Consider the following 57,671-nt stretch of genomic DNA (forward strand, 5'->3'; position numbering starts at 1 on the left):
AGACTATGTTACACATATCGATCACGGTATAGGGAAATTTGGAGGGCTACAGAAAATTGATGTCGAAGGAAGTAAACAGGAAGCCATTAAACTCATTTATGGGGAACGTGATATACTCTACCTGAGTATTCATTCCCTCCATAAGATTACCAAATTTAATGGTAAGGATGGCAAGCCCCCAAAGATTTACAAGCTTGGTAGTAAAGCCTGGAAGACGCTTAAGCAAAAAACAAAATCCCGCGTTAAGGAGATTGCTTTTAACCTTATAAAGCTATATGCTAAAAGGCGGATGCGAAAAGGATTTCAATACGCTCCTGACAGCTATTTACAGCATGAGTTGGAGGCTTCATTTATTTACGAAGACACACCAGATCAAATAAGCTCTACCAATGATATTAAAGCTGATATGGAGAGTGAACGGCCCATGGATCGCTTGGTTTGTGGCGATGTTGGGTTTGGTAAAACAGAGGTGGCCATTAGAGCGGCTTTTAAAGCTGTGGATAATGGCAAGCAAGTAGCCGTCCTTGTTCCAACGACCATTCTGGCTTATCAGCATTACAGGACTTTTAAGTCGCGACTTAAAGACTTTCCAGTGTCCATAGATTACCTAAACCGATTCAGAACGGCGAAGGAAAAACGCATCATTACCGAGGAATTAAAAGAAGGTAAAATTGATATTATCATTGGTACACACCAGTTAGCGAATAAATCGGTTCAGTTTAGAAATCTTGGCTTACTTATTGTAGATGAAGAACAAAAGTTTGGTGTGGCCGTAAAAGACAAGTTAAAAACCATCAAGGAAAATGTAGATGTGTTAACCTTAACAGCAACTCCTATTCCAAGAACCCTTCAATTTAGTCTTATGGCAGCTAGAGATTTGTCTGTTATTAACACCCCACCACCTAACAGGTATCCCATAGAAAGCAGTGTTATTAGATTTAGTGAAGGCACCATCAGGGACGCCATTAGCTATGAAATTCAGCGTGGCGGTCAAGTGTTTTTTGTGCATAATAGAATTGAAAATATAAAGGAAGTTGCTGGAATGATTCAGCGCTTGGTTCCCGATGCGAAAATTGCCATTGGCCATGGGCAATTAGACGGAAAAAAACTAGAAGAATTAATGCTCGCCTTTATCAATGGAGAATTTGATGTATTGGTGAGCACAACCATTATCGAAAGTGGTCTGGATGTACCTAATGCCAATACTATTTTTATTAATAATGCCAATAATTTTGGATTAAGTGATTTGCACCAAATGCGAGGTCGTGTTGGAAGGAGCAATAAAAAAGCCTTTTGTTACTTTATTACACCTGAGTATTCTGCAATGACTCAGGACGCTCGTAAACGAATTGCTGCCTTAGAACAATATACCGAATTGGGAAGTGGTTTCAATATCGCCATGAAGGATCTGGAAATACGTGGAGCCGGTGATCTTTTAGGAGGTGAGCAGAGTGGGTTTATAAATGATATAGGCTTTGATACCTATCAAAAAATTCTAAACGAGGCTATTGAGGAATTAAAGGAAAACGAATTTGCTGAATTGTATAAAGAAGACATAAAAGACCAGAATTTTGTGAAAGAGGTGACTATAGATACCGATTTTGAGCTCCTCTTTCCAGACGATTACGTCAACAATATATCGGAACGCCTTAACCTTTATACGAAATTAAACCAGCTTAAGACAGAAGAGGAATTACAACAATTTGAAAGAGAAATTATTGATCGATTTGGAACTCTACCTATTCAGGTAAAAGACTTGTTTGATAGTTTACGTCTTAAATGGAGGTCGAGCCAGTTGGGTGTTGAAAAGATGATCCTAAAGCAGGGAAAAATGATAGGTTATTTTATTCAAGATCAGAACAGTGCTTTCTATCAAAGCCCCACCTTTAGCCAGCTCATTAGTTTTGTACAAAACAACCCTCAACTCTGCAAATTAAAAGAAAAACAGACCAGACAAGGCTTACGTTTATTAATTACATTTGATAACATCAATACTGTATCTCAAGCATTATCAGTTTTGAGGCCAATCTCTAAATCACTAGAATCTCAAGTATCATGAAAAACATCTTTTTAGTTATTGTCATTTGTTTTGGAATTCTAGAGGCACAGAATTCCATTTCCGGATCCTTTTCACCGGCAAAGGATTATAGTTTTGCATTCGTTTATAAAGCAACTCCATCAGGAGCTGATTATGTTGATCGTGCCAGGCTCGATGAAACCGGATCGTTTACAATAACACTAGATAGCAGTCAACGACCGGGAATGTACAAACTGGTCTATGCCATCCCTCCTGAAGAAAATAATTTCGATTTTATTTATGATGCTAAGGAAGATGTAGTCTTTGATTTCAACGCAGAATCTGGAATTCTTTTTAAAGAATCCAATGAAAATAAAATCTGGGCATCTTACATCAAGAGCATGGGAATGATCAACCAAACCATAAGTAATTACTATCAAAAAGATGGTGAGGACCAGAAGGCATTTAAAGATCTTTTTAAAACCCTTTCAGATACGCAAAAAGCCTATGAAGATTCATCCAATGAAATGATTGTTCAACAATTGATTAAAGCCAATAAACCATATATCCCAGCGACTTATGAAGACCTGAGTACCTATTCGGAGAATCTAAAAAAGACCTATTTCAATAATATTGACTTTGATAATAAATTTTTACAAAGTTCAAGCTTTATAACAGATCGCTTAAATGGTTATGTGTTTGGTCTTTCTGAAAATCCATCCAACGAGGATTATCAATCGAGAATCGATGACGTTTACGCTGCTATAAAAGGGTCTCAGCCAAAAACACAAAGCAGTCTTTTACAATTGCTTTGGAACCAATTCAATAATCTCAATAATGACGAAGTAAGCGGTTACATTGCAAACACCTATTTAGAAGATTTAGCAATTTCATTAAACAATCAGGATTTACTTTCGGAAATAGAATCTAGAAAACGAATTTCTATTGGTGCACTAGCGCCAGATTTTTTAATAGTCAATTCCCAAATGGAAACCACATTACATAAACTTGAAAAATCCAACAACTATCTTCTTATTTTCTGGAGTAGTGGCTGCAGCCATTGCATGACCGAAGTGCCACAGGTTCACCAACTATTAAAAGATGATGCGAATATAAAAGTGATTGCTTATGCTTTAGAAGAGAACCAACAAGAGTGGGATGAGGCCATTAAAGGTTTTGCTGATTTTATTCATGTATTTGGACCAAAAAAATGGGATAATCCCATAGTCATGGAATACAGCCTTTCGGCTACACCGACATATTTCATACTAGATAGTGATAAAAAAATCATAGGTAAACCATATGATTTGGAGGCCTTAAAAAAGCAACTTAGGGATCTATAGCCTCGACGCCAACTACAATATAATTGGTTTTTGCCTGCCAAGGCATGGATTTGAAGCGCTGTTTGTAGAGTAATTTAACCCGCTTCCCTTCATATTTCCTAACCTCATCAAGAACTTCTTCTTTAATGACAGAGAATGACCATATATTTCCTTCTAGTGCATCAACCTGATCCCCCATCCGCAATCCACCAAGGTTTAATTCCCCTTCAAAAGTTTTAAAAATCACACCCTTTTTTGCCACTTTAATTAATTGTCCTGCCCTGGTTCCTTCTGAATAGGTCCAGGAACATACCCAAATGGTGAGCGCTAAAAGAAGAACAACACCTATTAAGATTTTATAAAAAAACTTCTTTAGACGTTGCATAAAGGTAGGTTTCTCATTTTCCATAACTAAGGCTTTGGCTCTAAATTAATGATTTATCATTGGTTCTAATAAAAAAACGCCCAGCTTTTGTAGAATATGCTGAGCGCTTTTGGAAACTAAATAACCAACCAAAATTTAGTTTCTAACCAGATTTAAGGCAAAAACTATAACCCAGTTTAGTTTTGAAGCCTTATATCTATTTAACGTCAAGTTATAGTATAAATTATGGGCTAAATGTCAAGCAAATGTTAATGTTCCAAAAACGACTAAAAAATTATAGAGTATCAGGGAAATAAAATTGATTATTTTTGATTGCAATTATCTGCAAAACTTATGTCCTCAGAACTTAAATATGCCGTATTTGGCGGTGGAAGTTGGGCTACGGCCATTGTTAAAATGCTGTGCGAAAATCTTGATGAAGTGGGTTGGTATATGCGCAGTGTATATGCCAAACAGCACATTGAGAATGAGCAACACAACCCTAATTATTTGAGCTCTGTAGAGTTTCATCTGGAGCAATTAAAGCTGAGTAATGATATTAATGAGATGGTGCGCTATGCAGACGTATTGTTTTTTGTAATTCCCTCAGCCTTTATGCATAAGGAATTGGAAAAAATTTCGGAGCCTCTTGATGGTAAAATTATAGTATCAGCCGTTAAGGGAATTATGCCTGAATCAGGCCTTTTGGTTGGTGAGCACTTTCATGATATCTACAACATTCCTTTTGATCATATAGCAGTTATAGCAGGCCCATGTCATGCTGAAGAAGTTGCTCTGGAACGATTATCCTATTTAACCATTTCGTGCGCTGATTCTTTAAAAGCTCAAGCCATTGCTGATAAATTGTCTTCGTCATATATTAAAACAAAAATTAGTGATGATATTATAGGAACCGAATATGCGGTAATGCTTAAAAATATTTACGCAATTGCTGCCGGAATAGCCCACGGACTAGGTTATGGTGATAACTTTCAAAGTGTCCTGATGAGTAATGCTATAAGAGAGATGAAACGTTTCATCAAAAAAATGCACAAAATGAAACGTAACATTAATAATTCTGCTTATTTGGGTGATTTGTTAGTTACCGGTTATTCCATCTTTTCTAGAAATCGCATGTTTGGTAATATGATAGGTAAGGGGTACACTGTAAAATCTGCTATGATGGAAATGAATATGGTAGCAGAAGGTTACTATGCGACTAAGAGTGCCTACCTATTAAATGAAAAAAATCTTAAAAAAACCCGCATTCCAATTATCGAAGCGGTCTATGCTGTTTTATATGACAATAAAAATCCAAAAAAGGTCTTTAAAAAATTAACCGAAAAACTGGATTAAAATCGTTCAATAAAAAACCAAACACGTTTTCCTCAGCTAAAACATTCTCATAATCCATGGTTATTATTTAACAAAAGCTTGCGTCTGATTTGTTTTTATAACAGGTCTATTTCATTAATTTTAAGCAGTTATAAACCCACTTCATTTATGAAATATTCACTGTCATTGCTTTGCCTTATAGGCTTTGCTTTTTTGATCAATGCCCAAACCTTAGAACCAACATACATTAAGGACAACTATACTAAAACGGAGTATTCTATTCCTATGCGTGATGGTCTTAAACTCTTTACCATCGTATACACCCCAAAAGATCAGTCTAAAACCTATCCAATTCTTCTTAATCGAACTTGTTACAATGCATCTCGAAGTGCTGATTACGACTTTGGATACCCCTCATCTTATCTTGTAAAAGACAAGTATATTATGGTCTTTCAAGACGTGCGCGGGCGCTATATGTCTGAAGGTTTGTTTACCACCATGACACCTAATATTCCAGGAAATGATGTGACTAATACTAAAGATATTGATGAGAGTTCAGACACTTATGACACCATTGAATGGCTGATCAATAACATACCAAACAACAATAAAAAGGTAGGCATGCTGGGCATTTCATATCCTGGGTTTTATACCGCCGCGGGTATTCCGGATGCGCACCCAGCGCTTAAAGCATCCTCACCTCAGGCTCCAATTGCCGATTTCTTTTTTGATGATTTTCATCATCATGGAGCTTTTTTACAATCCTATACAGCAGCATTTGCTGTTTTTGGATATCAGAAGGACAGCTTAACAAACACACCCTGGTATACAGATAAGATCATGCGCTTCTACGCCAGTGCTCCAAAAGATGGATACAATTTTCATTTAGAGCAAGGACCATTAAAGAACATTACCAAAAACTACCATTTCGATAATTTTTTCTGGAAGGAAATAACTGAACACCCCAATTACGATGAATTCTGGCAGCGCCGCTCCATTTTACCACACTTAAAAAATGTGAACCATGCTGTTATGACTGTGGGTGGTTGGTTTGATGCCGAAGATCTTTACGGACCACTCAATATTTACAAGTCCATTGAAGAGTCGAGCCCTAATGCCCAAAACACCATTGTAATGGGCCCATGGGATCATGGTGGCTGGGCGCGTGAACGTGGTAAAACCACACATAATCATATTTATTTTGGTGATAGTATATCTACCTATTATCAGCGTGATGTGGAACGTAAATTCTTTGCCCATTATTTAAAAGGGAAAGGTGATACAAAATTTGCGGAAGCCCTGATGTTTGATACAGGGAGTAAGAAATGGGAAACCTTTAAAGAATGGCCGCCAAAAGACATCCCCCAATTACGGCTACATTTTGGTAAAAATGGTAGGCTTGGAGTAAATCAACCTTTGGATGAAAATGCTGTCTTTGACTATACTAGCGATCCAGCGAAGCCTGTGCCCTACAGATCGCAAACCGAAGGTTTGACCTTTACACCGCGGCAATTTATGACCGATGATCAGCGTCATGCCTCCACTCGTCCAGATGTTCTTACCTTTCAATCAGATATACTCACAGAAGACACTGTACTGGCTGGAGAAATTATTGCTAAATTAAAAGTGGCTATGACCGGTACAGATGCAGATTTTGTTGTAAAACTCATCGATGTGTATCCGGACGATCATCCTAACTACGAACACAATGAGAAAAATATTGTCATGGCTGGGTATCAACAATTAGTTCGCTCTGAGGTATATAGAGGTCGTTTCAGAAATAGCTATGAAACTCCAGAACCTTTTGTACCCAATCAGGTTACAGACGTTAATGTTCCTTTACAAGATATTTTACACACCTTTAAAAAAGGGCATCGTATTATGATTCAAATTCACAGTACTTGGTTCCCATATATCGACAGAAATCCTCAGAAATATGTCGACAATATTTATGAAGCTAATGAAGAGGACTTCATAAAAAGTACCATTAGCGTCTACGGTAATTCTGTTATTGAAATTGGAAATACTCCTGATATTCAGATGCCATCTGATTTTAAAGATTAAATGGATATCATATAAATTATTTGCGCAGAATCCCCTTTAAGTTCATTAAAGGAATGTTTTGCAGGGCCTTGGTATTAATGGCGTTTTTCTCAAAGAGATAGGTCTTATCAAACATTTGATTATCCTTAAAAAACGTCACTTTAAACTCATTATTAAGCGCTAATACCTTTTCCTGAAGATATTCCACCTTGGCATAACTGCGTGCTGGTAACAAGGGCAATTGATGGCGCATAGGAGGAGTGATCTTTTCTGAAGAATAGCCTTTAGAGACAATCAAAACCATTTCAAGATCAACATCGGAATTATTAATAACATAAGCATTCCAATCCATGGTCTTGTATTCTATATGCTGTTCCTGCACAACAGCCAGAAACATATCTTCAACATCCGGAATATGAATGTCTTTTCGCATTAAAAAACAGTTTACAAAGCAGACTTAAATTGCTCTAAAAAGCGGACGTCATTTTCACTAAGAAGTCTAATATCACTAATCTGATGCAATAGCAACGCAATACGGTCGATTCCCATTCCAAAGGCAAAACCAGAGTATTCTTTCGAATCAATACCACAATTATCCAAAACGTTGGGGTCCACCATACCACAGCCCATGATCTCTAACCAGCCTGTACCCTTAGTCATTTTATAGTCCGTTTCAGTTTCTAGGCCCCAATATACATCTACTTCTGCACTGGGCTCGGTAAATGGAAAATAAGAGGGTCTTAAGCGAATCTTAGATTTACCAAACATCTCGGTTGTAAAATATTGAAGGGTTTGTTTCAAATCAGCAAAACTCACGTCCTTATCAATATATAAGCCTTCCACCTGATGAAAAAAACAGTGTGATCTTGCTGAAATAGCTTCGTTCCTGTATACTCTTCCTGGTGAAATGGTTCTAATGGGAGGCTGATTTTGTTCCATATAGCGCACCTGAACAGAACTTGTGTGCGTACGCAAAAGAATATCCGGATCAGTTTGAATAAAAAAGGTGTCCTGCATATCTCGCGCTGGATGATATTCTGGCAGATTTAAAGCTGTAAAGTTGTGCCAATCATCCTCAATTTCTGGACCTTCACTAACGTTAAACCCAATTCTTGAAAAGATGTCTATGATCTGATTTTTAACTATAGAAATTGGATGTCTTGCACCTATTGAGACTGGTTGTCCTGGTCTTGTTAGATCTCCAAACAGCCCAGCATCCTGTTCTTGATTTTCCAAGGCATCCTTGAGTTCGTTAACTTTGTTTTGAGCGGTTAGTTTAAGTTGATTAATAGCCTGACCAAATTCTTTTTTTTGATCATTGGCAATATTTTTAAATTCTGCAAAATATGAATTTAGTAATCCTTTTTTTCCAAGATACTTGATTCTATAAGCTTCAACTTCTTCTTTAGATTGCGCTGTAAATGCTTCAGCTTCTGCAATTAACTCTTTAATCTTATCAATCATCTAGCACGTTTTCAAGAGGGCAAATTTAAAAAAACTTAGTCGATAAACTTCGTTTCAACGAAATAGTTGACAATAGCTTCTTTCATTAAAACACTTTGCTCGCCAGCCTTTAAAAATGGTAGTTGTTCTTTTACCTTGTAGTGTGGCCATCCATCGTCATCAACATAGTCAAATTCGTAAAACCCATAAGGTTCCAGTAGCTTACAAATGGCAATGTGCATAAGGTCAAGCTTATGATCTTTTTTAAAATCTCTATGTATTTGCCCCAATTCCTGGACACCAATCAAGTAGATGATGGCATCCAGCTCCATTTCATCACCATCAGCAAACTGAGCCGACAACTTTTCAACTACCAATTCCCACCTATTTTTTAACAACGGATCCCTAGACATACTTTCTTTAATAAAACTGGCGTTATAAAAGAGTGTCAAAGTTAATCTATATTTGTTAAAACCCCTGCAACATGAGTGTCATTGATATTGTATTAGGATCCCTCTTAATAATAGGAACTATTAGAGGCCTCACCAAAGGACTATTTGTAGAGGTTGCCTCCTTATTGGCATTGGTGCTAGGGATTTTTGGTGCCGTTCATTTTAGCAATTATGCATCTGAATTTATATATCCTCATGTTGAATGGGATGAAAAAACACTTCAAATCATCAGTTTCGCTGTAACCTTCGTAGCTATTGTTATGGCCATTGGGCTTGCAGGCAAGGCACTGACCAAGCTTGCTGATTTTGCTGCACTTGGTCTCTTAAATAAATTGCTTGGAGCATTATTTGGTTTCGTAAAAATCGCACTTATTCTTAGCATCGTCCTTTTAATTATTGAAAAGGTTAATGCTAACATTCCTTTTTTAACTCCCAAAGAATTAAAGAAAAGTGCTTTGTACGTGCCAGTTAAATCGCTAGCTCCTTCTATTTTTCCTAGCTTCAAGGATATAGATATTGACCTTTCAAAGGTGAGTGACGATATTTAGGCTACATCCTCCACATTAGAATTTATCCAATCTAAACAAGCTTCAAAATCCTCAAAAATGTGTTCTTCGGGTATAAAATCTGGAATAATATCAATGCGCTCCATTAAATAGCGTGGCTGCGTCGATAAACCTACGAACAGTACCATGACATTCTTTTTCTGTAAACTAAGTAGCATATCCTCCATAGCATATAGCCCAGATTGATCCATATACTGCATACGCTTCAAGCGCATGACGACGTACCGCGCAGTCTCAGGAATTTGTTTTTGTAACTGTTGAAAATTGTCCGTTGAGCCAAAAAACAAGGGACCTCTCAAGTGCTTAATAAAGACTTCTTCTTTCAAATTTCTTGGGAAATCTTTCTCATCTGGCCATTCAACTTCTTTAAGAGGTTGCACCTCTGAACGGCTTCCTGTTATATCTCCTATTTTTTTCATAAACATAAGAGACGCTATAACCAAACCAATACCCACAGCATACACCAAATTCCAAAATGTGGATAAAACCAACACCACCAGCATTATTAATACTTCGGAACTCAATTTAAGTTTTAAAAACGCCAAACTAATAGAAATATCCTTGGGCAAACTTGGAATTGCTTTAAGTCCTTTATAGTCCATAACACCAATTCCAACGGTAATCAATATTCCAGCTAATACTGCCGCTGGTATTTTAGAAGCAATAGGACCTAAACCTAAAAGAATAATCAGTAGCATGATACCCGCTATCATCCCTGACAATCTTGTTTTACCACCGGCATTGATATTAACTACTGTTCTAATGGTAGCTCCTGCTCCTGGAATGCCCCCAAACAAGGCTGCAATACTATTGCCAATGCCCTGACCTACCAATTCTTTGTTGGGTTTATGTTTGGTCTTGGTCATATTGTCCGCAACCACACTAGTCAATAAAGAATCTATAGCTCCCAGTAGGGCAAGGGATAGGGCCGTAAATATATATGGAGACACAGCGTTTACACTAAAGCCAGTGAAGATATCCATATTTATGTTTGGAATTCCTGTTGGTATTTCTTCAATTGGTCGATAATCTATACCAAATCCAACGGCTACACCAGACATGACAAGGAGGGCCACCAAGGTGCTTGGTATGACCGTTGTAATCCGCTTAAAGCCGTAAATTATAACGATGGTGAAAATGACCAATACTAGCTCCAACAAATCAATATTATTAATTGCTCTCGGTATGGACCTAATGGCACCCATGACACCAGAGGATTCATTGGCGGCTAGATTCTTCGCTTCTTGAAGAATTTCTTCCTCACTTATTAATGAGGCCCTACCTATGGTATCCTCAAAATCTTCAATGTTTAAAATCTCTTCCCCTGATTCTTCTTTTAGAATATCTTCAAGGATTACCTGCTTAGCCATTGGTTTAAATTGCTCCACATAGGTAAGGTCCTCCTTGACGTAATAGCCTAAGGCTGGAAGAATTTGAGTGATTAAAATAATCACCCCAATAGCTGTCATAAAACCTGAAACAACAGGATATGGAATGTAACGTATGTATTTCCCTAGACCCAATACTCCTAAGAGGATTTGTAATAATCCTGCAATAAGAAATACCGTTAAGATAGCAGGCAGCGCCTTATCTACACTTCCGTCATTGGCCGTTATAATTCCAGCAATAATAATGGTGCTTACTGCCGTCATTGGAGCCGTTGGTCCCGAAATCTGTGTATTGGTACCACCAAAAAGGGCGGCAAAAAAACTTATAAATATGGCTCCATAGAGGCCTGCACTCGGGCCTAATCCAGAGGATACCCCAAAAGCCAAAGCTAAAGGTAGCGCCACAACACCAGCGGTAATTCCCCCAAACGCATCTCCCCGAAAATTGGCAAAAAACTGCTTCATAAATCGAGGCACTAAGATATGTTATTTGCATAAAAAAGCAGCCCAAATATAACCTTGGACTGCTTATTTTAACCTATATCGTTTTAGTGTAATCCTTTACATGAAACTAACCTTGCCAGTATTTATGTCGTACATAGCTCCTACTATTTGAATTTCATTAAAATCTTCCATTTCCTTCAAAACGGGGCTTTGCTTTCTAATATTGGCAATAGTCATTTCTACATTCTTAACGGCCACATTATTAACAAACTCTATGTTAGAAGAGTTGCGTTTACTTTCATCAGTTGGTTCCTGAACCGCAGCTACTGCAGGTTTAATTTTACTAACCAAAGCTGTTAAGTTTCCGAGTTTAGCATCATCGCAGGCACCTTTCACCGCTCCGCAACTGGTATGACCTAAGACAACAATTACCTTAGTGCCCGCAAGTTTGCAAGCAAATTCCATACTTCCCAAAATGTCCTCATTAACAAAGTTTCCTGCTATTCTTACACTAAAAATATCACCGATACCCTGATCAAATATGAGTTCGGAGGAGACCCTTGAATCTATACAACTTAGAATAGTTGCGAATGGGTACTGACCCGTACTTGTGTCCGATACCTGATCCAGTAAATCCCTATTAAGTTCCTTGTGAGCAACGAAGCGTTCGTTACCATCTTTCAACATTTGAATCGCCATATTTGAAGAAATGGCGGCTTGTGTTTCTTTTGTATGTGCTTTTATCATAGATTGTTTTAGTTATGTAGCTTGTTATATTCCTGATAGCCGTTCCGATCCTTTTCCGGAGATCAAAACCGACATATCTATTTTATTAATCAGACTTCTAAGACTAGAAGTAGATTTTGTTGTTTTACTCAGACGCTTTTTGTCCCGGTTAACTAAGAGTAAATTAACACTGCTCTTATTCAAATACTTCGAAATCTTATCCATAATATTGGTGCCTCCTTCAAAAACAAATTCTACCTGATTGGCAGTAGAAGAATCTTTATTCTCCATTGGAAAATCAACGCCACTGTCTGTTTTAAATACTTTAAGTGGTTTTTTACTTCGCTTCATAATAGCTGAAACAAAAGTACCTTCCAATTCATCTGATGAGCTATTTAAGGCGCCCAACGACAATTCTGGAAATTGTGACAACTCTTTTCCTTCAGCCGCAATAACAACAGCACCATCATGCTTCTTTAGAACAAAATCGGTAACCCCATCACCAATGATTTTAGCAAACTTAGGTTTACGTTTACCTAAGATAACCGTATCTGGTTTAAAGTCATTTATAACTTTACGTAACTCTCCTCTGACGCTGCCGTATACAAGATTATAGTTAACTGATTCGCCTAGATGATCTGCCAAATCTGCAATGTGTTTGCTTGTAGTCATATAGTCTTTGTTAATACTCCGCATTGCTGAAAATTGATTTTCCCCTCCCACAATACTACTGGGTTTTTTAACATGAAAAAACAACACCTCGCTGTCCACCAGACCAGCCAATCCAGTGGCATGGTTTAGAACACTCTCAGTGGTTTCCTTAAGATCCGTTAGAACAAGAATCTTGTGCTTAGGTTCTCTCTTATTCATAACTTGATATTTTAAATTGTACTGATTTTTAGTTTAAAGAAGTCGACAAAACTCTCCGGGTTCTCCACAATTCCTCTATTTGAAATAAGCTTAATATCGATATGGCGTTCACGCGCCTTAAAAGCAAAATCTTCAAGGATCTCTATAATATCATTGTCCAAATACTTGGTCTGTCTAACATCTAACTCAAGGAAAGTGTCTCTAGGAAGGCTGTCTAATTCTTTTAAGATGGCCCCTTTATTAAAGAAGGTTACTTCCTCAGCAAGGGTCATTTTTATTTTGTGCTTGCCATTACTTTTATCTTCAATATGCAGGAAGTGCGAGTTCTGATAGCTTTTTATCAAAATAACAGCAATACCAACTAGTAGTCCCATACTTATACCTACAAGGAGATCGGTGAATATAATACCTAAAACAGTCACGATAAAAGGCACAAATTGCTTCCAGCCTAAAGCATACATTTGTTTAAATAGTGCCGGTTTAGCTAGTTTATATCCAACAATGAAAAGTACTGCTGCCAGGACCGACAGCGGTATCATATTCAATAATCTTGGGATAAGAATGACAGAAATCAATAAAAAGAAGCCATGAATAATAGCCGACATTTTACTTTTGCCACCAGACTGAATATTAGCCGAAGATCTAACAATCACCTGAGTAATGGGTAACCCACCGATAAGACCAGAAATAATATTTCCTGTACCCTGTGCTAATAATTCTCTATTGGTTGGAGTCACATTTTTATCAGGATCTAATTTATCAGTGGCCTCCACACACAATAAAGTTTCAAGACTTGCCACTAACGCAATAGTGAAGGCTACCACCCATATTTCAGGATTAGTAATTTGAGAAAAATTAGGGAAGCTAAATTGGTTTAAAAAAGATGTTGTGTCTTCCGGAACGGGAACACTTACCAAATGTGTCGTAGCTATGGAAAGTGTCTCATTTGATTTGGTAAGAACATAGAATATAATACCTACAACAACAGCAACTAATGGGCCCTGTATAATGGTGAATATTTTGCTTTTTTTGGCTAATACATTACCCCAAACCAACAAAATACCTAAAGCTACAACTCCTATCAGCGCGGAACCAGGTTGAATGAAATTTACAATATTAAAAAGTTCAGAAAAGGTATTTTCGCCATCCATTTGGAGAAAGGCCATATCCCCTTCAGGATCGGCATCATAGCCAAAAAAGTGTGGAATCTGTTTAAGAATAATAATAATTCCAATACCTGTCAACATTCCTTTGATGACAGAAGAAGGAAAATAGTACCCAATAATTCCAGCTCTTAAGACTCCAAACAACAACTGGATAAGTCCACCTAGAACCACGGCCACCAGAAAATTTTCAAAACCACCTAAAGTCCCTATAGCAGATAGAACAATAGCCGCTAATCCTGCAGCAGGACCACTAACACCAATTTTAGAGCCACTTAAGGCTCCAACTACAATTCCACCTACAATACCTGCAATTAATCCAGAAAATAAAGGGGCCCCACTGGCTAAAGCAATTCCTAAACATAAAGGAAGGGCTACAAAAAATACCACGATACTCGATGGTATATCGTTTTTTAAAGTTTTAAACATAGTTTAAGATTTGTTTTCTCAATAGGTTTTGTGCTTTTGTATTGAGAAACGATTGAAAAATGGCAAACTAATTTGCCTTGATCGATTCAGCTAGGAAACTATGCTTCCGGAGGGGGTGATACCTGATTCAGGTAAGGTCTCGAATAATTTTTAAGCGCATGTTGCATAGCGCTGGAATAAAGAGAATCCTCAATAGGAGTCTCATCATTCCCATCGAAATCTTCACAAATTAATTTAAAGCTCTCCGTCTCTTCTTCTTCTCCAAGTCCATCGATATTGGTAATGTCAATAGAGTCATCCATTGACGCAATAACCACTGGAGATGAGACAATTGCCAAAAATAAAACAGTGAATAAAATGGCTGTTTTAGCTTGGAAACATTTTTTCATAGACCTAAATATAACAATATGAGGTCTATATCAATAAAAATTATTAAAAATTATTGAGTAGTTTGATGTCCTCAGACTGAATCCACCCAAGTGTTCCGTCTGAGAGTTTGATCTTTTTCCAATTCTTTAAAGTATCGACTACCTGCACTTTAGTACCTTCATGTAATCTAAATGCCTCCTCGCTTCTAAGATTAGGTTCAGCCTTGACACGACTTTCCTGAACAAATACAATTGCTGGCCTGTCATTAATATCAAGTCGTTGTTTTTGAAAGGCCATAAAAAGAGAAAAAAACGAGAGTGCAAGAGACACTCCACTAACTACAAAGGCCACACGCTTTTGATTTGAGATTGATGCAAAGCGATATAGGAGAAACAATATTACAAAGATGAACACAAAACTAATCGCCGTTACAGCCCAAGCATTATAACTCATGAGATTAATGATGTTGTTAAACAGCCTTGCAAAACCAACCTCTGGAACCGTATCAATGGCATCAATGGTCATGTTCCTGGCAAAATTGGCATTGTTCCTAATCTCCTTATCATTGGGCTTTAGTTGCAGTGCCTTTTCATAATAATAAATGCTAGGCGCTATATGATTCATCTTATAATGGGCATTGGCTAAATTAAAGTACACTTCGGCAGAGTGTTCCCCATTATCTAAAAGTCTCTGATACTGATCAATGGCATCAGCATATTGACCCTCATTGTATAAGGTATTACCCTTTTCAAACAAATCCATGTTTTGGGCACCGACGGACCAAAAACAAAACGAGATGATAAGAATCAGATACTTCATTTAACGCATTTGTTTATCTATGAGACTTATAGTTTTAGCAGCCTTGTCATAATCGGCTTTCATGGCTACTTCAGTTGAAGGAGTGTATCTAGCCAATTCGCAATTTTCCAGTAACTCCTTAAAGTTTTGAATCTCTTCTTCTTTAACCTGACGCTGTTGTAACAATTCTGCAATCCGTTCTTTACTTAAGTCACTGGTTTCAATATAAAGTTTAGCTTTCAAGTAGTTGTGTAAGGCTTTTTCTAAAGAGATATAGAAGGTTTCTTTTTGCCCTAATTCCTTCTTAGCAACACTCAAATACTTTCTTACCATTTTATTGGCCTTTCTAGCTTTCTTTCCTTGAACATCCGCATCTCTAATGTCTTTCTGACGTCTGAACACAATGGCAATTGGAATGGCTAAAAACGGCACAAGGAACAGGCTCCAAAACAAACGAGATTGGAAAAAGTCCTGAGCAATTTTTGGTTTTAATTTGGTGCTTGTTTTAATAAAAGCAAATTGATCTGATACGTTAATGGTAGATTTCTGTGGACTACTGACTGCCGGGTCTGCATTGTTAGACGCAATAGAAGGGTCATTTGAAGGGCCTTCGAGAACGTCAATAACCAGTTCATCTGAATTAATCCGTTTATAAGTTTTTGAATCCAAATCAAAATAAGAAAAGGATATACTTGGTACTGGGTATTTACCACGGTATTGGGGTACTATGGTATAGGTATTAGATATACTTCCACGCATGCCGCGCAAATCTGTTCTTACATTGTCTTTATACTCTGGCTCGTAAACCTCTAAGGAACTAGGAACATTAAGTTCTGGTAATTCAAAAAGTTTGAGATTTCCTTTACCACTGACCTCCACCTTTGCCTGTAGGGATTCTGTTGCGTTCAAGGATGTTTTTGAAGTGGTAACACTAAAATCAAAACGCCCCACTGCTCCCTTAAAATCAGCAGGTTTCCCTGCTTCCGGAAGGGGCTTAGCATTAATACTTACAGCACCAGCAGTAACAGTTTGAGGCACCTTGGTCATAATGCGATTTCCAAAAATATCATATCGGCTCGAGGGCACCTCGACTGTGACATCCAGTACATAAGGCTCCAAATCTAACTTCCCTGATTTCTGAGGGTAAAGCACCACTTTCTTCAGCACCACATAGCGATAATCCTCACCTTTATATTGTCCAGATTCTGCCTTAAAACCTTTGATTTCTATATTTTGACTCCAAAAATCATTAAATCTTGGATTGTCCTTTTCGGTCCAATTACTTACCCCGGTATCAAGAGCTACGTACAACTTATACACAACTGTAATAGCCTCATTTATGTATGGATTGGTTTTAGAAACCTCTGCAACCAAATGAATTTTTTCTGAAGCAATGTAAGAAGCACTATCCTGTCCGCCAGGTTTATTTACAGCATCGGTTACTTCAATAGTAATGGGGAAAGTCTTGTAAATTTCATCATCGATTTCAATGGTGGCCTGTTTAATCGTGAATTTACCCTTCTTCTTGGGTGCCAAAAAATAACTATAGGTCTTTTTATAGGAGCGCTTGCCATTAAACCAGGAATTACTCACTGAAGTATTGGGCCCACCAACAACTGAAAATGCCGAAAAATCAGGAGGGTTAAAATTATCCCCGTCCTTATTCATTTCAAAATCTATGCGTAAACGCTCATTGATACCTAATTTTTTCTTACTCACTTTGGCTTCAAACTTAACCTGAGCAAAGGACATACCCGAACATACGCTTAACGCAATAAAAAGTAAATATGTCTTAAAAGCCAATTTCATGTCTAGTCTAGTCTTTGGATTGCAATTGCATTAAGGCTACCAGTCTTTCTCAGTTTTAACCTTGGCGCCTTTTTGCTTTTTGGCATTCATTTTTTCCTGAACTTTCTGCTCCTGATTATTCATAGCATCCAGGATATTTTTTATTTGCTGTGGAGATAGCTTGCCTTGCTGAGGCTTATTCTGTTGTGGTTTTTTATTGTTTTCACCTTCACCATTGTCATTCTTTTCATCTTTAGGCTGACCATTCTCATCTTCTTCCTCTTCTCCTTGCTTTTGATCCTGATCTCCCTGATCTTTTTGGTTTTCTTTATTATCCTGATCCTTTTCTTTCTGCTCGTCTTCCTTATCCTTTTGGTCTTCCTTATTCTCGTCTTCCTTGTCACTTTCCCCTCCACCATCTTGTTGCTGTTCAGCACATTCTTTGGCTAGGGCAAAATTATACCGTGTTTCATCATCAGTTGGATCATTTCGTAAAGCATTCTTAAATGCCTCTACAGCCTCTTTACACTTTTCATTCTTCATTAAGATATTCCCAATATTATGAAAAGCCCTATGCCGTGCGTCCTTTGAAGTGGCCGCCTTGGCTGCTTCCTGATTTCTATACAAGGCCTCTTCGTAACTTTCACTATTGTAATAAATATGACCTAAGTTATAAGCCCCTGCCACATTAGCTGATTGGGTAGATAAGGCTTTGCGGTATTCCATCTCAGCAGCGATAAAATCGTCATCCTGAATTAACTGATTACCTTCGTAAACAAGATTATTAGCCGCTGCTTCCTGTTCTTTTTGCTTAGTATCCTCCTGCGCGTTCACGTTTACAACCGCCATCAATACAAATATGTAAATCCAATATTTCATTGCGCTGTCTTTTGTTTAAACTCAGTAACTAAATACGTTTTTTTCCAGTTGCAATTGTTATAGACTCCTACTGTAAATTTATAAGTGTTGGCATCTATATACTCCCAACAATCAGTTAAATCTGTACCTCCATAGGAATAGAAATAATAAATAGTATTTCCATCAACCATGAGTTGACCATTGGTAACACCCCCAAATCTATCAAATTCCCAGAATTCTAGTTTCTCGGTTGAAGCATTATACAGGCGAACTCCATGATTTCGTTTACCTAGCTCTTGTTGTTTGTCATCTATATATCCAATAGTCTCAGCAAGAACTATTTGTTTACACAGATCAAAACTAAAATGAACTTCCTGTTCAAATTTAGTACCGTTAGACCATTGACCACTGGCTTTCCAGGTTTTTCCAATGAGATTATTAAATCCTTCAAGCCCCTTAGATTGACCAAATATCGGACTGATCCCCAATGAAATGGAACTGAGAATGAGGCATCTAAAAATCAGCTGTTTCATGACAATCATCTTTTAGAGATTTTCATTAAAGAGGTTTAACTTTTTTAACCATGCCGTTTTTCTTTCGAGTAAAAACACATCGACGAAAATCAGCAATATTCCTAAAGCTAAAAACCACTGGAACTGATCTTTAAAATCAGCGATCTGTTTGGATTCGAATTCCGTTTTATCGGTCTTTTCCAGAATGTCTTTAATGGTCGCCACAACGTCTCCGGTGTTTCGTCCATTTATATAGGTCCCATTGGCCTTTTCGGCAATTTCTTTAAGAACTGCCTCATCAAGTTTAGTGATCACCGTTTCACCGTTATTGTCTTTCTTATAATTAAGAACAACCCCATTCCTTTTTATAGGTATTGGGCCGCCCTTAGTATCTCCAACACCGATGGTAAATATCTTAATGCCACTTTCAGCGGCATCTTCTGCCGCATCTACTGCTTCATTTTCATGGTCCTCGCCATCTGAAATGATGATTAGGATTCTATTGGTCTGCTCTTCGTTATCGTAATAGGTTTTGGACAATTCAATCGCTTCATGAATGGCCGTTCCTTGAGAAGATAACATATCGGTATTCATGTTTTGTAAAAACATCTTTGCCGAAGCATAATCGGTTGTAATTGGTAATTGTGGAAATGCATTGCCCGCATATGCTATAATACCAATCCTATCACTAGCCAGATTATTAACAATCTGCGTTACCAGTTGTTTGGCCTTCTCCAATCGATTGGGAGCAATATCTTCGGCCAACATACTTTTAGAGACATCAACGGCAAACACAATATCCACCCCCTGACTTCGTACGGTCTCCATCTTAGTTCCAATTTTAGGATTCACCAAAGCCAATGACAAGCAAGCGAATGCCCCACTTAATACAACCAACTTGAGAAGACCTTTGAATAAGGACTGATTTGGAGCGAGTTTCTGTAGTAACTTTTTATCAGCAAATTTTTTCTGAACGCGAAGCTTCCATATCTGAAGTATCAGAAATACAACTCCTATAGCGGGTATCACTAACAAAGTCCAAAACCATATTTTCTCATCTAACCTAAACAAAACTTCTAAAAATGGTATGTCTTAAAATAAACTCAAATATTAAAAATAGGCCTGCCAAAATAACTAATGGCCTATATTTTTCTTCGTAATTATAGTATTTACGCTCCTCAACCTCTGTTTTTTCAAGTTTATTGATTTCATCGTAAATATCTTCCAATTTTTTATTGTTGGTAGCTCTAAAATAAAGGCCTCCTGTTGCCTCAGCAATCTCCTGAAGTAACTCCTCGTCAATCTCCACCTGAACACGACCATACTGGAAGGTTCCATCGCGTCGAATACCAATGGGTGAAAGTGCCATTCCATTGGTACCTAAACCAATAGTATAAGTTTTGATGCCATATTCCACCGCTAATTCACTTGCTATTTTTGGGTCAATAAACCCAGCATTATTGACACCATCAGTTAAAAGAATTATGACCTTACTCTTAGCTTTACTGTCTTTTAATCGGTTGACTGAGGTTGCTAATCCCATTCCAATGGCTGTACCTCCTTCAATTATGGTGTTATACTTAATATCACGTAAGGCCCTTAGAACAATATTCTTATCACTTGTTATAGGTGTTTTGGTATAACTCTCTCCTGCATATTCCACCAACCCAATCCTATCATTCGGACGCCCCTTAATAAAATCTTCAGCCACCTCTTTAAGTGCTTCCAATCGATTAGGCAGTAAGTCTTTTGCCAGCATACTTGCAGAAACATCAATGGCCATTACAATATCAATACCTTTGGTTGTCTTTGTCTTAGTTGAGACATCAACAGTTCTAGGTCTGGCCAGTGCTGTAATTAGCAAACCAAGGGCCAAAATACGAAGTACAAAAAGGACGTGCTTTAATTTAGCCCAAACAGATCCTTTTAGTTTAAACCCACTTACGGTTGAAATTTTAAATTCAGAAGTCTGACGCTTGTTGGTAAACACATACCAAACAATGGCTACAGGAATGCAAAGCAGTAACCAAAATAATTCTTTATTTAAAAATTCTATATTCTCAAACATTAGTTTTCCTCTTCTACTTCATCCGGTATTAGTTCCAGCGAGTCTATAATTCTCTGAGACACTGCTTCCAAATAAGGGTCGCCTTCGTGCCAGCTAATGGCAATTACCTGCGTCACATTATTGGACATGAAAATAAAAATAGCATACTCAACAGGCACTGTTTCATTTCCAACCTTGGTGTTAAACGTCCCAAAGGTTTTCAATCCTTCAGCCGCATTCGGTGTTATAAACTGATCCCGTTTCACCAGAATATCTTGTGCTCCATTGGCTTCAAATTTCTGGATAACTCCTTCTGAACTTTCCAGAATTTTTTGCGCTTTAAATTCTTCATCCTTGTATTGTTTCATCTCTTCTTCATCAACGATGTAGGTTATGGTTCCTACCTCGATAAAAAAGCCTGCTAATAAGGAATTATAATTGAAAATAGTAGTTTTCACCTTGCCTTCCATTCCTTCGGGTGCAGGTTGGGGATCACGTTTTAAAACCTGAGGAGTTTCAACAAATATGGGAGGAAATCCATAAGCACTACTTACCCATTGACCTTCTAACAACTCTTTGCTCTCCTTTCCAACAATGGTATCCTTGACATAGGTGAAGCCATAGGTGATACCAAAACCAATAAAGGTGGCTACCAATAAAAATACCGATGCTGCGACAGTTATAATTATCTTCTTACGTTTCTTTCGCTGTTCTTGCTCCAAGCGGTACTGTTCATTGAGCAACTTCTCTTCTTCAGAAGGTTCTGGAAGCACAAGTTTAACCTCATCAATCTCTTTCTCAATTGTAGTCTTGTCCATCTCAGCCAGAGCTATATCTGGTTCTGATTTGGCAAACTTTACAAGATCAGCACGTTTAAGGATGGTCTCTATATTCTTTATGGTGTCTTTCTTTAAGGGTATTTGATTGCCCTCCTTTAAAAGCTCTAATCGTGTTATTAGCTGATCAGTAGTACTTTCCATGGCCCGGTCATAGACCTTTTCATCCAGATACTTTCTTAGAATTAAAGTCAACTCAGAATAAAATTCTTTAACCTCTGACTGAATCAAATACCGACTTTCTTCAAGCTTGGTTAGCGCATATTTGGCTTGTTCGTAGGGCGGCATTAATGCCACTTCTTCCTCTTCGGTTAATGGTTTCTTTCTCCATATAAACCAATACAATAAAAAACCAGCAACCCCAAGACCTAACAACACCATGAGAAGAATTTTCCAGAAATTCCCGCTTGACTTATCAGCTTCTATGATAGGTTTTATATCATAAAGACCTTGTTTAGTAGTATCTACTTCCACCCCAACAACAGATACCAATAACGAATCTGTAAAAAATGGTTGCTCCTGAATAAGGACTTTTTGACGTGGAATCACATAGGACCCCGAGTCAAATTGGGTAAGTAAATAAGTTCTTAGAAGCTCAATTTTATCCGCTTTTCTTATACTGTCTATCGCGGTGCTCTCAACTAATTCCAATGGAAGGAATGTTTGACCTTCAGGAAAAACCACAAGATTAGTAGTATCGGTTTCAACTTTTATCTCATACTTAATTTGCTCTCCAATTGCTATTTGAGTCGTGTCAACCTTTGAGCTAACCTGCGCCCATGATGTTACAGTAAAAACCAGAAGAACTGCGAGCAAAAAATTGAATTTTCGCAACAAGTATATAGAACGATATGTTGGTTTATCTTCTGACATTATTTACGATCGCCGTTTAAAATATCCTAATAGCTTCTTTACATAACTCTCATCCACTCGGCAATTGATGGTTCCAGCACCGGATTTAGTGAAGCTATCTTTAAAATATCCTACATGCTCATTATAATTTTTAGCATAGTTGGTTCTAACTGCTTTAGATGCAGTATTAACCAGCATCAGTTCCCCAGTTTCTTCATCTTGCATGGATACCATTCCTAAATTAGGCAACTCTTCTTCATGTCGATCGTAAATCCTAATTCCTGTGATATCGTGTTTTCCTGCCGCAATTTTCAAATTATGACGGTAACCATCAGTTAAGAAATCAGATAAAACAAACACGATGGCCTTTTTCTTCATCACATTAGAAAGAAACTTTATGGCTTCAGCAATATCAGTCCGTTTACTCTTTGGTTTAAACTCCAAAAGTTCACGAATTATACGCAGTACGTGTGAGCGCCCTTTCTTGGGTGGAATGTAAAGTTCAATCTCGTCTGAGAATAAAATCAATCCAATCTTATCATTATTTTGAGTAGCCGAAAAAGCCAGGGTAGCCGCTATTTCAGTCACAATCTCATCCTTAAACTGATTTTTTGTGCCAAAAAATTTTGAGCCCGAAACATCAGCCACTAACATCATTGTTAATTCTCGTTCTTCCTCAAACACCTTCACATAGGGCTCATTGTATCTAGCCGTAACATTCCAATCGATATTTCTAACATCATCACCAAATTGATACTGGCGGACCTCAGAAAAGGTCATACCGCGGCCCTTAAAGGTAGAGTGGTACTCACCTCCAAAAATATGATCAGACAGACGTCGTGTCTTAATCTCTATTTTTCGAACTTTTTTTAGCAGTGCTTTGGTATCCATGTATCAATTTAGATTGCCGATTGTTGATTTGCGATGCTTGTTCATCGCGATGCCAGGTCTTTAATCTTAAATTCTATGGTACTTCAATTTCATTAACGATTTTGTTGATGAGATCAACCGAGGTTACGTTTTCTGCTTCTGCTTCGTAAGTAATCCCTATTCTGTGTCTTAACACATCGTGCACCACAGCACGCACATCTTCAGGAACAACATAACCGCGCCTCTTTATAAAAGCATAACATTTAGCAGCTGTTGCCAAGTTGATACTTCCCCTCGGAGAAGCGCCAAATGAAATCAATGGTTTAATATCGGGTAAGCGGTATTTCTCGGGGTAGCGAGTAGCAAAGATGATATCTAAAATATACTTCTCAATTTTCTCATCCATATAAACCATGCGTACAGCTTTTTGTGCACTTAATATCTGTTCTACAGATACCACTGGATTAACCTTATCAAAGGCCCCTTTTAAATTAGCTCTAACAATTAACTGTTCTTCATCCAATTTTGGATAATCGATTACAGTCTTGAGCATAAAACGGTCTACCTGTGCTTCTGGTAACGGATAAGTTCCTTCTTGTTCAACGGGGTTTTGAGTTGCCATTACTAAAAAGGGTTTGTCCAGAACAAAAGTCTCATCACCAATGGTCACTTGCTTTTCTTGCATCGCCTCAAGTAAGGCCGATTGCACTTTGGCTGGAGCTCTGTTAATCTCATCTGCTAACACAAAATTGGCGAAAATAGGTCCCTTTTTTATTGAAAAATCGTTTTCCTTGATATTGTAAATTAAGGTACCTACTACATCTGCTGGTAAAAGATCTGGAGTAAACTGAATTCTGCTAAATGACCCAGACACCGCTTGAGAAAGGGTATTGATGGCCAACGTTTTTGCTAATCCAGGAACCCCTTCTAATAGAATATGTCCCTGACCTAACAAGCCAATTAATAAACGTTCCACCATATGCTTCTGACCTACAATTACCTTATTCATTTCAAGGGTTAATAGATCTACAAAAGCACTCTCTTTTTCTATTTTTTCATTAATGGCTTTAATATCAATTGTACCAGTTTCTTCCATTGTTTACAGTATTTTCAAAAGCTTAACGCCTTGATTTATCGAATTTGCAAATAATCAAAATTAAAATTGCTTTGCTGTTAATAATTGGTTAAAAATAAAAGAGGATTTCACTTCTGTGAAATCCTCTGTTTTAAGATGTTATATTTTGATTTATATGAACTATCTGCCTTGTTGTTTATTGTTTTAAAACAATTCGTACAAACGCATCTCTGTATTCATTTTTGGAGTTAAAATCACGTCCATTCCATTCATCTGGATGGATTTGTCAACTTCAAAATCAAGCGTAAACTCGTAAGACTTATTGGCTTGTAACGATCGGTCTACAGTATTTACAGATTCTTTATTTGATGCTTCAGGTGTATCAATAGCATAAAGTATGTTATTCATTACCATAGCATTGTCATCACCAAGAACTAACTTAACACTGTATACATGAGATACAGGAATTACCAAATCTTCTACCAGAATTAACTCAGCACCGTTATGCATGTCTGAAAAATCGAAAACTCCAGAGTTAAGAGCACCTAAACTCATCCATGATTTAGAGCTTAAAGCGTTTTCATCAATTTGGATTTGAACGTCTTTTACGTCCAAATAAACACCACTGTATAGCTCACTACTACTGGATAATTTTACCGATATGGATGTATGTGTACTAGTTTCATTAACGGCTTCATTAGAACATGAAGTCATAAAGGTTCCTATAAGTATTAGGATTAGTAGGCTTTTAGATAATTGTAAAGTTTTCATTGTTGGGGCGTTTAACATTTACACCACAATATTAGGTTAGGCGCCCCTTGACCGTTAGATTTTCTTTATAAAGTGCACAAAAATCAGTATAAAATGCATCGTTTTGCAGATTTCTTGGATAAACTGCACGATCAATACTGTGAAAAATAGAGTCATTTTAGAACCAGATCTCTCAAAAAATCAATGGTATTCTACTAAAACACTGTTAATCAAAGTGCTTATAACTTTATAAAACAAACAGAGATTTTGATCATTCATCTTGGTGATATTGAATATTTTTACATGAACTCCTTATTAACTTAATGACGATATCAGATTGAAATTTTCAAAAATTATTGCGGGTGTGATGACCTGGGGAAGCTGGGGTAAACAGCTTAATACCAAAGACATGCAATCGCTCATAGAACATTGTCTTGATATTGGAATCACAACATTTGACCATGCCGATATTTACGGTGCCTATAGCACTGAATCCGATTTTGGTAAGGCTTTAAGTGGCATGTCTATTGACCGATCTCAATTCCAATTGATCTCTAAATGTGGCATCCAGTATGTCTGTGACACTCGAGATAATACGGTTAAACATTATAATTACTCAAAGGATTATATCCTCTGGTCAGTTGAGCAATCACTCAACAACCTTCAAACCGAATATTTGGACTTGCTTTTACTGCATCGACCAAGTCCTCTGATGATAGCAGAAGAAATTGCAGAAGCTATTGAAATCCTGAAAAAAGAAGGTAAGATTAAGTCTTTTGGTGTTTCCAACTTTAATGCTTCACAAATGGATTTAGTTGGTTTTAGAACTGATGTCAATTATAATCAGGTAGAGTTTTCATTAACCCAGCACACCGCCATGCATGACGGCACATTTGACTACATGCTTTCCAATGGTGTTGGTGCAATGGCCTGGTCTCCTCTGGGAAGCTTTTTTAAAGACGACTCGGCACAATCTAAACGTATCAAAAACGTGCAAGACAAACTAACGGTTAAATATGATGCCAGTGCCGATCAGATTTTATTGGCTTGGATAATGACTCATCCGGTTAATATTTCTCCTGTTATTGGAACCACAACGAAAGAACGAATGAATTTGGCCAAAGAAGCCCTAACTATTAATTTGGAATTAGAAGACTGGTTTGAATTGCTAGTAGCAAGCCAGGGCCATAAAGTCCCATAAATACACGATATGAAAACAGCACTTATTACTGGAGCCACAAGCGGTATAGGAAGAGCCACTGCCATTGTTTTTGCACAGAACAATATCAAACTCATTCTTTGCGGAAGACGTCAAGACCGTCTTGATGAAATTGAAGAATTGCTCTCCCCTCAAACTGAGGTGCTCACTTTAAATTTTGATGTTAGAGATAAAATGGAAGTGAAGAACATACTTTCTAGTCTTCCAGAAAGCTTTAGTAAGGTTGATATATTAGTCAATAATGCCGGCAATGCGCACGGACTCGACCCAATTCAAACTGGTTCGGTTGACGATTGGGATGCCATGATCGATATCAATGTTAAAGGCCTATTATATGTAAGTGAGGCCATTATTCCATCAATGGTTGCTAATAATTCAGGCCAAATTATCAATATTGGCTCGTCTGCTGGAAAAGAAGTGTATCCAAGGGGCAACGTGTATTGTGCCAGCAAGCATGCAGTTCTAGCAATAACTGAAGGTATGCGTTTGGATTTGAATCCTCATGGAATTAAAGTGAGTGCTATCAACCCAGGATTAGTAGAAACAGAATTTTCAGAAGTTAGATTTAAAGGTGACCCCAAAGCAGAAAATGTCTACAAGGGTTATAAAGCTCTCCAAGCAGAAGATATTGCAGAGATCATTTATTTCGCCGTCACCAGACCTGCCCATGTAAATTTAGCCGATGTCCTTGTGTTTCCAACAGCCCAGGCGAACAGTACTACTGTAAAAAAAGAACTTATTGATTCCTAAGTTGCTTTTACTCTAGCTAATGATTAATAAGCGTTTATTGATTAAGAACCTCCTTGCTCATAATGATGAGAATAGTTTTTATGATAAAAAGCGTAAAATTGATATTAGCTTTAAAGAGGGAAAAGCGAAGTTCTTAAAGCACATCTGTGCCCTTAGCAATAGCAATCCTAAGAACAACTCCTATATCGTTATTGGTGTTGACGATGAGGAAAACAAAATTATTGGTGTTGATTTCTTTGATGATAGTAAAATTCAAAACCTTATCAATGCCTATCTTACCAATCCTCCAGTTGTACAATACGAAAATATTTCTTTTCCTCATCTCCCAGATGACAAAGTTGTGGGTCTTGTTACCATAAGGCCTATAGATCAGTTAACTGCTCTTAGAAAAAACATCTGGAAATATTATGGCGGAGCGGTGTTTTTCAGGGATGGAAGTATGAGTATGCCCAAGGTATTTGATATTGAAATTAAGGATGTTAATTCAAGAATAGTCACTGCTATAGAAAACCATGCTCAAAACAATATTGAGTTAACCCTAAATGGAGTCTTTGATTTTTTAAAGAAACGAAGCGACTATCGGCCGGAATATTTGGTGTTTCAGGAGTACTTTGTTTTGTGTTGGTCAGGATTGAAGAAGCAGGTCAAGGATGAAGTATTTTATTCTAGGGTAGACATCGAGTTAATCAATGAACAAGTACGGCTCTTCTATTCTGCTCTGGATGAAGTGGCCATTACCTACTCCAATAACTCATTTGAAATTGTTGAATATGTGCGATTGGGGCTAAACCAATCTTTTAAATATTACAAACTAGAACATACCATCATTAAATTTGCTGATAACGCCAGTTACCAAATTGAGTCCAACCTAATTTTTGAACCTCCACAATTTGATAAAAAGGTATTACACCATATTTACAATGCCAATAATGCCTTATTAAAAAAGCTTGAAAAAGGGCTTGTTCTTAGCCCAAATGAACAAGAGGATCTAAAAAACTTATCGGCTAGTTATCTTATCTGTTTCCTCAATGGTTTCCCTCAGGCAATTGAAAAATTACATCACGCCAAACCCTACCTCAAAAAACTCAGCCTTCCAATCTACAGAACTTATAAAGAGGCTGTTAGGATTCTAAGAAAGGTCAAGTACAACTAATAAAATTGTGCATTTCAACGTCGATAATGGCCTCATTATGTATTTCAAAGGTTTTTTTAACCATTCGTCAAAATATTTCATTCAAACTAAGTAGTTAAATGATATTTGTGGTGCTATTAATCAGTTAAAAGTAACCTTGTTTCTCCCAGCAACGTCTGGCATTGGAACGAGGTTTTTTTCTGCCCTTAACTGAACCATTATACAACCCCAAGGTCCTTAAAGCATCCATTAATAACAGACGAATCTTTTACCTGAAACCAGTCCTGTAGAATACTAGAATAGACCGCTCTAAAATCCACATTGAACTTAATATCACCGGTGGCATCAAGATCTGATAAACTTGCTAGTCTATTATAAAATCCTGGCCTTTTTAGTTTTTTACCGATAAGAAATACATTGCTTGCCGCACCATGGTCAGTACCATTAGCAGCGTTCTGCTTCACACGTCTTCCAAACTCTGAAAATGTGAGAATTAAGGTGTCCTCAAAAGTATTTCCTCGTTTGAGGTCCTTGACAAATGCCGCTACCGAATCTGCATAAGCTTCTAACAATCGTTTTTGAGGGTTAGCCTGATTGGCATGGGTATCAAAACCGGACAGACTGTGATAATACACCTTGGTATCCAGATGAGAATTAATAAACTGTGCAGACATTTTAAGCTGTCGCCCCAAATCGTTTTTAGGATAATCAACAGTAGAGCTGGACGTTTTAGTAGTCTCATACAAATAGGCAGCAGATGATTTGGCTTCAATCATGGTTTGATATAAGTATCCTAAATTATGTTCACTCAAGTGATGGTCATGAGCTCTATTCATAATCTTGTTAAAATAAGGATCTCTTGAGCTGTTGTAAAGTATCTTATAATCTTCTGTTGCAACACCACTAAAATGTTGGCCTTTTAAAGCAAGGCTTAACGACTCATTGGTTTCAATGGCATTATAGGCGTGCTGGCCTTCCTTATCCATAAATCTTCCGAGCCAACCTGTTTGTAATTTACTATGGGCATCCCCAGCACTTTGCCAAATATCCATGGACTTAAAATGCGACCTAACCGGATTTGGATAACCAACATTGTTAATGATACTTAATTCACCATTGTCGTATAAAGGCCTTAAAGCTTCTAAACTTGGATGGAAACCCAGGTCATCACTCACTTTTATAACCCCTTTTGTAATCGCCAATTTGGGTCTAGCCTTATAATAAATGTCGTTACGGTACGGGATAATGGTATTTAAGCCGTCATTTCCACCAGACAGCTGTATAACAACCAACCGCTTATAACCATTGGCTTTCATATAGGTAGCATCAAAGGCCTTTACAAAGGACGGCACCATTAGCATTCCGGAGGTCAGGGATGTTTTTTTTATAAAATCTCTTCTTTTCATGCTTAGGCCATTTGAAATTCAGGTAAGGACATTAATCGCACTACCGTTAATATTTTAGAGTTAGAATCTATAAGGGTTTCAAGACTTGATGAATGAGGTCCAGGTATTACTAATTCGCTAATTTGATTACTGCTATACTTGGCAAATTGACTCTCGAATGATGGCAAATCCACCTTGGCTGCTATAGGATTTCTTCGGCCTCTTAAACCACCGGCCTTGGCACCATCCTGTAGATTCACGCCATAGATTAGCGAGGGCAGCTTTAACCTTATCATAAGCGTATTGGTATCGATCCAGGCCTTATCACCTGGCCAACCGGCCACATTAGGTGGATCTAAGAGTGACTGCCCTAGAAGCTTCTCTAGTTTAATAAATGTCTTCTTATCATTAAATTCATAGGGTACAATCCTATGTGCACTGGCCAATAAATCAACTGGGGATTTAATTTTGGCACCCATATTTTCCTTCTCATAAAACCAATCCTGCATAAAAACAAAATGCATTAACTGTGCTATGTCGTAATCCTTATAAAACCGCAATGCCATCTGCGTAATGTGAGCTTCATTGGCAACAGGATTTACAAAATAGGTATACAACTTAGTGCATATGTAATGAGCACATTGTTTTTCTTGAAGTATGATGTCGATGATATCCTCCCCATTATAATAACCAGACTGTCCCAAAAATGATTTGCGACCACTATCGTGATGAAAACGTCTGAATACAAAATCCCCTTTAAAATTATGATTGTACCCAGTAAAAGCCCTGGCACTCTCTTTAATATCACGCTCCGTATAATGTCCTTCACCAAGTGTAAAGAGCTCCATGAGCTCTCGGGTAAAATTTTCATTCGGACTTTTTTTTCTGTTTTGCTTCCCATTCAAATACTTAAGCAAGGACGCTTGTTTGGAAACTGCATTGATAAAATCTCTAAAATCTCCCAAGGCATGAGTTTTCAAACAGTTTAAATACAATTGCATGTGGTAGACATTATTGTCCTTACACACAAAATGATTGGCCCAGAATAAAGTCATACGTTCTCGCAATTCCTCCGGATTGGTCATAATGCCATCTAACCATTGGTTGTTGAGGTCCAGAAACTTCTTTTTACTTTTTTTTATGAGGGCCACTAGATCCTTTTTATTACGCATCGAAATCTGATTGGCATCGTTATAAAAGTCTGTCAGATCCAAATCGAACCTGGTCGAATTCTGCGAGTTTTGAAATAATTGATTGACAACTTCCAGGCGCGATTTCCCTTTAAGAGATGGCAACTTATTAAGGGGCAATCCAAAAGAAGCGCGAGAATATAGGTGATGAAGTTCTGCTTGAGTCATATAGTTAAGACTTAAACCATAGACAATGGTTTAACCTAAAGCCGTAAAAAAGCCGTTTATTTCTAAACGGCTTTTAATTCAGTATATTTTTGATGTTCTACTACAAATCAAACTTAATCCCCTGTGCTAAAGGCAACTCAGTTGTGTAATTAATGGTATTGGTTTGGCGTCTCATATAAACTTTCCAGGCATCGGATCCCGATTCACGTCCACCACCGGTCTCTTTTTCCCCTCCAAAGGCTCCACCTATTTCGGCTCCTGACGTTCCTATGTTAACATTTGCAATACCGCAATCACTACCAGCATGCGATAAAAAGCGCTCAGCTTCACGTAAGTTATTGGTCATAATGGCTGAAGACAAACCTTGAGCCACATTATTTTGAATTTCAATAGCATTTTCAACATCACCAGCGTATTTTAACAAGTATAATACAGGTGCAAATGTCTCGTGCTGCACAATTTTAAACTCCGGCTTTGCCTCAGCAATGGCAGGTTTTACATAGCAGCCACTCTCATAACCATCACCAGATAAAACACCACCTTCAACAATGATTTGTCCACCTTCTTCCACTACCTGTGTCAAGGCATTATTATACATAGCAACAGCATCGGTATCGATGAGTGGGCCAACATGATTGGCTTCATCTAAAGGATTTCCAATTCGTAATTGCTGGTAAGCATCCACAACAGCATTTTTTACCTGATCGTAAATACTCTCGTGAATAATAAGCCTTCGTGTACTGGTACAACGCTGACCACAGGTGCCAACGGCACCAAAGACTGCACCAATAACAGTCATTTTTATATCCGCATCTGGTGTAACAATAATCGCATTGTTACCACCCAATTCAAGGAGGGATCGTCCTAATCTTCCTGCTACTTCCTGAGCTACTATTTTACCCATACGCGTAGAGCCAGTAGCGGATACTAAAGGGATTCGGCTATCCTTAGTCATATACTCGCCAACCTGATAGTCTCCATTAATTAAACATGAGATGCCTTCTGGCAAGTTGTTTTCTTTTAAAACTTCTGCAATAATGTTCTGGCAGGCCACACCACACAAAGGTGTTTTTTCAGACGGTTTCCAAACACAGACGTCACCACAGATCCATGCCAAGGCCGTATTCCAGGACCAAACAGCCACAGGAAAGTTAAATGCTGAAATTATTCCCACTACTCCTAGTGGATGGTACTGCTCGTACATACGGTGTCCTGGGCGTTCAGAATGCATGGTAAACCCATGTAACTGTCTTGATAAGCCAACAGCGAAATCACAGATATCAATCATTTCCTGAACCTCACCAAGACCTTCCTGATAGGATTTCCCCATCTCGTAAGACACTAAAGCACCTAAAGCTTCCTTCTTTTCACGTAGTTTTTCACCAAACTGACGCACAATTTCTCCACGTTGAGGAGCCGGCATCAAACGCCAGGTCTTAAAGGCTTCCGTAGCGGTTTTCATGACCAACTCGTAATCTTCCTTTGACGTGGTTGACACCTTCCCTATGAGCTGCCCGTCAACTGGAGAAATGCTGTCTATATAATTAGAACTCGATAGCCAGTTTATTCCTGTTGAAGTACCCTGATTTTCCTGTGATACACCTAATTGATTTAAGACCTCTGCTATTTGAATTGTACTCACTGCTGTCTCCATAATCTCGTTAAACTTTAATTTATAATTGAATTTAGTTATTGTCTTTTGCGACCGCAAAAATACGAAATACTACTCCGATGCCAATAACAAATAGCAAGCACTTTCAAGGCGTTGATAACTTAATTCCTTATTTTTACAGCTTTAATTTACAATTCATGGAGACCGTTCAATTCATTCATTCTTACTGGGCCTATTTAGTACTGGTTGTTTTAATTTTAGCCACTTTTAATGCGCTTTTCAAGTTCTTTAGCGATAAAGAGTTTGATCCCAAGGATTTTAGAATATCGCTCTTTTGCTTAATCACATTCCACATCCAATTACTTATTGGAATCGTCTTGTTTTTTACCAAGGATTATTTTTCAATCATTGGTGAGATGGGCATGGGAGAGGTGATGAAAAATGCAGGTTTACGAAATCTCATTATTGAGCACCCCACCACCATGATTATTGCAACAGCTTTAGTAACTATTGGTTATTCTAAGCACAAAAAGAAGTTAGTCTCAAAACCAAAGTTTAAGATGCTGGCCATTTTCTATTCATTGGCCCTGGTTCTTGTTTTAGCCAAGATTCCATGGAATCAATGGTTCTAATTACTTGCTGAGCCCACCTCCTTTATCAAATACACGTAGACAGGATAATGGTCACTAAAACCACCTGTAAAGGCACCATCTGCAAAGCTTCGATACGGATAGCCTTTGTAACGACCTCTTTTGTTTGTTAAATACGCTTTATTAAAAATTCCTGCTTTATAATAGCGATACGAGGTATAGTCTGTGTCTAATAGGGCCTTAGTTACCAGTATTTGATCAAAGAGACTCCAGCTATCTCTGTAGCCTGTTGTACCTAAACCATTTTTGTACATTTTCTCAAAAGGATTGTATATGCCTTTCAATTGCATCTTTTCCTTTTTGTCCTTGGCCTTTAATCCTTTCTTTAAACTAGCATTGTTTGGGTTGTCATTCATATCTCCCATGATCAGAATCTTTGAATAAGGATCTATAGACAATATAGAATCTGCAATATGCTTGGACAGTTTAGCCGCCGCTACCCGTTTAGGCCTACTTCTTGCTTCTCCACCTCGTCGCGAAGGCCAATGGTTGACAATCAAATGGATGAGATCACCATCTAAAAGACCACTTACCAATAACTGATCTCTGGTACGGATAGGGTTTCTGGTTTGATCATCGAAAATTTTTAATTCATGTGAACTGTGAGACATTGGTCTAAACAACTTCTTCTGATATAGAAGTGCCACGTCAATTCCTCTGCCATCGGGTGAATCATAATGCACAATACCATAATCCAGTGGCAACAACAATGGGTTATTGACCAAATCTACCAACACTTCTCTGTTTTCAACTTCCGAAACTCCAATAATGGCTGGTGCATTATTTGACAAATCACTCCCAATATCAGCCACGACACGCGCCATGTTTTGAACCTTCTTTTTGTAAACCTCTTGTGGATTAGCCTTTAATTCCATAATTGGACTAGCCTCGTCGTTTTTGAGCGGATCATTGATGGTATCAAACAGATTTTCTAAATTATAAAACGCGATCGTATGAATTTTGTACTGTTTCTCCTCTTGCCCGACCATCTGCCAAGCAACCATCAATAGAATAATTAGTAAACCTAGTTTATAAGGTTTAGGCGTCATATTAAGTTTGTGTTATGTGAATAATTTCAAAAAGTAAAAGTAACTATAACGCTTAAATAATTTTAGATTTGTTGTCTAATAACTAAAAAGCAATAAAACAACCAATGCAACAAATGGTATGAAAAATCAACTACTATGCCTTCTGTTCATTGCATTTTTCCCTTTAATTACCTTAGCACAAGAAACCGTAGTTAAGGGAAGTGTCTTGGATGGAACCTCAGGAGAACCTGTTCCTGATGTCACCATATCAATTGAAAACACCTTTTTATCTTTAAAAACGGATGCTAACGGAGAATTTATTTTTTCAAGTAAACTCCCCTTAGGTGAGCAAGTTTTAATCTTAGAGAAAGTAGGATACGTTACCAAGCGCTATCCTATTATTATCAATGAAGGTGAAACTGTTGACATCTCCGGAATGACCCTAGATTACAATCAGAGTGACAAGAGTGACTTGTACATTATTTCCATCTCTGATGATAATCTAAACAGTGAAGACGATGGCCTGACCGATAATATATCGGGGCTTCTACAAGCATCCAGAGACATCTTTCTCAATGCAGCCGCTTTTGACTTTAGCTCAACCTTTTTTAGGCCACGTGGCTTAGACAATGCTAATGGTAAAGTACTTATCAATGGCTTAGAAATGAATAAGCAATTCAACGGTCGTCCACAATGGGCCAATTGGGGAGGACTTAATGATGTACAGCGCAACCAGGAATTCACTATGGGTTTAAGTGCTAATGCTTATAACTTTGGTGACCTTGCAGGCACCAACAATATTGTCATGAGGGCTTCTAAATACCGTCGTGGTGGTAGAATTTCATATGCCGCAGCCAACAGAAGCTATCAAGGCCGTATTATGGGTAGTTACAATTCTGGACTATTGGAGGGCGGTTGGTCCTACTCTGTTTTAGTTTCTAGAAGATTCGGGAACCAAGGATTTATTGATGGTACACTTTATGATTCTAACTCATTCTTTGCATCCGTTGAAAAACAACTTAGCAGTAAGCATAGTTTGAACTTTACCGGTATTTATGCACAGAACAGACGTGGCCGTTCTACAGCAATAACCGAAGAGGTCTTCCAGTTAAAAGGAAGAACATACAACCCATTCTGGGGTTACCAAGAGGGCAAACTCAGAAATTCTAGAGTCCGTAAGATCAACGAACCCATTCTTATGCTGAATCACTTCTGGGATATTAGCCCTACAGTAAAGCTTAATACCAATGTTTCGTATCAGTGGGGTGAGATCGCCAATTCTCGAATAGATAATGGAGGTACACGTCGTGTCAGTATCAATGGAGAAGATGTGTTTTTAGGTGGAGCTAGAAATCCTGACCCAACTTATTACCAAAACTTACCAAGTTATTATCTAAGAAACGACAATCCCACCACTTATGATTTTACCCTAGCTTATTTGGCTGCAGAGCGTTTTAGAGCTGATGGTCAGTGGGACTGGTTCTCACTTTATGAGGCTAATGCAACGGTGAGAGAAAGAGGTGGAAACTCATTGTATGCCTTACAGGCGGATGTCATCAAGGACAATCAGTTCAGTGCCAATTCTATACTGGATGCAGAACTAGCGGATAATATTCAATTAAATGCTGCCATAAACTATAGAAATTTACAAAGTCAGAATTTCGCTAGAGTAGAAGACTTATTGGGGGGTACAGGATACCTGGATATCGATTTCTTTGCTGATGAACCTACCAATAATGTGAGTGATATCTTGGCATCTAACCGAGCACAATCGGATTTACGTAACCCTAATAGGATCGTACAAAAAGGAGATCGCTACAAGTACAACTATCAAATAGATGCCAATGTCTTGAGCTCTTTTGCGCAACTTCAGTTTAAATACCGACAGTTAGATTTCTATGTAGGTGCCAATATTTCTAACACTACCTATCAGAGAACCGGTTTCTATGAAAATGGATTTTTCCCTGGTGAGGGTGCGACAGGATCCTTTGGAAAGAGCGATCAGTTGAATTTTACTAACTACGGAGCTAAAGGTGGTATCACCTATAGAATTACAGGGAGACACTTAGTGGTAGCTAATGCCAGCTACTTCACCAAAGCTCCAGGTCAACGCACTGTGTTTAGTAATGCTAGACAGAATAATTTTAGCACTACAGGTATTGAAAGCGAAAAGATCATGGCAGGAGACCTTAGTTATATTTTTAGATCTCCAACTCTCAATGCTCGGGTAACAGGATTTTACACAGGATTTGAAGATGGGTCAGACATTGGATTTTATTTTACCGAAGATTTATCAGGATTAGGAGTTGATACTGGTGATGCCTTTGTTCAAGAGTTAATGACCAATATTTCCAGACAAAACATGGGTGTGGAATTTGGTCTTGAGGCGCAAGTAACTCCAACAATTAAGTTAAAGGCTGCAGCCTCAGTAGGGCAATACATTTATACCAATAACCCGGATTTATACTTAACCAGTGCCGATTTTGAAGGCGAATTACGCTTTGGGAACGGCACTACCAACCTTAAAAATTATCATGTAGCCGGCGGTCCTGAACATGCTGCTCAAATTGGTTTTGAGTATCGCGACCCAGATTACTGGAATATTGGTATCACAGCCAACTACTTTTCACACGCTTTCATTGACATCAGCAATATGGCCAGGTCTGCCAACTTTACTTCAGATTTTGATGGCAATACCTTATCCGAATACGACCCAGTAATCGCAAGAGAATTATTGCGTCAAGAACGTTTTGACCCTTACACCTTAGTAAATGTTATAGGTGGAAAATCCTGGAAAATTGATGATTATTTTGTTGGCTTCTTTGCTACCATAAACAATCTATTTAACACGGAGTACCGCACTGGCGGTTTTGAACAGTCCAGATTATCTAATTACCGGAGACTTCTTGAAGACAACTCAAGACCAGGAGGTCCACTATTTGGCCCTCGCTATTTCTTTGGAACTGGCACTACCTATTACTTAAACATGTACATAAGATTCTAAACCAATGAAAAATTTATATAAATTCAATCTAATGAAACTATTTAGATCAGTCCAAATAATCGCAGCCGTATTGACAATTAGCCTATTGGTTGGCTGCGTTACTGGTGATGATTTTAGCACACCAGACACGAGTGTTTCGGAACCAATCTTAGAGGGTCCTGAAATTAGTATCGCTGCTGTGGCTGGACAATTAGCACAGGAGCAAGGAAATACCGAGCTTGACTATACAGACGAAGAAACAGTTTACACTTACGAATTTACAAGTCAACCACAATATTTGGTTGGATATGTAGTGTCCTCAGATGAGGGCGGAAATTTCTTTGAGGAGATTGTTATTCAAGATCAACCAGAAAATCCAACTATTGGAATTAAGATACTAATTGATGTTAATCCCATCTCTGTGAGATACGATCCCGGTCGCAAAATCTATTTACAGGTCAATGGTTTGTCAACAGGAATTACTAATGGAGTTTTAAGTATTGGTCTACGCAACGGAAATTCAGTAGACAATATACCAGCTGCACTTGAAAGTGAAGTGCTTCAACGTTCACCAGATGTCGAAACCATGGTTCCACTACCAATGGATATCCAGGATTTCCAGGATAATAAAACCAATTTATTTGTCAGACTTGAAGACGTTCAATTTAATAGGAACCAAGTTATTGGGGACAGAATACTAAGCTATGCTTCTGAGCAGTTTGATCAGTTTGATGGAGAACGACTATTGGAGAGCTGTGCCTCAGGGGCATCAACAATTTTTAGCACCAGTACCTTTGCTGATTTTAAGAACTTAACGCTTCCTGCAGGACGCGGACCTATTGATGCGGTCTTAACTAAAGATTTCTTTGGTGAGGTTTTTAATGTACGTGTTAATACACCAGAAGATGTAGATTTGGTTAATAACGAACGTTGTGACCCTGACTTCCTTGATTGTGATGGGCCATCAGGTGGAGGAAGCGCCATTTTTTCTGAAGATTTCCAGAATTTCAATGGATTTGAAAACGAAGGTTGGACCAATGTCAATATTAGTGGCGGTAATAGAGATTGGATTATTGGAAGTTTCAGCGGAAATGCCTATTCTCAAATTACCGGGTTTAATGCCAATGAAGATGTCATTGATGTTTGGTTAGTAACCCCAGAAATTAATATGGATACTACCACAGGTGAAGAGTTCTCCTTTGATATTCAGGTGAATTTCGACAACGGTAATATCTTAACTGTTTGGGCTTCCGAAGACTTTTCTGGTGACCCAACAACGGCTACGTGGTTTCCTTTAGATATTACCATACCATCTGGTCCAGGTAATGGGTTTGGAGATTTTGAATCCATTCCACCGGTTAATGTTAGCTGTTTGGAAGGAAACGTACACTTTGGATTCTTCTATCAAGGATCGGATCCGGATGCCTCCACCAGATATCATGTAGATAATGTAACAGTCACAGGCAATTAATTCATGACTGTTTAGAAATAAAAAAAGCCTTCCAAACTGGAAGGCTTTTTAATATCATTCTCTATAGCTTATGCCTTTTTAGCACAGCACTCCATTTTACAGTCTTTGGCGCAGGCTAATTTTTCAGCCTCAGTTTTGTCTTTACAACAAGCCATGTTGCAATCCTCCTTACAGGCTTTCTTCTCAGTTGAGAATTCCTCTACCTGCTTCATATCTCTTACTTTATAAACTTCTCCAGCTTTGGCCACCGCCTCTTCAAGTGATGCTGGTGATACTTTGGCCTCGTCGTATTCGACCATAGCCAATTCTTTTTCAAAATCAACCTTGGCTGATTTTACTCCATCCATTTTAGCCATTTTCTTTTCAATGGTCTTAGCACAGCCCATAGCACAGGTCATTCCATCAATACCAAACTCCACTTTTGCGTAGCTGGCATTTGGATCTACGAATGTTTCAGCTTTTTCTTCAGCGTATTCTACCTCAACAGTTTTAACCTCAGGTTCTCGGTTGTTCTTACAACTGGTAACGAGCGTGAAAAAAGCCGCAATTGCCAAAAGATGTTTTACAGTTCTCATAGGTTTTAAAAATAGAATTATGGGCAAAACTAATAATTAGGGGAAATTTGCACTAATTAATTAACGAATTTTGTGAGGTTCTATGAAATTTACCGCATGAAATCACTTAATGTTAAGTGGATCTATCTCATTGCCTTATCACTCATTTGGGGCAGCTCATTTATTCTTATCAAGAAGAGTCTCTTAGGACTTACAGCCTTTCAATTAGGCTCCTTGCGTACCATAATTACCGGTTTAATTTTATTTTCAGCCGGCTTTGCGTCTTTAAAGCATATCCCTAAAAACAAATGGAAATGGCTGGGATTGTCCGGTTTTCTAGGGTCCTTCTTTCCAGCTTATTTTTTTGCAATTGCCGAGACAGAAATTGACAGCGCAGTTGCCTCCATTCTAAATTCACTGGTACCACTTAATACCATTCTCATTGGCTTTTTACTTTTTAAGATCAACTCTACCAAACGCCAAATCCTTGGGGTTTTAATTGGTTTCGTAGGAACCTTGATACTCATTCTTAAAGGAGCCGAGCTAAATCCGAACCAAAATTACTGGTTTGCCGGATTTGTCATTGCCTCCACCTTAATGTATGCCACCAATACCAACATTATAAAGAAGCATCTCCAGGACATCAAACCCATTGCCATTGCAACGGCTAACTACGCCTTTATCATGGTGCCCGCCTTAATTATCCTGATTTGGGATGACTTCTTCACCAAGGAGACCTTCGGTAATATCCACTTTGTGGAGTCCATGTTTTATGTACTGGTATTAAGCTTATTTGGAACGGCATTGGCCAAAATCTTTTACAATAAACTGGTGCAAATATCCACACCAGTATTTGCCTCTTCAGTGACCTATCTTATGCCGGTTATCGCTCTAGGTTGGGGCCTACTGGATGGCGAAAAGTTTGGGATACTACAAGGTGCTGCCACCTTGTTAATTCTGTTGGGAATCTACTTATCGCACCGTCGAAAGAAGGCATAAAACCACTGTAGATCAATCAAAATCGGTCTCTTTAACACCCTCATTAAGTTTCAATTCTGTTAGTGAAAATCTTATGTTCTGCCCCGCCTGAACACCTCTTCTCAAGCTGGGAAACATTACACCTTCATAAGATTTGTAGTCACTGAGATAAGCCTCTTGCACCTGTTCTGCTCCATTGGTTCGGGTGATTTGAATTTCTTTAATCTTAAAACCGGTTTCTATATCATAAAATAAGGACAATGAATTGGTGTTCCCAGGTACATCCACTCTGTAAGCCATTACCCCTTCTACAGACTCTGTTCCTGATAGGACGGCCCGATCCGATTCTAAAAGGTTGAGTTCTAAAACAAGTCCGGCCAAGAGCTTCATGTCCTCACCTAAAGCCTCCCCTAGCTGGGTCCTTGTGCCACTTTGATCCATATATACCTCCTCCTGAGTGGTAATTACAGACATGATAAGACTCCCGTCTAGATAAATATTCTGAGCGAGTTTGTCTGGCATGCGCTTTTCCTCACTAGCAAAGGTTGAACCCTGCATTTGGGTCTCATAGACCAATTTTATAGACTTAAGAGACCTTATCTTATCGATACCTCCTATGGCCTTTAAATAGTTATTCAGCACTACATTAACCGCAAAGGAGGAATCTTGATAAACTGTTAAGGGCTCCTGAGGTTCTATAGGGTCTGAGGCTTTAAACTGTGCCCGGCATATTCCAAAAGCAAAGATGCTCAAGACTAAAAGACCTCTTCTAAACACATTCTGACTCATAGTATTAGGTTTTTGTGAATCTACACAAAGAAAACAAAGCTTCAAATAAATTCTAAATAAAAAGCCGAGACGTTGAAGGTCTCGGCTTTTTAGTATTCAATGTTCTTACTTCTTATTTAAAATCTTCATCAGAGACTCCCTCATTTACCTTAACACTAGACATGTCCATTGTAATAACCTGTGGACCTGTTGTTACTTTCCACTGGTACGGCATCATGACACCGTTGACATCCTGATAGTTACTATAATCTGTAATGGTGGTAACAGATTGTCCGTTTGCTTCATTAGTCTCCTCAGTTCTAATCAAATGCTTAGTAGACGCATCGTAATAACGGAAAGAGGTCTTATCGCCTTTTTTAACAGCGACTTTATAAGCATCTTTTCCTTCAACATCGGTTAAACTAACCAATTCAATATTGTCAGACTCATAAAACAGTTCTGGGAATAGTCCCTTTTCAGATTTTCTAGCATCTACAGCTTTTTCATCCATTGGAATTCTCTGCCCTTGTTGTTCCTGATAACCAGATTGACCATCAAAACTTTGCTTCATTACGGTACCCATACCCTCAATTGTCATTTCCATACTAAACTTGTTTGGAGACATTTGCTTGATGGTTGCAGTAGGTTTAAAAGGTGCTCCAGCGATGGTAACGTTGGCATTCATTAATGTTGAGTTGACTGCTCTTACATTGGCTTCTCCTCCAATAGCCTCTACGTACGACTTAATCACCGTCTCAGCAGTGACGTCCGCAGGAATTGGTTTAGACAAGACTGGTCTTTCTGTAGGATTCGCATCCTTATCATAGAAATTAACAGCTAAAGCCTTTCCGTTCCATTCAATCTTTTCAACATTTTCAAGTACATCAGCAGCCTTTCCAACTAATACAATACGTGCATTCTCATCACTAAAATACTTATTCGCCACACGCTGTACATCTTCAACAGTTACCTTGTTGATATTGGCAATGTAATTCTTGTAAAAGTCCTCTGGTAGATTGTTGGTCTTAATCATTAAGGCTCTTCTAGCAGCTACTGTTTTATCTTCGGATTGAAGGATGAAAGTACCTAAGAACTTAGCCTTAGCATCTTCCAACTTCTGAGACTCAACAGGCTCTGTACGGATGCGCTTAATCTCTTTAAGCGTTTCAACAACCGCAGAATCTGTTACCTCATTTCTAACTTTAGTAGTGGCTCTAAAAGAAGAGTTGTACCATCTTCCAGTTCCTAAGCTAGAACGAGCCCCATAGGTATACCCATTCTTCTCTCTCAAATTCATATTTAGGTAGGATCCAAATGCACCGCCTAAAAGATAGTTCGCTACAATCGCTGCATGGTAATCCTCATCAGTCATTTTTAATTCCGATACGCTCATAACGGCCAACTCTGTTTGAACCGCGTTTGGCACATCTACAAAATCAATTTGAGTCGTGGCTACATCTTCAAAAGCAGGATACTTAGGCAGAGCAACTGTTCCTTCATTCCAGCTGCCCATATATTTCTTTAAAAGGGCCTTAGCCTCTTTTACGGTAATGTCACCTGCAAATAATAGATAACCATTTGATGGCTTAAAACGATTGTTATAGTACTGTTGTACGTCTTCTAAGGTCACGTTCTTCACAGTTTCCTCTGTCGTAATCTCACCAGCCGCATGGTTCTTTCCATAAAACACAGCGTTTCTAACATTACCAGCGATAGCAGCAGCAGAGTTTTCTCCAGATTTGATACCTTCAATTAACTGATCTTTTTCAAAATCCAACTCCTTTTGAGTAAACTTAGGTTGTAAGGCTGCCTCAGCAAATAAGGCAAATACCTCATCCTTGTATTTAGACAAACAATAGCCAAAACCACCATTGGGACTAACACTTACTGAAGCTCCTAAAAAGTCTACCTTTTCTGCAAACTCATCTTTGGTACTGCTTTGCGTTTCTTTTCCAAGAAGGGCACTAGCGAGTGATCCAACTCCTGCTTTATCACCTTCGTATGCCGGTGGATTGTTTAGATTTAGATTCCAGTTAACTACCGGGAATTTTTTATCTGTGGCCACCAATACTGTTAGGCCGTTATCCAATTTAAATTCCTTGGCGTCTTTTAAGTTCACTTCTGGTGAAGGCCCTGACGCAGGAATCTTAGTTCTATCTATTTGTGCAGTTACAGACAGTCCAATAAACGCTGCAACTATTGTATATATAAAATGTTTTTTCATAACTATGTAATGCTTATTGTTTGGATTCTGCTGCAGCCGGGTCGGTTCCGGCTAAATATTTGATCTCAACACGTTGGTTAGGATTTAGGTATTCCTTCGCCACACGCATGATATCTTCTTTGGTGATACTTCTGTAGATATCCAATTGTGTGTTGATTCTATCGGTATCACCTTGCAACATGTAATAGGTAGCTAGAGACGACGCAATACCTTGCACTCTTGAATTGGCTTCTACATAATTAGTTTCAAACTGATTCTGAAGTTTCTGGTATTCCTTATCTGAGATCAACTCGGTTTGAAGTTTTTTGATCTCCTCGTCCATATTAGTTCTAAAGCCATCCCAATCTGGCTCTCCCTTAATTAGCAGACCCATAGTGTAGGTTCCGTAATCCTGACTAGCCTGGTTAAAAGCTAAAACTTGCAAGGCTACCTGGTCTTGTTCTACAAAACGCTTGTACATTCTAGAACTATTCCCACCAGTTAAAATGGTAGAGATATAATCTAAGACATAGGCATCCTTATCCGTTGATTTAGGCGTGATATAAGAAAATATATAAGCTGGAATCTGAATATTAGCATCATACTCAGTAGCGAATCTGGTTTCTGTAATTGGAGGCTCAACAATTTCTGCTCTAATGTTAGGCTCCGCCTTATTAGGAATTGGTCCAAAATAATCTTCAATCATTTTCTTGGTATCCTTGATATCAATGTCCCCGGCAACTACTAATACCGCATTATTAGGATTATAATATTGCTCGTTGAACCCAATAAACTCATCTAACTGGGCAGCATCTAAATCTTCCATTGAACCAATTACGGAACGCCCGTAAGGGTGTTTCTTAAACAAATGGTTGTTGACGCCTGTTCTATAAATAATTTTTCCGTAAGGAGCATTGTCAATTCGCTGGCGCTTTTCTTCTTTAACCACCTCGTTTTGAGTGTCCACACCCACCTTTTCAATGATGGGGTGTAACATGCGCTCACTTTCCATCCACAAACCAATTTCTAATTTGTTAGATGGGAACGTCTCGTAGTAGTAGGTACGGTCCTGAGTGGTGTTGGCATTGTTGCTCCCACCGTTAGCAGAAACGATGTCGAACCATTTACCGCGTTCAATATTCTCGGTACCCTCAAATAATAAATGCTCAAAAAAGTGCGCAAATCCTGTTCTACCGGCTACTTCGTCTTTGGCGCCAATCTGGTACATGACTCCCACAGTAACAACTGGTGCAGCGTTTTCCTGATGCAAGATTACGTGCAAGCCATTGTCCAATTTGTATTCTTCAAATTCTACCTTCTGAGCAGAAAGCAGACTGACAGTAAGCAATAAGGCTATTGCTAGTCTATTCTTTTTCATATGAAATGATGATTAAGGTTTTAATGTTAACAGTTTGTCTTGCGATGCTTGTGAATGTTACACCGCAGCTCACAAAAATAAGAAATGGATTACCTATAAACCAAGGAGAAATGTGAAATCTATATTAAAGAACACAAATTTTAGAATTTATTAACTACCTTTAAATAGCACAAATACAACCGATTATGAAAAATATTATCCTTCCATTACGCTTTGGACTTGTCATCAGTGCTGCGCTTATCGCCTATTTTTTATTACTCGCTTTATTTAATTGGCATACGAAACCAATGTTTAGTTTGTTCAATGGGGTAATAACTGGTTTTGGAATTTACACGGCCATCAAGTATTACAAAATGCAAGAGGGTGCTGATTTTAAATATGCTAATGGGTTCACTCTAGGCATTGTAACCGGTTTCTCTGCTACCTTGTTTTTTACCGTATTCTTCCTGATATATGCTACGGAATTAAGCCCATCTTTCCTGGAAGAACTTCTAACTGTATTTCGTAAAGACTACAATGTTCACATTGGTCTTGTAGCCTTTGTTGTGGCCATTATGGGATTTGCCACAACCGTAGTTATTACCTTGACTTGCATGCAATACTTCAAGAATTCCTGGAATGTCCCGCAAAACGCCTAAAGGGTTTGTAGATTAAGAATTTAGCGCTATATTTGCACCCGCCTTTTAGGGGCTTCATATTTTATAATAAAAAAGAATTAATAAAAACGTTACGCTATGTACGCAATTGTAGAGATAGCAGGGCAGCAATTTAAAGTTGCAAAAGACCAAAAGGTTTTTGTTAATCGTCTATCTACAGAAGAAGGTAAAAAAGTTGATTTCAACAACGTCCTTCTTATCGGTGACGATAACAATGTTACTGTTGGCGCCCCGGCTATAGACGGAGCACAGGTTAGTGCAAAAGTCTTAAAGCACCTTAAAGGAGATAAGGTGATCGTCTTTAAAAAGAAAAGACGCAAGGGATACCGAGTTAAAAATGGTCACAGACAATCATTAACCGAGATCCAAATAGAAAGTATTGTAGCTTCAGGTGCTAAGCCAGCTAAAAAAGCTGCTAAGCCTGCGCCAAAAGCAGAAGCTAAGACTACTGAAGTAAGAGAAGAATCAACAACTCAAGACTTAAGCAAACTAACAGTTGCTGAGTTAAAAGAGATGGCTAAAGCAAAAGGAATTACCGGTATTTCTTCAATGAAGAAAGCTGATTTAATCGCTGCTTTAAGTTAATAACCCTATAAACTCGAAATACAATGGCACATAAAAAAGGAGTCGGAAGTTCGAAAAACGGTAGAGAATCAGAATCGAAACGCCTTGGTGTTAAGATTTTTGGTGGACAAGCTGCAATTGCAGGTAACATTATCGTAAGACAACGTGGTAACACACACCACCCAGGTGAAAATGTATACCAGGGAAAAGACCATACTTTACACGCTCAAGTGGATGGTATTGTTAAGTTTACTAAGAAAAAAGACAATAAGTCTTATGTTTCTATTGAGCCTTTTGAAGCTTAAGAAATAACCAATACACATATAAAAAACCCTTTCCAATGGAAAGGGTTTTTTTATTTGACTATGCCCATTTTACGCAGTAAGAAACTCGCATTCATATTTTGGCACACGCCTTCCTTTAAGGAGTAGTCAAAATAGAGTTCATCATCTTTAATATCTGCATCAAAAAAGTAATTCTTAACCAGTGGCTGGGTTTGATCCAATTCTGTTAAACTCAGATCATGAGTGGCTATAATTCCACAGGCCTTTAAGCTGAGTAATCGTTCCACAAATTTTTTAGACCCTTTAGCCTTGTCGGTACTATTGGTCCCTTTTAATATCTCATCCAGAATCACGAAATAGCGTTCTTTTTTTAAGGTCTCAACAATAAATTTCAGTCGTGTTAATTCTGAGAAAAAATAGGAGCTCTCATCAGCAAGAGAATCGGACGTGCGCATACTTGAAATGAGCTTAATAGGCTGATACATACTTTCTTTAGCACATACCGGCAAGCCCATATTAGCCATAACATTATGTAAGGCTACTGCCCTTAAAAACGTACTCTTCCCTGCCATATTAGCTCCAGTAATGATAAAGAATTGCTGGTCTTTAATCTCAAAATCACTGCATATCCGTTTATCTTCTGCTATTAACGGATGACCAAGGGCTTTTACTTTGACCATTTCCTCAGAATCGATGATATTCGGATAACTAAACTTCTGATGATTAAAGGCAAAGGTCCCCAACGAATTATAGGCATCAAATTCAGCCACTACCGCAAACCATTTTTGCGCCAATCCACCATAATTGTGTATCCAACTTTCAATGCGAAAGGCTTGCATGATATCCCATAGAAAAAAACCATTGCCTAGTACGGCCGCAATAAGGTTATTTCTATGATCCAAGGCATCAAGCGCCTTAGAGAACTTTTTAAATACGGTGGAGGCAGATTCTCCCTCCTTGACAATTTGATCCTGATACGACTTTAACAGGGTTGAGCTAAACGTCCTTTGTTCGATCTCCAGAAGTAATTTTGAATATTGTCTAATCAGGTCCTTGGCCTTAGAACTTCTAAATGCCAAGCCATTGATCCGTTTCAAAAAAATACTGGTGATCCCCAAACCAAACAGCAACCAATACCCAAGTATCTCCACTTCAATGATTTCAGAAAAAAATAGAACAAACAGCAACAAACTACTAAGCCCAAATACCAAGGCAAGAACCCGATGAAATGGTTTTAGAAACGGTTTGTAACCATTAAGCCATTTTACAATGTCTGAAGGCCGTTCCTCTTGATTCAAAATCATTGCCAAAGCGGTATAGTTTTGAATCCACTCAGGATCATTGGATAGTTCTTTAATAGCCTCCTGTTTATTGATGATGTTATTCGTAGAATTGGAATTTAAATACCCAGCCAGGGTATTGGTTCCTTCGGTTAATCCCGTTCTATTGATGTATTGAAAAAACGACCCTCTTCCAAACAAATCAATGTCGGTACTATAAGCATGGCTAGGATCCAGATAATTGGCACCATCATCAAAACTGTGAAAGTCACCTGAAGCGATTTTAAGTTCCTTCTTGTTAATAGCAATCAACTGTTGGTGCAACTTACGCTGTACCTTAATTGCAGAATATCGCGTCAGCAATAAAAGGAAGACAACGGTTCCAAAAAGGGCAATCCCCAAGGCATAGTTCCATTTTTGAAAATTGTAATATATCCCTGCAACGGTTAGCAAAAAAACAGCCAATCTCAATAGGCTCAATAGGCTGAGCGTCTTAAAAAGCTTAGCCACCTGCGTCTGGTGCAAGGACAGTTGCCTTTTATAAAAATCTTGAGATTGCTGCATATGGCTTTTGAACTTAGAAGTCTATTTGATCTGCAGCCTTAAACACTGAAATAATAATAGTCACTGCATTTTTATAAAACTCCGGTGTAATCGCATCAAAGGTATCTGTTGGCTTATGATAAGCGGGGTGGTCCTCATTCCCAAAATACAAAAACGGTATATCCTTCATATGAAATGGTGAATGATCAGACGCATAGGTCCAGTCCTCCTTTTTGTCAGCACCATCGTGTCCAACTAATAACTTAGAAGATGTTGGGTTTTCAAATTGCGCCATCATCCTTCCAAGAGACTTGTGATATCGGGATCCTACTACATACAATTCGTCTTTAGTACTGCGGCCAATCATGTCCATATTTAGGTTTAAAACCACATTAATATCCTCGGTCTGAGTCATAAAATATTTTGCCCCCTGTAATCCTAATTCTTCCGCATCAAAAGCGGCTAAGATCACTGAGTGTTTCGGCGGATTTGCAGCGAAGTATTCTGCAAAGGCCAATAAAGCCGCCACACCAGACGCGTTATCATCGGCACCATTGTAAATAGCATCTCCGCGCTTCCCTAAATGATCATGATGTGCGCTTATAACGATAAAGTCACCTGGGTAAGTGGTTCCTTTAACAAACCCCAGAACATTATTCGCTTTATAGGCCATCTCACCTCTGGTAAATTCAAATGGCTGTTCAAACGTTTCACCAAAAGGTGCTACCCCAGATTTTTTATAATGATCAATGATATAGGTTCTGGCTAAGGCATTCCCTTTTTCACCTGTTAAACGCCCCTCAAAGGCATCGGAACTAAGTGTTTTAAGATGTTCTAGGAGTTTTTCTTGATCAAATAATTCAGGATTTCCCTGAATACTAGTTAAGCTGTTCACAACTAACAGTAAACTTAAAAGAACTGTTTTCAATTTCATTTTTCTGGCTTAATTAATTAAAAAAAGAATCCCAAAATAAACACTTATTTTGGGATTGTATTTGTGATAGATAAACTCTTATCCTTTAATGCTTGCCGCTATAAACTCTCGGTTCATTCGTGCAATATTCTCAAGCGAAATGCCTTTAGGACATTCCACCTCACAGGCTCCTGTATTGGTACAATTTCCAAAGCCTTCTTCATCCATTTGTTTTACCATGTTTAAAACGCGATCATGCGCTTCTACCTGCCCTTGAGGAAGTAGTGCAAATTGCGATACTTTGGCAGAAACAAATAGCATAGCAGAGGAATTTTTACATGTAGCTACACAGGCTCCACATCCAATACAAGTTGCCGCGTCAAAGGCTTTATCTGCATTCTCTTTTTCAATTGGAATGGCATTGGCATCCTGAGTATTACCAGATGTATTTACAGAGATAAACCCACCTGCCTGTTGAATACGATCAAAAGCAGAACGGTCTACTACCAAATCTTTAATCACCGGAAATGCCTCAGCTCTCCACGGCTCAATATAAATAGTATCACCGTCATTAAAAGAACGCATGTGCAATTGACATACGGTGATTCTAGTGTCAGGGCCATGAGCACGACCATTAATGTATAAAGAACAGGTTCCACAAATGCCTTCTCTACAATCATGATCAAAAGCAACCGGCTCCTCACCCTTCTCAATTAAATCTTGATTTAAAACGTCAAGCATTTCAAGAAAGGACATATCTGGAGACACGTTATCTACCGGATATTCAACAATTCCTCCCTTATCCTCAGCATTTTTTTGACGCCAAATTTTTAATAATAATTTCATAGCAATCTTATTTGTAACTTCTCTCTTTTACTTCAATATTTTCGTATGCCAATGGTTCTTTATGGTGAACAGCCTTGCTTGGTTCTCCCTTATACTCCCATGCCGATACATACTGGTAGTCTTTAACGCGCAGCGCTTCACCACTATCAGTTTGATATTCTTCTCTAAAGTGACCACCCGCTGATTCGTTGCGTTCAAGCGCATCCTTGGCAAATAATTCACCAAGCTCTAAAAAGTCAGCCACACGACCTGCTTTGGCAAGTTCTTCGTTGTATTCGTTTTGCCCACCAGGCACAAAGACCTCTTTATGGAATTCTTCGCGTAAAGCTGCTATTTCGCTGATGGCCTCTTTAAGTTCTTTTTCGTTTCTGGCCATTCCGCATTTATTCCACATGATCTTACCAAGCTTTTTATGGAAATAATCCACAGACTTAGTTCCTTTATTGTTGATTAGCTTATCAATAGCTCCTCTAACATTCTTTTCAGCCTCTTCAAACTCCGGAGAGTCTGTTGAAATTGGGCCAGTTCTAATATCATGAGCTAGATAATCACCAATGGTGTATGGTAACACAAAGTAACCGTCTGCTAAGCCCTGCATTAAGGCAGAAGCTCCTAAACGGTTAGCACCGTGATCTGAGAAATTAGCCTCCCCTATAGCATACAACCCTTCTACTGTAGTCATTAAGTTATAATCAACCCAAAGCCCTCCCATGGTGTAGTGCACCGCAGGGTAAATCATCATTGGTGTTTCATAAGGGTTCTGGTCGACGATCTTTTCATACATCTGGAATAAATTACCATACTTATTCTCCACTACCTGCTTTCCTAATTTGGTAACAAGCGCTTTGTCATTTTCATCCAAGCCTTTTACATGGGCCTGTTCTTTTCCGTAACGCTCAATCGCAGAAGCAAAATCCAGGTATACGGCCTCACCAGTTTGATTAACACCATAACCCGCATCACAGCGTTCTTTAGCCGCTCTGGAAGCTACATCTCTAGGCACTAGGTTTCCAAAGGCTGGATAACGACGCTCTAGGTAATAATCTCTATCTTCTTCAGCCAGGTCAGTCGGTTTTAAACTTCCGTTTCTAATGGCTTCTACATCTTTTTTATGTTTTGGTACCCAGATACGTCCGTCGTTTCTCAGTGATTCAGACATCAGTGTTAGTTTTGACTGATGATCACCAGAAACAGGGATACAGGTTGGGTGTATTTGAGTATAACAAGGATTTGCAAAATAAGCACCTCGCTTATGAGCTTTCCATGCCGCAGTTACATTAGATCCCATAGCATAGGTAGACAAGTAAAAAGCATTACCATAACCTCCCGTTCCTAAAACCACAGCGTGGGCTGAATGTCTTTCAATCTCACCTGTAACAAGGTTTCGGGCAATAATTCCTCTAGCCTTACCATCAACTATCACCACGTCAAGCATTTCATGACGCGTGTACATTTTTATTTTACCTCGACCAATCTGACGGTTCATGGCTGCGTAGGCTCCCAATAGTAATTGTTGTCCTGTCTGTCCTTTGGCATAAAAGGTTCTGGATACCAACACACCACCAAACGAACGGTTATCTAATAAACCTCCATATTCTCTAGCAAAAGGAACACCCTGTGCCACACATTGGTCAATGATATTAGTAGACACCTCAGCCAAACGATGAACGTTAGCCTCGCGCGATCTGTAGTCCCCACCCTTTACCGTATCGTAAAACAAACGGTAGGTAGAGTCACCATCACCCTGATAGTTCTTAGCGGCATTAATTCCACCTTGCGCAGCAATGGAGTGTGCTCGACGTGGAGAATCCTGAAAACAAAATGCCTTAACATTATAACCCAATTCTGCGAGGGTCGCTGCAGCAGAGCCTCCTGCTAATCCAGTTCCAACGATAATTACATCGATCAACCGTTTGTTAGCAGGATTAACCAGGTTAATCTCATTCTTATGTTTGGTCCATTTATCGGCCAATGGGCCTTCTGGAATTTTAGAATCTAATACTGACATAATTCGCTAGATTTTAATGCGTAAAATGATGAAATAAAGCAATGAAAATGAATAAAGCAGGAATACCAATAGAGTATACCTTGCTAAATCCTGTTAAGGCTTTGGTGTATTTATTATTGGCTCCAACAGATTGGAATGCTGAGTTAAATCCATGTAGTAAATGCAATGCTAATAGGACAAATGCAACAATATAAATTCCAACTCTCACCGGGCTTACAAACTTTTCTCTGAGTTCTTCATAATAACGGAATCCTGATTCTGCGTTATCCGGATTAATCAACCCACTCATGTCTCCTTCCACATACTTAATGGTCATTTCATGCACCCAAAAGTCATAGAAGTGTAATCCTAAGAATGCTAGAATCACCACACCACTTAACAGCATGTTTCTGGACATCCAGGTAGAATTATCTTTAGCGACATTCTTAGCATAGCTAACCCCTCGAGCAGATTTGTTTTTGGCCTCGAGAATAAAGCCCATCACAAAATGAAACACTACCCCAAAAATTAAAATGGGCTGCATTAGCCCTTGAACAACAGGATTGGTCCCCATAAAATGAGACATTTCGTTGAATAAATCAGCACTGAAAACTGAGGTGAAATTGATAGAAACGTGCATGACCAAAAACAACATAAGGAAAAAGGCAGAAAGGGCCATTGCAAACTTTCTACCCACGGAAGAATTAAACATTCCAGCCATTATAAAGTACGCTTTTTGTTAGTCTCACAAAAATACGGCGCAATTGAATTTTAGACAACTGCGCCGTATGATAATAAGCTATTTAGAATGGTTTTAATTAGAAGCAGTTGGTATCAACCCTCTGAGCCCCATATCCACAACTTGCTCCCCTATTCCGGGCTCGTATTTACCGTCCTGAATCACCTCAGTCCATTCGAAACTTTGATTCACAGAAAACGACAGTGTAACAGTGATATCCTGAGTTTCCTCGCCTGTAATCACCAATGGTTCTTCAAAGGCTCCGGTAACAACACAAGATCCCTGAGGGATAGGCGAGGTTTCAAACAAAGGATTGGGTACCGTTGTAGCTCCTGGTTGGGCTTGGCCAGTTACACTATAACCTAGAGCTTCAAAAGCCCAGTAACCTTGCAATTTATCGTCGTTAACCTCAAAGGTCTCCTGGTTAAGATCAAAACTGGATATATAGGTATTATAACCCACAAAACTCGCTAGTCTCCCTGTAATTTCGTTGTCATCTACCAGCAATTGAATATCGCCTTCCTGATAGGACAATGATACGCGCACCCACTCGTACTCACCCGGGATTAAATTGTCTAAAGCCACGTTAATAAACACCCCGTCATCACCGGCAAAAAAGGCTTCTCTAAAGTCGATAGCCAAAGTGCCACCAGTACTGGTCTCTGGCCCTTGATAAATAATAGTACCATCACCTAAGGGAGTAAATGCTGTTGGAGCAAACTCCACATAGTGGGCACTCATACGTTGAATACTTGGTGATTGTGCGGCATTACCGTCTAGAATTCTGGCTGGTTGACCTAAATTGTTTAAGCGTTCCTGATCGGGATCAAAGTTTAATCGAATAATCAATCTTGGTTCGGGGGGAGGAGATGTGGTCGAATCTCCAGAACACCCCAGTAAAAGGCAGCAGGAAACCACTGCCCATAAGCTTAACTGTCTCATAATGATAGATTTGGTACTTCCAAAATAAGGAACATTCGAATCCAAACCCTATTATTTAACTGGTTTTCGACCAAATGCAGTCAACCTTAACAAAAAAAGGCCCTTTAAAAAAGGGCCTTCCATATCTATAATACATCAGATTATTTCAATTCTAACTTGGTCGATGCTTTACCAATAGACACCTTATACGATCCTTTGGGTAAATAATATTTACCATTACTAGCCTTTTTTAATATCAAGTCCTTGTCCGCCTTTAAAAGCGCCTTACGACCTTTTTCAGATAATTCAAGATTGTAATTCACATAATTGAATCCTTCATCGACCTCCGTCTTAAACGAATTTAATTCAGTCCCATCTTCAGTAGAAATTGTAATTGTCTTAGGACCAGAAGAATTACTGTAGAACTGCAGACTTACTTCAGGCTCATAAGCATCCAACCACTGACTCCAAGAGGTGCCCCAACGATTGGAATGACGCACTGGCTGCACCTTGAAAAAGCTTATGCTGCTTTCCGATGTTGTTGGGTTCATAGCCTGTAGAGGGGCAATATTGGCTTTGTAAATACTTCGTCCGTGGGTCCCAATGAGTAAATCGTTGGTATCTGGTTGTACTTTAATATCATGAACAGCTACATTGGGCAGGCCATTTGAAAACACCTCCCAAGATGCCCCGCGGTCAAAACTTACATACACCCCGTTGTCCGTGCCCACATAAAGAACCTCAGCATTCGCTGGATCCTCAGTTATAACATTAACTGGGGAAGCCGGAATACCAGCACCAATAGCTTTCCAGGTAGCACCCATATCCTCACTGGAATATAAGTAAACATTGAAATCATCCCAGCGGTAACCGTTTAAAGCGACATACACACGTTCTTTCACGTGTTGCGAAGCCACCACGCGACTCACCCATAAATCTTTTGGTAAGGATCCTGAAATATCCGTCCAGCTACCACCACTATTCTTAGTGACCTGCACCAATCCATCATCACTACCAGTATAAATTAATCCAAATTGGTACGGACTTTCACTTATGGAAGCAAGCGTCCCATATGCGACATTACCTTTTTTACCTCCTTTGGTAAGGTCCGGGCTAATAGCCTCCCAATCATCTCCTTGATTCATGGAGCGCATTAACTTATTACCTCCCAAGTAGAGAATGTCCTGATTATGACTTGATAATAATATGGGAGTTTGCCAGTTAAAACGGTATGGAGCCTCCCCTAAGGTATGCTTTGGCTGAATGTATTCTTGCTCTTTAGTCTCGAGATTTAATCTAAAATAATTTCCAAACTGGAATCCGGTGTAAACAATATTGGTATTGCGTTTATCAATTTGCACCTGCATACCATCTCCACCCATTATGGAACGCCATGGATACTGTCCAGACTGATGCCATGATTTATTCTCGCGTGCATTATTAGCTCCTTTCCAAACTCCATTGTCCTGAAGACCTCCATAGACATTATAAGGTTTTTCATGGTCATAGTTGATATAATAAAACTGACCAACAGATGGCATGTTATTCTTAATCCAATTCTCTCCGTCGTCATACGAAATATTAACTCCACCATCGTTACCATTGATCAAGTGGTTAGGATTGGCCGGGTTGATCCATAAGGCATGGTGGTCTGCGTGCACATTCTCAGCACTGATAGAAATAAAACTAGATCCACCATCCTTGGATTTTAAAATGGGTACCCCATAAATATAAATGTGGTCCTCATCTGCAGGTGATACATGGATATGGCCAAAGTAATAGCCATAACTAAAATACACCCCATCAAGATAACCCTCATGCGTCTTATTCCATGACTTTCCACCATCGGTACTCTTATAAATTTCGGCACCAATTACTGGAGTATCAAATAACATGGAGTTGGCATCCTCTAAATAAGTAGCTAAATCGGCCGGTTTTACATTGCCAGAGCGTACCATTTGCTTCACATTATCAGCGCGGTACTTTTCCTGAAAGCCATTGGTCTTTAAAAAGGCATTTAATTTCTTGTCTTCAATCGCCAGAAACTCATCCTTAGTCATGGATTTAAAATCTTCTTTTGTAAGACCGCGTTTTTCACCCTTAGATTTTTCAGATGGCCGTCTAAACTGATTGTCATGGATGGCATAAATGGTATTATCATCGAATACGGCTACCCCTATACGGCCTACACCTTCTCCGGTTGGGAAACCGCTCTTATCTGTAGAAACCAATTCCCAGGTAGCCCCGGCGTCGGTACTTTTATAAATACCAGAGCCTTCGCCATTACCTGTAAAATTCCAGGCTTTACGATCTTTGGTCCAGGCGGTTGCGAACATGACGTCATAGTTATCTGGACTATGTCTCAAATCAATGATCCCCGTCTCATCATTTATAAATAGGGCTTGAGTCCAGCTGTTTCCGCCATCGGTTGTTTTGTAGATACCACGCTCCTTATTTGGAGAATACAAATGCCCCGTGACACCCACCACAACTACATTAGAATCATCTGGGTGAATGAGGATACGACCTATGTGATGTGAGTCTAAAAGACCAATATTGGTCCAGGTCTCACCGTTATCGGTAGATTTCATCATGCCCATCCCAGCATAGGAGGAACGCGATGCGTTGTTTTCGCCCGTCCCTACATAAATGGTTCGCGTTGGCCAGTGCACAGCAATATCACCAACGTTTTGGGTTGGCGAACTGTCTAAAATTGGGTTAAAGGTAGTTCCATTATTGTTAGTGTGCCAAACACCCCCTGAGGCGTAGGCTACATAAAATTCAGATGGCATATCGGGATTCACATCCAGGTCGACCACTCGACCACTCATAATGCTTGGGCCAATATTGGCAAAAGGCACATTCTTGACAATAGAACTGGCCGTCATTTCAGCTTTCTGTTTTAAAGCTTCTTCAACGACATTAGCTTGGGTGGCTGGTTGCTGAGCCATCACTAATACAGAAGCCATTAAGGCCGAAAAAATAAGGGATAGTTGTTTCATTTCGGGTTGGTTTTAAGGAGCATGAAAATAGGATTTTTTACCCTAAATAATCCGTTTTATAATAGATTTAACGGTTTACAAGGCTACGCCAATTACTAGAAAGCTTGACGACCCATCATGCTCCTTTCGGATACCGAACTTGTGCCAAACAGATAGATTAGAGGCTTTAGAATTTGCATAAAAGGAGCTACCTTTCGGGTTAGTTCCCTTTCTTATATTATGTAATAAAATAAGCGGGGCGAACGCTAACAACAACGCACAATACAATGAAATACGACCGCATTAACAAAACACTTTTTGAAACCAATCGCCGCAATTTTATGGCGGCCATGAAGCCTAATAGCCTGGCCATCTTCAACTCTAATGATATCTATCCGGTAAGTGCCGATAGCACCTTACCCTTTGCCCAGCATCGCGATATTTTCTACTTATCAGGAGTAGATCAGGAAGAAAGTGTATTGGTGGTATTTCCCGATTGCCCAAAGGAAAAGCATCGCGAAATCCTCTTCTTAAAAGAGACTAACGACCATATTGCAGTTTGGGAAGGTGAAAAACTAACCAAAGAGGCGGCCTTTGAAACCTCTGGAATTACTACAGTCTATTGGCTCCAGGACTTAGAAAAAATTCTTTTTGAGCTGATGACCCAGGCCGATACGGTTTACATCAACACCAATGAGCATTACCGCGCCAATGTTGAAACAGAGACGCGCGAAGCCCGTTTTGTCAAATGGCTAAAAGACAAATACCCGGCCCATGAGGTAGCTAAGAGTAATCCTATCTTACAACGACTGCGTTCGGTTAAAAATCCAATTGAACTAGCATTAATGCAACAGGCATGTGATATTACCGAAAAAGGCTTTCGTCGCATTCTCAATTTTGTGAAACCAGACGTCTGGGAGTACAACATAGAGGCCGAGTTTATGCACGAGTTCCTTAACAACAGATCCAAAGGCTTTGCCTATACGCCTATCGTGGCATCTGGAAACAATGCCAATGTGTTGCACTACATCGAAAACAATCAGCAATGTAAGGCCGGGGACCTCATCCTTCTGGATGTAGGTGCCGAGTATGCCAACTATTCCAGCGATATGACCCGTACCATTCCTGTTTCTGGCCGTTTTTCAGAGCGCCAGAAAACTGTGTATAAGGC

Annotated in this window: 50 protein-coding genes (2 of these 50 running past the window's edge); 16 read left to right on the plus strand and 34 right to left on the minus strand. The window is 38.8% G+C overall.

From position 1 onward, the window contains the following. Positions 1 to 2,059: the 3' portion of a transcription-repair coupling factor gene (gene mfd / locus DN064_RS11300; RefSeq protein ID WP_394347482.1), read on the plus strand. Its footprint begins 1,262 nt before the window's first position; the window shows 2,059 of its 3,321 coding nt (coding positions 1,263-3,321); the start codon falls outside the window, past its left edge; it ends in the stop codon at positions 2,057 to 2,059. Next, entirely contained in the window at positions 2,056 to 3,360 is a 1,305-nt protein-coding gene (locus tag DN064_RS11305; RefSeq protein ID WP_115462764.1) for a TlpA family protein disulfide reductase, read from the plus strand. The genes mfd and DN064_RS11305 overlap by 4 nt, the downstream gene beginning before the upstream one ends. On the opposite strand, the gene DN064_RS11310 is transcribed toward DN064_RS11305, so the two are convergent. Continuing rightward, positions 3,347 to 3,748 carry a 6-phosphogluconate dehydrogenase gene (locus DN064_RS11310; protein WP_115462765.1) on the minus strand — a complete coding sequence of 134 codons (402 nt, stop codon included), beginning with the start codon at positions 3,746 to 3,748 and terminating at the stop codon, positions 3,347 to 3,349. The genes DN064_RS11305 and DN064_RS11310 overlap by 14 nt on opposite strands. Before the next feature lie 309 nt (positions 3,749 to 4,057). On the opposite strand from DN064_RS11310, the gene DN064_RS11315 reads away from it, so the two are divergent. Continuing rightward, complete coding sequence (locus tag DN064_RS11315) at positions 4,058 to 5,059, plus strand: NAD(P)H-dependent glycerol-3-phosphate dehydrogenase (protein WP_115462766.1); 1,002 nt, start codon at positions 4,058 to 4,060, stop codon at positions 5,057 to 5,059. A 147-nt stretch (positions 5,060 to 5,206) separates the two neighbouring features. After that, entirely contained in the window at positions 5,207 to 7,102 is a 1,896-nt protein-coding gene (locus DN064_RS11320) for a CocE/NonD family hydrolase (protein WP_115462767.1), read from the plus strand. A 16-nt stretch (positions 7,103 to 7,118) separates the two neighbouring features. On the opposite strand, the gene DN064_RS11325 is transcribed toward DN064_RS11320, so the two are convergent. Genes DN064_RS11325 through DN064_RS11335 form a run of 3 tightly spaced genes read right to left on the minus strand, consistent with a single transcriptional unit; the run spans position 7,119 to position 8,937 of the window. Beyond that, positions 7,119 to 7,514 carry a hypothetical protein gene (locus DN064_RS11325; protein ID WP_115462768.1) on the minus strand — a complete coding sequence of 132 codons (396 nt, stop codon included), beginning with the start codon at positions 7,512 to 7,514 and terminating at the stop codon, positions 7,119 to 7,121. A gap of 11 nt (positions 7,515 to 7,525) precedes the next feature. After that, positions 7,526 to 8,545 carry a phenylalanine--tRNA ligase subunit alpha gene (gene pheS, locus DN064_RS11330; protein ID WP_115462769.1) on the minus strand — a complete coding sequence of 340 codons (1,020 nt, stop codon included), beginning with the start codon at positions 8,543 to 8,545 and terminating at the stop codon, positions 7,526 to 7,528. Between the two features lie 35 nt (positions 8,546 to 8,580). After that, positions 8,581 to 8,937 (minus strand): hypothetical protein, encoded by a 357-nt coding sequence (locus DN064_RS11335; protein ID WP_115462770.1) that lies wholly within the window; start codon positions 8,935 to 8,937, stop codon positions 8,581 to 8,583. A 71-nt stretch (positions 8,938 to 9,008) separates the two neighbouring features. On the opposite strand from DN064_RS11335, the gene DN064_RS11340 reads away from it, so the two are divergent. Beyond that, a complete protein-coding gene (locus DN064_RS11340; protein ID WP_115462771.1) occupies positions 9,009 to 9,524 on the plus strand; it encodes a CvpA family protein in 516 nt (171 codons plus the stop codon). On the opposite strand, the gene DN064_RS11345 is transcribed toward DN064_RS11340, so the two are convergent. The 15 genes from DN064_RS11345 to DN064_RS11415 form a co-directional block, all read right to left on the minus strand. Then, positions 9,521 to 11,395 carry a SulP family inorganic anion transporter gene (locus DN064_RS11345; RefSeq protein ID WP_115462772.1) on the minus strand — a complete coding sequence of 625 codons (1,875 nt, stop codon included), beginning with the start codon at positions 11,393 to 11,395 and terminating at the stop codon, positions 9,521 to 9,523. The genes DN064_RS11340 and DN064_RS11345 overlap by 4 nt on opposite strands. Positions 11,396 to 11,491: 96 nt before the next feature. Beyond that, entirely contained in the window at positions 11,492 to 12,118 is a 627-nt protein-coding gene (locus DN064_RS11350) for a carbonic anhydrase family protein (protein WP_115462818.1), read from the minus strand. Between the two features lie 27 nt (positions 12,119 to 12,145). Beyond that, on the minus strand, positions 12,146 to 12,970 hold the full coding sequence (locus tag DN064_RS11355) for a universal stress protein (protein WP_115462773.1): 825 nt from the start codon (positions 12,968 to 12,970) through the stop codon (positions 12,146 to 12,148). Between the two features lie 11 nt (positions 12,971 to 12,981). Continuing rightward, a complete protein-coding gene (locus DN064_RS11360) occupies positions 12,982 to 14,562 on the minus strand; it encodes a SulP family inorganic anion transporter (protein WP_115462774.1) in 1,581 nt (526 codons plus the stop codon). Between the two features lie 98 nt (positions 14,563 to 14,660). Continuing rightward, positions 14,661 to 14,951: a hypothetical protein gene (locus DN064_RS11365; RefSeq protein ID WP_115462775.1), complete on the minus strand. Its 291-nt coding sequence runs from the start codon at positions 14,949 to 14,951 to the stop codon at positions 14,661 to 14,663. A 43-nt stretch (positions 14,952 to 14,994) separates the two neighbouring features. Beyond that, positions 14,995 to 15,750 carry a tetratricopeptide repeat protein gene (locus tag DN064_RS11370; RefSeq protein WP_115462776.1) on the minus strand — a complete coding sequence of 252 codons (756 nt, stop codon included), beginning with the start codon at positions 15,748 to 15,750 and terminating at the stop codon, positions 14,995 to 14,997. Next, a complete protein-coding gene (locus tag DN064_RS11375) occupies positions 15,751 to 17,481 on the minus strand; it encodes a BatD family protein (protein WP_232827476.1) in 1,731 nt (576 codons plus the stop codon). 93 nt (positions 17,482 to 17,574) lie between these two features. After that, positions 17,575 to 18,396, minus strand: a complete 822-nt coding sequence (locus tag DN064_RS11380; RefSeq protein ID WP_115462778.1) for an aerotolerance regulator BatC — start codon at positions 18,394 to 18,396, stop codon at positions 17,575 to 17,577. After that, entirely contained in the window at positions 18,393 to 18,908 is a 516-nt protein-coding gene (locus tag DN064_RS11385) for a hypothetical protein (protein ID WP_115462779.1), read from the minus strand. The genes DN064_RS11380 and DN064_RS11385 overlap by 4 nt, the downstream gene beginning before the upstream one ends. 12 nt (positions 18,909 to 18,920) lie before the next feature. Next, positions 18,921 to 19,958, minus strand: coding sequence for a VWA domain-containing protein (locus DN064_RS11390; protein ID WP_115462780.1), 1,038 nt, complete (start codon positions 19,956 to 19,958; stop codon positions 18,921 to 18,923). Then, entirely contained in the window at positions 19,951 to 20,955 is a 1,005-nt protein-coding gene (locus DN064_RS11395; RefSeq protein WP_115462781.1) for a vWA domain-containing protein, read from the minus strand. The genes DN064_RS11390 and DN064_RS11395 overlap by 8 nt, the downstream gene beginning before the upstream one ends. Then, complete coding sequence (locus DN064_RS11400; protein ID WP_232827477.1) at positions 20,955 to 22,643, minus strand: ETRAMP family protein; 1,689 nt, start codon at positions 22,641 to 22,643, stop codon at positions 20,955 to 20,957. Before DN064_RS11400 ends, DN064_RS11395 begins: the two co-directional genes overlap by 1 nt. 3 nt (positions 22,644 to 22,646) lie before the next feature. Then, positions 22,647 to 23,513, minus strand: coding sequence for a DUF58 domain-containing protein (locus DN064_RS11405; protein WP_115462782.1), 867 nt, complete (start codon positions 23,511 to 23,513; stop codon positions 22,647 to 22,649). 73 nt (positions 23,514 to 23,586) lie between these two features. Further along, positions 23,587 to 24,588 (minus strand): AAA family ATPase, encoded by a 1,002-nt coding sequence (locus DN064_RS11410; RefSeq protein WP_115462783.1) that lies wholly within the window; start codon positions 24,586 to 24,588, stop codon positions 23,587 to 23,589. Positions 24,589 to 24,771: 183 nt separating this feature from the next. After that, entirely contained in the window at positions 24,772 to 25,338 is a 567-nt protein-coding gene (locus DN064_RS11415) for a DUF4382 domain-containing protein (RefSeq protein ID WP_157962301.1), read from the minus strand. A gap of 316 nt (positions 25,339 to 25,654) precedes the next feature. Here DN064_RS11415 and DN064_RS11420 point away from each other — a divergent pair, with 316 nt between their 5' ends. Genes DN064_RS11420 through DN064_RS11430 form a run of 3 tightly spaced genes read left to right on the plus strand, consistent with a single transcriptional unit; the run spans position 25,655 to position 28,439 of the window. Then, complete coding sequence (locus DN064_RS11420; RefSeq protein ID WP_115462785.1) at positions 25,655 to 26,518, plus strand: aldo/keto reductase; 864 nt, start codon at positions 25,655 to 25,657, stop codon at positions 26,516 to 26,518. A 9-nt stretch (positions 26,519 to 26,527) separates the two neighbouring features. Further along, positions 26,528 to 27,286 (plus strand): SDR family NAD(P)-dependent oxidoreductase, encoded by a 759-nt coding sequence (locus DN064_RS11425; RefSeq protein ID WP_115462786.1) that lies wholly within the window; start codon positions 26,528 to 26,530, stop codon positions 27,284 to 27,286. A gap of 19 nt (positions 27,287 to 27,305) precedes the next feature. Next, the gene (locus DN064_RS11430; RefSeq protein WP_115462787.1) at positions 27,306 to 28,439 is read left to right on the plus strand and encodes an ATP-binding protein; all 1,134 of its coding nucleotides are present in this window, start codon (positions 27,306 to 27,308) and stop codon (positions 28,437 to 28,439) included. 197 nt (positions 28,440 to 28,636) lie between these two features. Here the strand turns inward: DN064_RS11430 and DN064_RS11435 are convergent, their stop codons facing one another. From DN064_RS11435 to amaB, 3 genes are all read right to left on the minus strand, one after another. After that, positions 28,637 to 29,824, minus strand: coding sequence for a DUF1501 domain-containing protein (locus DN064_RS11435; RefSeq protein WP_115462788.1), 1,188 nt, complete (start codon positions 29,822 to 29,824; stop codon positions 28,637 to 28,639). Between the two features lie 2 nt (positions 29,825 to 29,826). Continuing rightward, positions 29,827 to 31,161 (minus strand): DUF1800 domain-containing protein, encoded by a 1,335-nt coding sequence (locus DN064_RS11440; protein WP_115462789.1) that lies wholly within the window; start codon positions 31,159 to 31,161, stop codon positions 29,827 to 29,829. A gap of 100 nt (positions 31,162 to 31,261) precedes the next feature. Continuing rightward, positions 31,262 to 32,815, minus strand: a complete 1,554-nt coding sequence (gene amaB / locus DN064_RS11445) for an L-piperidine-6-carboxylate dehydrogenase (RefSeq protein WP_115462820.1) — start codon at positions 32,813 to 32,815, stop codon at positions 31,262 to 31,264. Positions 32,816 to 32,970: 155 nt separating this feature from the next. Here amaB and DN064_RS11450 point away from each other — a divergent pair, with 155 nt between their 5' ends. Continuing rightward, positions 32,971 to 33,405, plus strand: coding sequence for a hypothetical protein (locus DN064_RS11450; protein ID WP_115462821.1), 435 nt, complete (start codon positions 32,971 to 32,973; stop codon positions 33,403 to 33,405). On the opposite strand, the gene DN064_RS11455 is transcribed toward DN064_RS11450, so the two are convergent. Beyond that, positions 33,402 to 34,427, minus strand: coding sequence for an endonuclease/exonuclease/phosphatase family protein (locus DN064_RS11455; RefSeq protein ID WP_115462822.1), 1,026 nt, complete (start codon positions 34,425 to 34,427; stop codon positions 33,402 to 33,404). The genes DN064_RS11450 and DN064_RS11455 overlap by 4 nt on opposite strands. Before the next feature lie 163 nt (positions 34,428 to 34,590). Between DN064_RS11455 and DN064_RS11460 the strand changes: the two genes are divergently transcribed. Next, positions 34,591 to 37,455: a TonB-dependent receptor gene (locus DN064_RS11460; protein WP_115462790.1), complete on the plus strand. Its 2,865-nt coding sequence runs from the start codon at positions 34,591 to 34,593 to the stop codon at positions 37,453 to 37,455. A 31-nt stretch (positions 37,456 to 37,486) separates the two neighbouring features. Next, positions 37,487 to 38,905, plus strand: coding sequence for a DUF5689 domain-containing protein (locus tag DN064_RS11465; RefSeq protein WP_115462791.1), 1,419 nt, complete (start codon positions 37,487 to 37,489; stop codon positions 38,903 to 38,905). A 68-nt stretch (positions 38,906 to 38,973) separates the two neighbouring features. On the opposite strand, the gene DN064_RS11470 is transcribed toward DN064_RS11465, so the two are convergent. Beyond that, positions 38,974 to 39,480 (minus strand): heavy-metal-associated domain-containing protein, encoded by a 507-nt coding sequence (locus DN064_RS11470; protein WP_115462792.1) that lies wholly within the window; start codon positions 39,478 to 39,480, stop codon positions 38,974 to 38,976. Positions 39,481 to 39,576: 96 nt separating this feature from the next. On the opposite strand from DN064_RS11470, the gene DN064_RS11475 reads away from it, so the two are divergent. After that, positions 39,577 to 40,458, plus strand: a complete 882-nt coding sequence (locus DN064_RS11475; protein ID WP_115462793.1) for a DMT family transporter — start codon at positions 39,577 to 39,579, stop codon at positions 40,456 to 40,458. 12 nt (positions 40,459 to 40,470) lie between these two features. Here DN064_RS11475 and DN064_RS11480 read toward each other — a convergent pair whose 3' ends face one another. From DN064_RS11480 to DN064_RS11490, 3 genes are all read right to left on the minus strand, one after another. Further along, complete coding sequence (locus tag DN064_RS11480; RefSeq protein ID WP_115462794.1) at positions 40,471 to 41,226, minus strand: hypothetical protein; 756 nt, start codon at positions 41,224 to 41,226, stop codon at positions 40,471 to 40,473. 112 nt (positions 41,227 to 41,338) lie between these two features. After that, positions 41,339 to 43,429 carry a M16 family metallopeptidase gene (locus tag DN064_RS11485; RefSeq protein ID WP_115462795.1) on the minus strand — a complete coding sequence of 697 codons (2,091 nt, stop codon included), beginning with the start codon at positions 43,427 to 43,429 and terminating at the stop codon, positions 41,339 to 41,341. 13 nt (positions 43,430 to 43,442) lie between these two features. Continuing rightward, a complete protein-coding gene (locus DN064_RS11490) occupies positions 43,443 to 44,786 on the minus strand; it encodes a M16 family metallopeptidase (protein WP_115462796.1) in 1,344 nt (447 codons plus the stop codon). Between the two features lie 185 nt (positions 44,787 to 44,971). On the opposite strand from DN064_RS11490, the gene DN064_RS11495 reads away from it, so the two are divergent. From DN064_RS11495 to rpmA, 3 genes are all read left to right on the plus strand, one after another. Continuing rightward, positions 44,972 to 45,424, plus strand: coding sequence for a DUF4199 domain-containing protein (locus DN064_RS11495; protein ID WP_115462797.1), 453 nt, complete (start codon positions 44,972 to 44,974; stop codon positions 45,422 to 45,424). 96 nt (positions 45,425 to 45,520) lie between these two features. Beyond that, the gene (gene rplU, locus DN064_RS11500) at positions 45,521 to 46,027 is read left to right on the plus strand and encodes a 50S ribosomal protein L21 (RefSeq protein ID WP_115462798.1); all 507 of its coding nucleotides are present in this window, start codon (positions 45,521 to 45,523) and stop codon (positions 46,025 to 46,027) included. A 23-nt stretch (positions 46,028 to 46,050) separates the two neighbouring features. Further along, positions 46,051 to 46,311, plus strand: coding sequence for a 50S ribosomal protein L27 (gene rpmA / locus DN064_RS11505; RefSeq protein WP_115462799.1), 261 nt, complete (start codon positions 46,051 to 46,053; stop codon positions 46,309 to 46,311). A 50-nt stretch (positions 46,312 to 46,361) separates the two neighbouring features. On the opposite strand, the gene DN064_RS11510 is transcribed toward rpmA, so the two are convergent. The 7 genes from DN064_RS11510 to DN064_RS11540 form a co-directional block, all read right to left on the minus strand. Next, positions 46,362 to 48,134 (minus strand): MutS-related protein, encoded by a 1,773-nt coding sequence (locus tag DN064_RS11510; RefSeq protein WP_115462800.1) that lies wholly within the window; start codon positions 48,132 to 48,134, stop codon positions 46,362 to 46,364. A gap of 13 nt (positions 48,135 to 48,147) precedes the next feature. Further along, positions 48,148 to 49,047 (minus strand): M28 family peptidase, encoded by a 900-nt coding sequence (locus tag DN064_RS11515; protein ID WP_232827478.1) that lies wholly within the window; start codon positions 49,045 to 49,047, stop codon positions 48,148 to 48,150. A 78-nt stretch (positions 49,048 to 49,125) separates the two neighbouring features. Next, positions 49,126 to 49,872, minus strand: a complete 747-nt coding sequence (locus tag DN064_RS11520) for a succinate dehydrogenase/fumarate reductase iron-sulfur subunit (protein ID WP_115462801.1) — start codon at positions 49,870 to 49,872, stop codon at positions 49,126 to 49,128. A gap of 7 nt (positions 49,873 to 49,879) precedes the next feature. After that, a complete protein-coding gene (locus DN064_RS11525; protein ID WP_115462802.1) occupies positions 49,880 to 51,880 on the minus strand; it encodes a fumarate reductase/succinate dehydrogenase flavoprotein subunit in 2,001 nt (666 codons plus the stop codon). A 13-nt stretch (positions 51,881 to 51,893) separates the two neighbouring features. Continuing rightward, on the minus strand, positions 51,894 to 52,580 hold the full coding sequence (locus tag DN064_RS11530; RefSeq protein WP_115462803.1) for a succinate dehydrogenase cytochrome b subunit: 687 nt from the start codon (positions 52,578 to 52,580) through the stop codon (positions 51,894 to 51,896). Between the two features lie 93 nt (positions 52,581 to 52,673). Beyond that, positions 52,674 to 53,540 carry a hypothetical protein gene (locus DN064_RS11535; RefSeq protein ID WP_115462824.1) on the minus strand — a complete coding sequence of 289 codons (867 nt, stop codon included), beginning with the start codon at positions 53,538 to 53,540 and terminating at the stop codon, positions 52,674 to 52,676. A gap of 140 nt (positions 53,541 to 53,680) precedes the next feature. Next, entirely contained in the window at positions 53,681 to 56,521 is a 2,841-nt protein-coding gene (locus DN064_RS11540) for a WD40/YVTN/BNR-like repeat-containing protein (protein ID WP_115462804.1), read from the minus strand. Positions 56,522 to 56,787: 266 nt separating this feature from the next. On the opposite strand from DN064_RS11540, the gene DN064_RS11545 reads away from it, so the two are divergent. After that, positions 56,788 to 57,671, plus strand: partial view of an aminopeptidase P family protein gene (locus DN064_RS11545; RefSeq protein ID WP_115462805.1) — the 5' portion only. The gene runs 409 nt beyond the window's last position; 884 of the gene's 1,293 nt are visible here — the first part of the coding sequence; its start codon is at positions 56,788 to 56,790; its stop codon lies beyond the right edge, outside the window.

The sequence above is a fragment of the Winogradskyella aurantiaca genome, from assembly GCF_003362725.1.
In the GTDB taxonomy this organism is placed as follows: domain Bacteria; phylum Bacteroidota; class Bacteroidia; order Flavobacteriales; family Flavobacteriaceae; genus Winogradskyella_A; species Winogradskyella_A aurantiaca.

Bases quoted from the DNA above. Each gene is read 5' to 3' on its own strand.
- DN064_RS11305 (WP_115462764.1), top strand. From the start codon at position 2,056: ATGAAAAACATCTTTTTAGTTATTGTCATTTGTTTTGGAATTCTAGAG.
- DN064_RS11310 (WP_115462765.1), bottom strand. From the start codon at position 3,748: ATGGAAAATGAGAAACCTACCTTTATGCAACGTCTAAAGAAGTTTTTT.
- DN064_RS11315 (WP_115462766.1), top strand. From the start codon at position 4,058: ATGTCCTCAGAACTTAAATATGCCGTATTTGGCGGTGGAAGTTGGGCT.
- DN064_RS11320 (WP_115462767.1), top strand. From the start codon at position 5,207: ATGAAATATTCACTGTCATTGCTTTGCCTTATAGGCTTTGCTTTTTTG.
- DN064_RS11325 (WP_115462768.1), bottom strand. From the start codon at position 7,514: ATGCGAAAAGACATTCATATTCCGGATGTTGAAGATATGTTTCTGGCT.
- pheS (WP_115462769.1), bottom strand. From the start codon at position 8,545: ATGATTGATAAGATTAAAGAGTTAATTGCAGAAGCTGAAGCATTTACA.
- DN064_RS11335 (WP_115462770.1), bottom strand. From the start codon at position 8,937: ATGTCTAGGGATCCGTTGTTAAAAAATAGGTGGGAATTGGTAGTTGAA.
- DN064_RS11340 (WP_115462771.1), top strand. From the start codon at position 9,009: ATGAGTGTCATTGATATTGTATTAGGATCCCTCTTAATAATAGGAACT.
- DN064_RS11345 (WP_115462772.1), bottom strand. From the start codon at position 11,395: ATGAAGCAGTTTTTTGCCAATTTTCGGGGAGATGCGTTTGGGGGAATT.
- DN064_RS11355 (WP_115462773.1), bottom strand. From the start codon at position 12,970: ATGAATAAGAGAGAACCTAAGCACAAGATTCTTGTTCTAACGGATCTT.
- DN064_RS11360 (WP_115462774.1), bottom strand. From the start codon at position 14,562: ATGTTTAAAACTTTAAAAAACGATATACCATCGAGTATCGTGGTATTT.
- DN064_RS11365 (WP_115462775.1), bottom strand. From the start codon at position 14,951: ATGAAAAAATGTTTCCAAGCTAAAACAGCCATTTTATTCACTGTTTTA.
- DN064_RS11370 (WP_115462776.1), bottom strand. From the start codon at position 15,750: ATGAAGTATCTGATTCTTATCATCTCGTTTTGTTTTTGGTCCGTCGGT.
- DN064_RS11375 (WP_232827476.1), bottom strand. From the start codon at position 17,481: ATGTCCTTTGCTCAGGTTAAGTTTGAAGCCAAAGTGAGTAAGAAAAAA.
- DN064_RS11380 (WP_115462778.1), bottom strand. From the start codon at position 18,396: ATGAAATATTGGATTTACATATTTGTATTGATGGCGGTTGTAAACGTG.
- DN064_RS11385 (WP_115462779.1), bottom strand. From the start codon at position 18,908: ATGAAACAGCTGATTTTTAGATGCCTCATTCTCAGTTCCATTTCATTG.
- DN064_RS11395 (WP_115462781.1), bottom strand. From the start codon at position 20,955: ATGTTTGAGAATATAGAATTTTTAAATAAAGAATTATTTTGGTTACTG.
- DN064_RS11400 (WP_232827477.1), bottom strand. From the start codon at position 22,643: ATGTCAGAAGATAAACCAACATATCGTTCTATATACTTGTTGCGAAAA.
- DN064_RS11405 (WP_115462782.1), bottom strand. From the start codon at position 23,513: ATGGATACCAAAGCACTGCTAAAAAAAGTTCGAAAAATAGAGATTAAG.
- DN064_RS11410 (WP_115462783.1), bottom strand. From the start codon at position 24,588: ATGGAAGAAACTGGTACAATTGATATTAAAGCCATTAATGAAAAAATA.
- DN064_RS11415 (WP_157962301.1), bottom strand. From the start codon at position 25,338: ATGAAAACTTTACAATTATCTAAAAGCCTACTAATCCTAATACTTATA.
- DN064_RS11425 (WP_115462786.1), top strand. From the start codon at position 26,528: ATGAAAACAGCACTTATTACTGGAGCCACAAGCGGTATAGGAAGAGCC.
- DN064_RS11430 (WP_115462787.1), top strand. From the start codon at position 27,306: ATGATTAATAAGCGTTTATTGATTAAGAACCTCCTTGCTCATAATGAT.
- DN064_RS11435 (WP_115462788.1), bottom strand. From the start codon at position 29,824: ATGAAAAGAAGAGATTTTATAAAAAAAACATCCCTGACCTCCGGAATG.
- DN064_RS11440 (WP_115462789.1), bottom strand. From the start codon at position 31,161: ATGACTCAAGCAGAACTTCATCACCTATATTCTCGCGCTTCTTTTGGA.
- amaB (WP_115462820.1), bottom strand. From the start codon at position 32,815: ATGGAGACAGCAGTGAGTACAATTCAAATAGCAGAGGTCTTAAATCAA.
- DN064_RS11450 (WP_115462821.1), top strand. From the start codon at position 32,971: ATGGAGACCGTTCAATTCATTCATTCTTACTGGGCCTATTTAGTACTG.
- DN064_RS11455 (WP_115462822.1), bottom strand. From the start codon at position 34,427: ATGGTTGCTTGGCAGATGGTCGGGCAAGAGGAGAAACAGTACAAAATT.
- DN064_RS11460 (WP_115462790.1), top strand. From the start codon at position 34,591: ATGAAAAATCAACTACTATGCCTTCTGTTCATTGCATTTTTCCCTTTA.
- DN064_RS11465 (WP_115462791.1), top strand. From the start codon at position 37,487: ATGAAACTATTTAGATCAGTCCAAATAATCGCAGCCGTATTGACAATT.
- DN064_RS11470 (WP_115462792.1), bottom strand. From the start codon at position 39,480: ATGAGAACTGTAAAACATCTTTTGGCAATTGCGGCTTTTTTCACGCTC.
- DN064_RS11475 (WP_115462793.1), top strand. From the start codon at position 39,577: ATGAAATCACTTAATGTTAAGTGGATCTATCTCATTGCCTTATCACTC.
- DN064_RS11480 (WP_115462794.1), bottom strand. From the start codon at position 41,226: ATGAGTCAGAATGTGTTTAGAAGAGGTCTTTTAGTCTTGAGCATCTTT.
- DN064_RS11485 (WP_115462795.1), bottom strand. From the start codon at position 43,429: ATGAAAAAACATTTTATATATACAATAGTTGCAGCGTTTATTGGACTG.
- DN064_RS11490 (WP_115462796.1), bottom strand. From the start codon at position 44,786: ATGAAAAAGAATAGACTAGCAATAGCCTTATTGCTTACTGTCAGTCTG.
- DN064_RS11495 (WP_115462797.1), top strand. From the start codon at position 44,972: ATGAAAAATATTATCCTTCCATTACGCTTTGGACTTGTCATCAGTGCT.
- rplU (WP_115462798.1), top strand. From the start codon at position 45,521: ATGTACGCAATTGTAGAGATAGCAGGGCAGCAATTTAAAGTTGCAAAA.
- rpmA (WP_115462799.1), top strand. From the start codon at position 46,051: ATGGCACATAAAAAAGGAGTCGGAAGTTCGAAAAACGGTAGAGAATCA.
- DN064_RS11510 (WP_115462800.1), bottom strand. From the start codon at position 48,134: ATGCAGCAATCTCAAGATTTTTATAAAAGGCAACTGTCCTTGCACCAG.
- DN064_RS11515 (WP_232827478.1), bottom strand. From the start codon at position 49,047: ATGAAATTGAAAACAGTTCTTTTAAGTTTACTGTTAGTTGTGAACAGC.
- DN064_RS11520 (WP_115462801.1), bottom strand. From the start codon at position 49,872: ATGAAATTATTATTAAAAATTTGGCGTCAAAAAAATGCTGAGGATAAG.
- DN064_RS11525 (WP_115462802.1), bottom strand. From the start codon at position 51,880: ATGTCAGTATTAGATTCTAAAATTCCAGAAGGCCCATTGGCCGATAAA.
- DN064_RS11530 (WP_115462803.1), bottom strand. From the start codon at position 52,580: ATGGCTGGAATGTTTAATTCTTCCGTGGGTAGAAAGTTTGCAATGGCC.
- DN064_RS11535 (WP_115462824.1), bottom strand. From the start codon at position 53,540: ATGAGACAGTTAAGCTTATGGGCAGTGGTTTCCTGCTGCCTTTTACTG.
- DN064_RS11540 (WP_115462804.1), bottom strand. From the start codon at position 56,521: ATGAAACAACTATCCCTTATTTTTTCGGCCTTAATGGCTTCTGTATTA.